The sequence below is a fragment of the Portibacter lacus genome (genome assembly GCF_021533215.1).
In the GTDB taxonomy this organism is placed as follows: domain Bacteria; phylum Bacteroidota; class Bacteroidia; order Chitinophagales; family Saprospiraceae; genus Portibacter; species Portibacter lacus.
The window spans coordinates 230,686-288,356 of the sequence record NZ_JAJNKA010000001.1 but is presented as its reverse complement, the minus strand read 5'-3'; the positions used below and the strand labels follow the sequence as shown (position 1 = coordinate 288,356).

Annotated in this window: 51 protein-coding genes (2 of these 51 only partly in view); 32 read left to right on the top strand and 19 right to left on the bottom strand. The window is 36.8% G+C overall.

The window, feature by feature from the left end; genetic code table 11:
• The 10 genes from L2586_RS01015 to L2586_RS00970 form a co-directional block, all read left to right on the top strand.
• Positions 1 to 805, top strand: partial view of an ABC transporter permease gene (locus L2586_RS01015; RefSeq protein WP_235290897.1) — the 3' portion only. Its footprint begins 47 nt before the window's first position; 805 of the gene's 852 nt are visible here — the last part of the coding sequence; its start codon lies off the left edge, out of view; the stop codon is at positions 803 to 805.
• Positions 798 to 1,568: an ABC transporter permease gene (locus L2586_RS01010; RefSeq protein ID WP_235290896.1), complete on the top strand. Its 771-nt coding sequence runs from the start codon at positions 798 to 800 to the stop codon at positions 1,566 to 1,568. Before L2586_RS01015 ends, L2586_RS01010 begins: the two co-directional genes overlap by 8 nt.
• On the top strand, positions 1,568 to 2,290 hold the full coding sequence (locus tag L2586_RS01005) for an ABC transporter ATP-binding protein (RefSeq protein ID WP_235290895.1): 723 nt from the start codon (positions 1,568 to 1,570) through the stop codon (positions 2,288 to 2,290). Before L2586_RS01010 ends, L2586_RS01005 begins: the two co-directional genes overlap by 1 nt.
• Before the next feature lie 587 nt (positions 2,291 to 2,877).
• Positions 2,878 to 3,792, top strand: coding sequence for a nucleoside hydrolase (locus L2586_RS01000; RefSeq protein ID WP_235290894.1), 915 nt, complete (start codon positions 2,878 to 2,880; stop codon positions 3,790 to 3,792).
• On the top strand, positions 3,789 to 4,778 hold the full coding sequence (locus L2586_RS00995) for a phosphotransferase (RefSeq protein ID WP_235290893.1): 990 nt from the start codon (positions 3,789 to 3,791) through the stop codon (positions 4,776 to 4,778). The genes L2586_RS01000 and L2586_RS00995 overlap by 4 nt, the downstream gene beginning before the upstream one ends.
• Positions 4,779 to 4,787: 9 nt before the next feature.
• Positions 4,788 to 8,006, top strand: coding sequence for a SusC/RagA family TonB-linked outer membrane protein (locus L2586_RS00990; RefSeq protein ID WP_235290892.1), 3,219 nt, complete (start codon positions 4,788 to 4,790; stop codon positions 8,004 to 8,006).
• Between the two features lie 10 nt (positions 8,007 to 8,016).
• Complete coding sequence (locus L2586_RS00985) at positions 8,017 to 9,450, top strand: SusD/RagB family nutrient-binding outer membrane lipoprotein (protein ID WP_235290891.1); 1,434 nt, start codon at positions 8,017 to 8,019, stop codon at positions 9,448 to 9,450.
• A gap of 682 nt (positions 9,451 to 10,132) precedes the next feature.
• The gene (locus L2586_RS00980) at positions 10,133 to 10,489 is read left to right on the top strand and encodes a SpoIIAA family protein (protein ID WP_235290890.1); all 357 of its coding nucleotides are present in this window, start codon (positions 10,133 to 10,135) and stop codon (positions 10,487 to 10,489) included.
• Between the two features lie 235 nt (positions 10,490 to 10,724).
• On the top strand, positions 10,725 to 11,492 hold the full coding sequence (locus tag L2586_RS00975; protein ID WP_235290889.1) for a hypothetical protein: 768 nt from the start codon (positions 10,725 to 10,727) through the stop codon (positions 11,490 to 11,492).
• 331 nt (positions 11,493 to 11,823) lie between these two features.
• Entirely contained in the window at positions 11,824 to 12,906 is a 1,083-nt protein-coding gene (locus tag L2586_RS00970) for a lectin-like domain-containing protein (protein WP_235290888.1), read from the top strand.
• A 62-nt stretch (positions 12,907 to 12,968) separates the two neighbouring features.
• On the opposite strand, the gene L2586_RS00965 is transcribed toward L2586_RS00970, so the two are convergent.
• The 3 genes from L2586_RS00965 to L2586_RS00955 all read right to left on the bottom strand — a co-directional run bounded on the left by L2586_RS00965 (position 12,969) and on the right by L2586_RS00955 (position 16,609).
• Positions 12,969 to 14,987 (bottom strand): TonB-dependent receptor plug domain-containing protein, encoded by a 2,019-nt coding sequence (locus L2586_RS00965; RefSeq protein ID WP_235290887.1) that lies wholly within the window; start codon positions 14,985 to 14,987, stop codon positions 12,969 to 12,971.
• Positions 14,980 to 15,285: a DUF6686 family protein gene (locus L2586_RS00960; RefSeq protein WP_235290886.1), complete on the bottom strand. Its 306-nt coding sequence runs from the start codon at positions 15,283 to 15,285 to the stop codon at positions 14,980 to 14,982. The genes L2586_RS00965 and L2586_RS00960 overlap by 8 nt, the downstream gene beginning before the upstream one ends.
• Before the next feature lie 76 nt (positions 15,286 to 15,361).
• The gene (locus tag L2586_RS00955) at positions 15,362 to 16,609 is read right to left on the bottom strand and encodes a T9SS type A sorting domain-containing protein (RefSeq protein WP_235290885.1); all 1,248 of its coding nucleotides are present in this window, start codon (positions 16,607 to 16,609) and stop codon (positions 15,362 to 15,364) included.
• A gap of 178 nt (positions 16,610 to 16,787) precedes the next feature.
• Here L2586_RS00955 and L2586_RS00950 point away from each other — a divergent pair, with 178 nt between their 5' ends.
• Genes L2586_RS00950 through L2586_RS00940 form a run of 3 tightly spaced genes read left to right on the top strand, consistent with a single transcriptional unit; the run spans position 16,788 to position 18,738 of the window.
• Positions 16,788 to 17,714, top strand: a complete 927-nt coding sequence (locus L2586_RS00950) for a DUF6607 family protein (RefSeq protein WP_235290884.1) — start codon at positions 16,788 to 16,790, stop codon at positions 17,712 to 17,714.
• Positions 17,714 to 18,241, top strand: coding sequence for an FMN-binding protein (locus tag L2586_RS00945; protein WP_235290883.1), 528 nt, complete (start codon positions 17,714 to 17,716; stop codon positions 18,239 to 18,241). The genes L2586_RS00950 and L2586_RS00945 overlap by 1 nt, the downstream gene beginning before the upstream one ends.
• 2 nt (positions 18,242 to 18,243) lie before the next feature.
• On the top strand, positions 18,244 to 18,738 hold the full coding sequence (locus L2586_RS00940; protein WP_235290882.1) for a hypothetical protein: 495 nt from the start codon (positions 18,244 to 18,246) through the stop codon (positions 18,736 to 18,738).
• Positions 18,739 to 18,835: 97 nt separating this feature from the next.
• Here the strand turns inward: L2586_RS00940 and L2586_RS00935 are convergent, their stop codons facing one another.
• Positions 18,836 to 19,351, bottom strand: a complete 516-nt coding sequence (locus tag L2586_RS00935; protein ID WP_235290881.1) for a ferritin — start codon at positions 19,349 to 19,351, stop codon at positions 18,836 to 18,838.
• A gap of 176 nt (positions 19,352 to 19,527) precedes the next feature.
• Between L2586_RS00935 and L2586_RS00930 the strand changes: the two genes are divergently transcribed.
• Positions 19,528 to 20,109, top strand: coding sequence for a nitroreductase family protein (locus tag L2586_RS00930; protein WP_235290880.1), 582 nt, complete (start codon positions 19,528 to 19,530; stop codon positions 20,107 to 20,109).
• Positions 20,110 to 20,232: 123 nt separating this feature from the next.
• Positions 20,233 to 20,679: a ferritin-like domain-containing protein gene (locus L2586_RS00925; protein WP_235290879.1), complete on the top strand. Its 447-nt coding sequence runs from the start codon at positions 20,233 to 20,235 to the stop codon at positions 20,677 to 20,679.
• Positions 20,680 to 20,752: 73 nt separating this feature from the next.
• On the opposite strand, the gene L2586_RS00920 is transcribed toward L2586_RS00925, so the two are convergent.
• Complete coding sequence (locus tag L2586_RS00920; protein ID WP_235290878.1) at positions 20,753 to 21,049, bottom strand: HPF/RaiA family ribosome-associated protein; 297 nt, start codon at positions 21,047 to 21,049, stop codon at positions 20,753 to 20,755.
• A gap of 475 nt (positions 21,050 to 21,524) precedes the next feature.
• On the opposite strand from L2586_RS00920, the gene L2586_RS00915 reads away from it, so the two are divergent.
• From L2586_RS00915 to L2586_RS00900, 4 genes are read left to right on the top strand one after another with little or no spacing between them, the layout of a single operon-like run.
• Positions 21,525 to 22,937, top strand: a complete 1,413-nt coding sequence (locus tag L2586_RS00915; RefSeq protein WP_235290877.1) for a type III PLP-dependent enzyme domain-containing protein — start codon at positions 21,525 to 21,527, stop codon at positions 22,935 to 22,937.
• A 2-nt stretch (positions 22,938 to 22,939) separates the two neighbouring features.
• On the top strand, positions 22,940 to 23,788 hold the full coding sequence (gene speB / locus L2586_RS00910) for an agmatinase (protein WP_235290876.1): 849 nt from the start codon (positions 22,940 to 22,942) through the stop codon (positions 23,786 to 23,788).
• A gap of 1 nt (position 23,789) precedes the next feature.
• Positions 23,790 to 25,316 carry a carbon-nitrogen hydrolase family protein gene (locus L2586_RS00905; protein WP_235290875.1) on the top strand — a complete coding sequence of 509 codons (1,527 nt, stop codon included), beginning with the start codon at positions 23,790 to 23,792 and terminating at the stop codon, positions 25,314 to 25,316.
• Positions 25,309 to 26,283 (top strand): deoxyhypusine synthase family protein, encoded by a 975-nt coding sequence (locus L2586_RS00900; protein WP_235290874.1) that lies wholly within the window; start codon positions 25,309 to 25,311, stop codon positions 26,281 to 26,283. Before L2586_RS00905 ends, L2586_RS00900 begins: the two co-directional genes overlap by 8 nt.
• Positions 26,284 to 26,442: 159 nt before the next feature.
• Here L2586_RS00900 and L2586_RS00895 read toward each other — a convergent pair whose 3' ends face one another.
• Positions 26,443 to 28,326, bottom strand: a complete 1,884-nt coding sequence (locus L2586_RS00895; RefSeq protein WP_235290873.1) for a RagB/SusD family nutrient uptake outer membrane protein — start codon at positions 28,324 to 28,326, stop codon at positions 26,443 to 26,445.
• A gap of 18 nt (positions 28,327 to 28,344) precedes the next feature.
• Positions 28,345 to 31,485 (bottom strand): SusC/RagA family TonB-linked outer membrane protein, encoded by a 3,141-nt coding sequence (locus L2586_RS00890; protein WP_235290872.1) that lies wholly within the window; start codon positions 31,483 to 31,485, stop codon positions 28,345 to 28,347.
• Between the two features lie 350 nt (positions 31,486 to 31,835).
• On the opposite strand from L2586_RS00890, the gene L2586_RS00885 reads away from it, so the two are divergent.
• A complete protein-coding gene (locus L2586_RS00885; protein ID WP_235290871.1) occupies positions 31,836 to 33,104 on the top strand; it encodes a serine hydrolase domain-containing protein in 1,269 nt (422 codons plus the stop codon).
• A 163-nt stretch (positions 33,105 to 33,267) separates the two neighbouring features.
• Positions 33,268 to 34,071, top strand: coding sequence for a polyphosphate kinase 2 (gene ppk2 / locus L2586_RS00880; protein ID WP_235290870.1), 804 nt, complete (start codon positions 33,268 to 33,270; stop codon positions 34,069 to 34,071).
• Positions 34,072 to 34,162: 91 nt separating this feature from the next.
• Here the strand turns inward: ppk2 and L2586_RS00875 are convergent, their stop codons facing one another.
• The 5 genes from L2586_RS00875 to L2586_RS00855 all read right to left on the bottom strand — a co-directional run bounded on the left by L2586_RS00875 (position 34,163) and on the right by L2586_RS00855 (position 38,453).
• The gene (locus tag L2586_RS00875) at positions 34,163 to 34,741 is read right to left on the bottom strand and encodes a hypothetical protein (protein ID WP_235290869.1); all 579 of its coding nucleotides are present in this window, start codon (positions 34,739 to 34,741) and stop codon (positions 34,163 to 34,165) included.
• Between the two features lie 92 nt (positions 34,742 to 34,833).
• Entirely contained in the window at positions 34,834 to 35,172 is a 339-nt protein-coding gene (locus tag L2586_RS00870; protein WP_235290868.1) for a hypothetical protein, read from the bottom strand.
• 98 nt (positions 35,173 to 35,270) lie between these two features.
• Positions 35,271 to 36,032, bottom strand: a complete 762-nt coding sequence (locus tag L2586_RS00865; protein WP_235290867.1) for a peptidase — start codon at positions 36,030 to 36,032, stop codon at positions 35,271 to 35,273.
• Positions 36,033 to 36,065: 33 nt separating this feature from the next.
• On the bottom strand, positions 36,066 to 36,998 hold the full coding sequence (locus L2586_RS00860) for an alpha-E domain-containing protein (RefSeq protein WP_235290866.1): 933 nt from the start codon (positions 36,996 to 36,998) through the stop codon (positions 36,066 to 36,068).
• Between the two features lie 3 nt (positions 36,999 to 37,001).
• Complete coding sequence (locus L2586_RS00855) at positions 37,002 to 38,453, bottom strand: circularly permuted type 2 ATP-grasp protein (RefSeq protein WP_235290865.1); 1,452 nt, start codon at positions 38,451 to 38,453, stop codon at positions 37,002 to 37,004.
• 173 nt (positions 38,454 to 38,626) lie between these two features.
• On the opposite strand from L2586_RS00855, the gene L2586_RS00850 reads away from it, so the two are divergent.
• On the top strand, positions 38,627 to 41,959 hold the full coding sequence (locus tag L2586_RS00850; RefSeq protein WP_235290864.1) for a transglutaminase family protein: 3,333 nt from the start codon (positions 38,627 to 38,629) through the stop codon (positions 41,957 to 41,959).
• A gap of 112 nt (positions 41,960 to 42,071) precedes the next feature.
• Here the strand turns inward: L2586_RS00850 and L2586_RS00845 are convergent, their stop codons facing one another.
• The 6 genes from L2586_RS00845 to L2586_RS00820 form a co-directional block, all read right to left on the bottom strand.
• Complete coding sequence (locus L2586_RS00845; protein ID WP_235290863.1) at positions 42,072 to 42,440, bottom strand: VOC family protein; 369 nt, start codon at positions 42,438 to 42,440, stop codon at positions 42,072 to 42,074.
• Positions 42,441 to 42,566: 126 nt separating this feature from the next.
• Positions 42,567 to 43,055: a GNAT family N-acetyltransferase gene (locus tag L2586_RS00840; protein ID WP_235290862.1), complete on the bottom strand. Its 489-nt coding sequence runs from the start codon at positions 43,053 to 43,055 to the stop codon at positions 42,567 to 42,569.
• Positions 43,056 to 43,212: 157 nt separating this feature from the next.
• Positions 43,213 to 43,668: a DUF6428 family protein gene (locus L2586_RS00835; RefSeq protein ID WP_235290861.1), complete on the bottom strand. Its 456-nt coding sequence runs from the start codon at positions 43,666 to 43,668 to the stop codon at positions 43,213 to 43,215.
• Positions 43,669 to 43,722: 54 nt separating this feature from the next.
• The gene (locus L2586_RS00830) at positions 43,723 to 44,040 is read right to left on the bottom strand and encodes an ArsR/SmtB family transcription factor (protein WP_235290860.1); all 318 of its coding nucleotides are present in this window, start codon (positions 44,038 to 44,040) and stop codon (positions 43,723 to 43,725) included.
• A 202-nt stretch (positions 44,041 to 44,242) separates the two neighbouring features.
• The gene (locus tag L2586_RS00825) at positions 44,243 to 45,079 is read right to left on the bottom strand and encodes a helix-turn-helix domain-containing protein (protein WP_235290859.1); all 837 of its coding nucleotides are present in this window, start codon (positions 45,077 to 45,079) and stop codon (positions 44,243 to 44,245) included.
• 77 nt (positions 45,080 to 45,156) lie between these two features.
• Positions 45,157 to 45,543: a hypothetical protein gene (locus L2586_RS00820; protein WP_235290858.1), complete on the bottom strand. Its 387-nt coding sequence runs from the start codon at positions 45,541 to 45,543 to the stop codon at positions 45,157 to 45,159.
• A gap of 235 nt (positions 45,544 to 45,778) precedes the next feature.
• Here L2586_RS00820 and L2586_RS00815 point away from each other — a divergent pair, with 235 nt between their 5' ends.
• From L2586_RS00815 to L2586_RS00790, 6 genes are all read left to right on the top strand, one after another.
• Positions 45,779 to 46,885 carry a TlpA family protein disulfide reductase gene (locus L2586_RS00815; RefSeq protein ID WP_235290857.1) on the top strand — a complete coding sequence of 369 codons (1,107 nt, stop codon included), beginning with the start codon at positions 45,779 to 45,781 and terminating at the stop codon, positions 46,883 to 46,885.
• Positions 46,886 to 46,949: 64 nt separating this feature from the next.
• Complete coding sequence (locus tag L2586_RS00810) at positions 46,950 to 48,404, top strand: hypothetical protein (RefSeq protein ID WP_235290856.1); 1,455 nt, start codon at positions 46,950 to 46,952, stop codon at positions 48,402 to 48,404.
• 93 nt (positions 48,405 to 48,497) lie between these two features.
• The gene (locus L2586_RS00805; protein ID WP_235290855.1) at positions 48,498 to 48,971 is read left to right on the top strand and encodes a YbhB/YbcL family Raf kinase inhibitor-like protein; all 474 of its coding nucleotides are present in this window, start codon (positions 48,498 to 48,500) and stop codon (positions 48,969 to 48,971) included.
• A 171-nt stretch (positions 48,972 to 49,142) separates the two neighbouring features.
• Positions 49,143 to 49,382: a DUF433 domain-containing protein gene (locus tag L2586_RS00800; protein WP_235290854.1), complete on the top strand. Its 240-nt coding sequence runs from the start codon at positions 49,143 to 49,145 to the stop codon at positions 49,380 to 49,382.
• The gene (locus L2586_RS00795) at positions 49,379 to 49,582 is read left to right on the top strand and encodes a DUF5615 family PIN-like protein (protein ID WP_235290853.1); all 204 of its coding nucleotides are present in this window, start codon (positions 49,379 to 49,381) and stop codon (positions 49,580 to 49,582) included. Before L2586_RS00800 ends, L2586_RS00795 begins: the two co-directional genes overlap by 4 nt.
• 164 nt (positions 49,583 to 49,746) lie before the next feature.
• The gene (locus tag L2586_RS00790; protein ID WP_235290852.1) at positions 49,747 to 51,183 is read left to right on the top strand and encodes a dihydrolipoyl dehydrogenase family protein; all 1,437 of its coding nucleotides are present in this window, start codon (positions 49,747 to 49,749) and stop codon (positions 51,181 to 51,183) included.
• 73 nt (positions 51,184 to 51,256) lie between these two features.
• Here L2586_RS00790 and L2586_RS00785 read toward each other — a convergent pair whose 3' ends face one another.
• Entirely contained in the window at positions 51,257 to 52,279 is a 1,023-nt protein-coding gene (locus L2586_RS00785; RefSeq protein ID WP_235290851.1) for an aldose epimerase family protein, read from the bottom strand.
• A 287-nt stretch (positions 52,280 to 52,566) separates the two neighbouring features.
• On the opposite strand from L2586_RS00785, the gene L2586_RS00780 reads away from it, so the two are divergent.
• From L2586_RS00780 to L2586_RS00765, 4 genes are all read left to right on the top strand, one after another.
• Entirely contained in the window at positions 52,567 to 54,282 is a 1,716-nt protein-coding gene (locus L2586_RS00780; RefSeq protein ID WP_235290850.1) for an FG-GAP-like repeat-containing protein, read from the top strand.
• A gap of 376 nt (positions 54,283 to 54,658) precedes the next feature.
• The gene (locus tag L2586_RS00775) at positions 54,659 to 56,416 is read left to right on the top strand and encodes an ABC transporter ATP-binding protein (protein WP_235290849.1); all 1,758 of its coding nucleotides are present in this window, start codon (positions 54,659 to 54,661) and stop codon (positions 56,414 to 56,416) included.
• Between the two features lie 30 nt (positions 56,417 to 56,446).
• A complete protein-coding gene (locus L2586_RS00770) occupies positions 56,447 to 57,382 on the top strand; it encodes a retropepsin-like aspartic protease (RefSeq protein WP_235290848.1) in 936 nt (311 codons plus the stop codon).
• Positions 57,369 to 57,671, top strand: the start of a protein-coding gene (locus L2586_RS00765) for a hypothetical protein (protein WP_235290847.1). It continues 627 nt past the right edge of the window; only the first 303 of its 930 coding nucleotides appear in the window; its start codon is at positions 57,369 to 57,371; the stop codon falls past the right edge of the window. The genes L2586_RS00770 and L2586_RS00765 overlap by 14 nt, the downstream gene beginning before the upstream one ends.

Genomic DNA, 57,671 nt, shown 5'->3' with positions numbered 1-57,671 from the left:
GATTACCCCCTTTGCCTTATCCTTCGGATATGCGCTATTGTATAGTTTCGGAGTGATCGGCGTAGCTAATAGCGGTTTCACTTTAGAGTTCTGGAAAGCAGTTTTTGAATCTGGAGAATTTGTCAAATCGTTGTTCTACAGTATTGCGATTGCACTAGTATCAACTGTAATTTCTGTTTCTTTAGCCTTGTGGTTCACCCTCGCTTTCGAAAAGAAACTTAGAGGCCGAATACTTTCATTCGTTATCTACTTACCCTTAGCAATTCCAGGAATAGTTGCCTCATTCTTTACGGTACAAGTACTCTCTAAAGCTGGTTTTTTCTCCAGACTATTTAACAAAATAGGCATCACATCAGGAATTAGCGATTTCCCTGATTTAATTAATGATCCATATGCCATCGGGATTACCCTTGTTTTCATCAGTGTCGTCATGCCTTTTTTCTTACTCTTATTCCTGAATGTATATCAAAACGAAAGAGTTGCCGAACTGGCAGAATTATCCAGATCACTTGGTGCTTCAGAACGACAAACGATCTGGAGAGTAAGTCTTCCAGTCCTAATCAAAAAAACATGGACACTGATCGCATTGTACTTTATTTTCTTGCTGGGTGCCTATGAAATCCCATTGATTCTAGGAGAAGAATCTCCTCAGATGCTATCCGTCTTGATTGTACGGGAGCTGAAACAATTTGACCTAAGTAAAATATCTGAAGGCTATGTTGTGGCTGTCATTTATACTGTAATTGTAAGTATCGCAACGATACTATTATTTTCGAACCGCAAATCCCAGGATATCCATGAGTAAGTTAAAATCCATAGCGCTCTGGGCATATGTGGTGGCGATCATGTTCCCATTTTTCTTTTTATTGCTGCTTTCCCTGTCATCTGATTGGCGGTATCCAGCATTGCTACCGGAATATTTCGGACTTAAAAACTGGGTTCAAGTAGTAGGAACCGAAAGTGGATTAGCTTATAGTTTTTTCATCTCTTTAGTGATTTCATTGAGTGTTGCGGTAACCGCTACTTTGAGTGGATTTTTTATTAGTCGATATGTAAGTTATCATAAGAAGAAGGGGCTATTAACCATGTTGACCTACTTCCCATACATCTTGGCACCCGTTGTTTTCGGTGCTTGCTTGAGTTATTATTTTTTACGAATAGGGATTTTCGGAACAACTGCAGGTGTAATTATTGCTCAGTTTATCATCGCATTTCCATATGCATTGATCTTTTTCAGCAGTTTCTGGAATGAAAAAATAAAGAATTACGAGAACCTGGTATCGACTTTAGGTGGAAATAGGTGGACCACTTTCACGAAGGTTTTACTACCGATGGCAAAGGGACTTATGATGGTTTGCTTTTTTCAGACTTTCCTGATTTCCTGGTTCGAATATGGACTGACTTCTATCATCGGTGTCGGCAAGGTCCAGACATTGACCATTAAGGTTTTTCTATTTATAAAGGAGGCCAATTTTTACTACGGCGCGATGAGTTGTTGTCTGCTAATTATTCCTCCTGTAGTGCTCATTTATATCAATAAGCGATTTGTATTTAATAAACTGATTTGATGTTTTTAGAAATTGAAAATATAAACAAAAGCTTCGGCGACGAAAGTGTGGTGATCGACCTGAATGTTTCTTTAGAGCAGCATAAAACGCTAAGTATTCTAGGGAAATCTGGCTGCGGGAAGACGACGATGTTGAAAATAATTGCTGGATTAGTAGTCCCCGATTCTGGCAGCTTATCATTAGATGGTAGGTCAATGTTGGAAGTTGAGCCAGCGAAACGGAACATCGTATATCTGTATCAGGAAGATCTATTGTTTCCGCACTTGAACGTTTTCGAGAACATTGCATTCGGTTTAAGAATTAAGAAAATAGGAAATGTCATTGTTAAATCTCAAGTGGAAGAGATGATTGCTAATCTAGAACTAGAAGGGCAAGCTGATAAAATGCCACATCAACTTTCTGGTGGGCAGAGGCAAAGGGTTTCATTTGGCAGAGCCATTATTACCAATCCATCTTTATTGTTATTGGATGAGCCATTCGGGAGTTTGGATGCAGGAACAAGGAAGAATATGCAGGGATTATTTAGGAGGCTGGCTGAGAAATTCAGTATTACCTCACTCTTTGTTACTCATGATTTAAAGGAGGCCATTTTAATGGGAGATGAAATTGCGATGATGGAGAGTGGAAACTTGAAAGTGTATAAAGATAAGATGGCGTTTGTGGAAGATTCGAATACAGGGGTGAAGGAGGAGTTGACATTTTGGAAGGAAATGATGGGTTAGTGGTTAGTGAAAAAAACTCATGGTCTCACATAAAGTGAGGCTATGAATGTTTTATGATTTCTAGGAAAAGTGATCACGAAATCCATGATCTTGATAGCCTGAACTAGAAGTCAGACCATCAGATCATTAGCTTGCTAAGAAGGGAAAAAAGTTGCCCGCAGATTGCGCAAAGGACGCAGATTAAAAAAACATTTAGACTCGTAAGCCCGCGGGAGGATTATGCGGAAGGCGAGGACTGCGAAGCTGAATGTTTCGGTATAACTGACAGTGGGTAGTGGATAGTGGATAGTGGATAGTGAAAAAAACTCATGGTCTCACATAAAGTGAGGCTATGAATGTTTTATGATTTCTAGGAAAAGTGATCACGAAATCCATGATCTTGATAGCCTGAACTGGAGGTCAGACCATCAGATCATTAGCTTGCTAAGAAGGGAACAAAAGTTGCCCGCAGATTGCGCAAAGGACGCAGATTAAAACAAAGAAATAAGATCACCGAGCCCGAGGTACGACAGGATCGTTGAGCTGAGGATTGTAAATAGTTAATGGTTGCTAAAAACAAAAAACTAAGGACTAAAAACTAAAAGCATATGAAAAAGAAAATTTGGATAGATACAGACTTATCAGTCGGAATGAAAAGACATGCTCGCGAGGGATACTGTGATGTAGATGATGGATATGCCGTCCTACAACTACTGCATGCTGAAAACATAGAAATCGTTGCCATTAGTGCTGTTTTTGGTAATACCTTGATCGACGATGCCTACAGACTTTCGCAATACATCAATGCTAACTTCGCTGAAAATAAAATACCTGTCTATAAAGGTGCAGGAGAAGCTCTAGTCCTAAACAATGTGGAAACGAATGAAGCGGTGGAAGCTCTTGCTCAAGCATTGACCAAAGATAAAATGACCATTATGGCCATCGGTCCCGCTACCAATGTAGGATTACTATTGCTGAATTACCCCGAATTAAAAGATCAGATCGAAGAGGTAGTTCTTGTCGCTGGAAGAAGAAAACCAACGGATTACTTTAAAATTGGCAATCTAGGAAATCACGCTAGAGATCTCAATTTTGACCTAGACAATGAAGCATTCCGAGTAATGTTCGAAAACAATATCAACATAGTTTTATGTCCATTTGAAATCTCGAATAAAGTATGGCTAAAGCAAGATGACATTGACCTACTAAAAGAAAGAAGTGCAGATTTCCAATGGTTAGCTCAGCACTCCCAACCATGGCTTCAACAATGGCTAGATCAAGGAGCACAAGGTTTTAATCCTTTCGATGTACTTGCAAGTCACTATATCATCGCACCTGCAGATATTATCAGCGAAAAACTTAATGCCCGACTAGAAATACACAAAGACGACACCGTAAAAGAAAACCCAAACAAGGTTTACAAGCAGTACCTATTATGTGATGAGCAAAATGGCTTCCCTGTGACCTATTGCTACGATGTAGTTTCTGATTATCACGAAAAATTAATGAATAGCTTAAAATGATTAAACTAAAAAACGACAAACAACAAATAGAAAGCTACCTCCAAAAAGCCGCTTGGCTTGAAGATGGTGAAAACGTATCTGGAGTAGAAATTCCAGGAGCGGGAAACATGAATTTCACACTCCGAGTGATGACGAATAAAAGAACCTTTATCATTAAGCAGAGCCGAGCATACGTAGAGAAATATCCTCAAGTAGCTGCTCCGCAAGACCGATGTCAAAGAGAAGCAGAATTCTATAATGCTATAGCGAGCAGTGACGAATTAAAGAAAATGACGCCTGATATTATTGCCATCGATAAGGAAAACAATATCATCTCTATGGAAGATCTTGGTGCTGGTAGTGATTTTACTTACTTATATGATACTCAACAAACCATCGAAGACGAAGATCTACAACAGATCATGAAATTTGCAGCCCAGATGCACAAAGATCATAAAGTAGCTGAGGACGAAGAAAGAATAGATAATCTCTCCATGAGAAAGCTTAACCATGAGCATATGTTTGTCTATCCTTTTATGGATGATAATGGATTGAACCTAGATGACATTCTGCCAGGACTTTCCGAAGCGAGTAAGAAATACAAAGCAGATGACGAACTGAAATCAGCAGTTTCAGCACTTGGAGATCGATACTTGGCGAATGGCAACACACTTCTACATGGAGATTACTTTCCTGGAAGTTGGTTAAAAACTGAAGATGGAATCAAGGTTATTGATCCAGAATTTTGCTTTCACGGCTATCCAGAATTTGAGATTGGAGTTTGCGTGGCGCACTTAATGATGGCAGACCAACCCGTTAAAACCATTTTTAATGCATTCAAATATTATACTTCTGAAGCGCCACTTGACCTAGAATTATGCAAACAATGCGCAGGTGTCGAAATGATGCGAAGAATTATGGGTCTTGCCCAGTTGCCTTTAAACATTGACCTAGAAAAACGAATTCAGCTCTTAGAAACAGCTCACGAATACATACTTAATAACTAAACAATAAAAATGAGATTGCTCTACATTCTACTTTTTCAATTATTCATGGCTTCATTATTTAGTCAGTCGAATAGTTATACTTCTAAAATTGTGGATACCGAAAACCTTCCTATGATAGGTGCCACCATTAATGAAGTCGGGACACAAAACTACACTGTCACGGACCTGGAAGGACTTTTTACTATAGAAACCGAATCGCAAGATTTCCAACTAGACATTTCCTTCCTTGGATACGAAACGAAGAGGGTGTATGTTACCAATGGTAATATTCCAGAACTTATCGAAATGATGCCTGCTGCTGGACAATTAGATGAAATCGTGGTCACGGCCCTGGGAATTAAACGGGAAAAGCAAGCCTTAAGCGCTGGTGTCTCCAAAATAGATGGAACGACGCTTAGAGTGGTACCACAAACGAATCTGGTCAATAGCCTTGCCGGAAATATCGCAGGTGTCCAGATCACTAATGGATCATCAGGCGTCGGATCTTCTTCGAGAATTATTATTAGAGGGGAGAATTCTATTAGCGGTCGCAACGAACCTTTATTTGTCGTCGATGGTGTTCCGATTAGCAACCAATTAATCACCAGTGATCTGACGAATGACGGAGCACTTCAGGAGGTTGATTTCGGGAACGGTGCCTCTGAATTTAGCCCAGATGATATTGAATCTATTTCTATTCTCAAAGGAGCTGGTTCTGCAGCCTTATATGGTTCTCGTGCTGCAAATGGTGTTGTCGTTATCACCACTAAAAGAGGTGAGCCAAAGAAGGGCCTCGGAATTTCTGTTAATAATACGATCACTTTCGAAACCCTCCTCACCCTACCCGACTACCAAAACGAATATGGTGGTGGCTCTAATGGAGAATATTCATTTCAAAACGGAACAGGTGCTGGAATCAATGATGGTGGACTCGCAAGCTACGGACCAAGATTAGATGCAGGATTACTCATCAATCAGTTCGATAGTCCATCTGTAGATCTAGATGGAAATCCAGTCAGAGCAGGTGACGTCTTATCAAGGAAAAGGCCTGATGGCACTTATACGCCGATCGAAGCAACACCTTGGGTGTCTCGACCGAACAACGTACGTGACTTTTTCGAGACAGGACTTACAACACAGAACAGTTTCGCAATAAGTAATGGTGGCGAAAACGGAAGTATAAGAGTCGCTTATAACAACCTCCGAAATGAAGGTATACTTCCCAATACTGACCTAAAAAGGGATGGTGTTTCTATAGCAATAGATCAGAAGATGACCCAGAATTTCAGATTCGATGGATTTCTTAATTACATCAATTCTAGGAGTAACAATCGTCCCAACTTAGGATACGGTTATGAAAATGTCGTCTATGGATTTAACTGGACCGGCCGCCAGACGGATATAGCAGCGATGAAAGATTACTGGCAGAAAGGTTACGAAGGCTTAGAGCATTATGACATCAACTACTTGTGGTTAACGAATCCGTATCTGACCTTATACGAAAACACCAATAGTTTCAACAAAAATCGGGTGCTAGGAAATGGCGCACTGACTTACGATATCACGGATAAGTTGAGCTTCAGAGTCAGAACGGGTGTGGATTCTTATAATGATGATAGAGCTTTCAAGCGGGTGGTTAGTACAAACAGAAATCCATTCGGTAGTTTCAGAGAAGATAAAATTGCCTATCGCGAAATGAACACGGATGCATTGCTTTCTTACAATGACAAAATATCAGACGATATCCGATTTTCAGTGGCCGCAGGAGGGAATCGATTTGATCAAAAAATAGACTACGCCTATTCTGAAGCGAGTCAACTTTCGATTCCGGGAATTTATACCTTGGCGAATTCAAGAAACCCGCTAAAAGGGACTTCACAGATCTTCACAAAGAGGATTAATTCTATATATGGAATAGGAAATATCAGTTATCAGTCATCATTGTATTTGGACCTGACCGTTCGGAATGACTGGAGTAGTACACTTCCTTCAGAAAACAATTCATTCGCCTATTATTCGGCAGGAATGAGCTATGTGCTTTCGAATATGTTTGAACTTCCAGAAGCTATTTCATTTGCCAAATTAAGATTTAATGCTTCGAGTGCAGGAAATGATACCGATCCTTATCAGCTTAATAATACCTTCCAATTTAATCAGAATTATGGTTCATTTTTTAGAGTGACCAATGAAACGGTATTAAAGAATGCGAATTTAAAACCAGAGAGGCTGAATGCATTAGAAGCAGGAGCAGAGTTGTGGTTTTTCGGAAGCCGATTACAAGCGGAAGTTTCCGTATATCAGAATTCAAGTATTAATCAGATCATCGGGAGACCCATTTCGAATGCTTCAGGTTTTAGTAATATTATCGAAAATGGCGGAAGGGTCACTACCCAAGGACTCGAAACTAGGATTAGTGGAAAGATTATTCGCTCTAAAACATTTAACTGGAATGCTTCGGTGAATTTTTCAACCTATCGAAGTGAAGTAACAGAATTGCCAGAAGGTGTAGATCAGTTTGTTACTGGAGACGCAAAATTCTTCGGAGGAAGTGGAGGATCGAATGCCATATTCTACATTGCTAAGGAAGGAGGCCGAGTTGGTGATATGTACGGAACTGGATTTGTGAAAATCGATGGAAAAATACTTTATGGTGCGAATGGATTGCCGGTTCAGGACGGTAACTTAAGGCTATTGGGAAATTACAACCCGGATTTTAGTTTAGGTTTCGGGAATGAATTCAGTTATAAAAATTTGATGGTCAATGTTTTAGTGGACTGGAGGCAAGGAGGAGTTTTGGCTTCGAGAACCAAAGCACTTGGAAGTACGGCAGGTATCTTAAAGGAGACTTTAGTAGGTCGAGAAGAGGGCATAATTGGTGAAGGTGTGATGAACATTGGAACAGAAGAAAATCCAAATTATGTACCGAATACTACCTCTGTTTCCGCAAGTAGATTCAACAACAACTTTTATGATCGAGGGAATGAAGAAAGCTCGATTTATGATGCTTCGTATGTTAAGCTGAGGCAAGTTGGGATATACTATACCTTTTCAGATAATGTCACGAAAACGATAGGTTTTCAAGGTTTAAAACTAGGTATCGTGGGAAGTAACTTATTATTATTTACAGAAAATCCACATGTTGATCCTGAGCTAAATGGAATCCAAGATCGGAACTTTACTTATGGAGTAGAAGATATGTCATATCCTTCCACGAGGAGTTTTGGAATCAGTCTTAAAAGTGAATTTTAAATAGAGAAAAATGAAGAAATATATATTAATAATCATCAGTTCGGTTTTGATTTTCAGTGCTTGCACGAAAGATTTCGAAACGATTAATGAGAATCCGAATGCAACAGAAAACATTGATCCACAATTTTTATTGGCCAATGTTATTTCTGTACTTGCCAATGAAAACACTTACACACAAGGATTCAGATTATCCAACTACCTCACTCAATTTGCAGCTAGTGTAGAATTCGAAAGAATCGACAGATATGAAATGGGTACGAATAGCGAATATTGGCAAATACTCTTCGGATTACTGACCGACATTAATTCGATGCAATCTGTCAATGGTACGAATGAAGCGTACATCGCGGTCGGAGATATTATGAAATCCTACATTTTTTCACAGTTGACTGATTTGTGGGGCGATGTTCCCTATTCGGAGGCACTGAAGGCTAAAGAAGGAATTACTCAGCCGAAATATGATACACAGGAATCTATTTATACCGATCCGAATACAGGTATACTTGCAGTGCTTCACCAATCGGCAGAGACCCTTGGTAGCACAACTGCTTCGATTAATGGTGATGTTATGTTTAGTGGAGACTTAGAGAAATGGGTAAGATTTGCGAATGCTTTGCAAGTAAGATATACCATGAGGATATCGAAAAGAATCTCTGATTTTAGCAATCTTAAAGCATTAGTCAATAGTGGTAAATTAATGGAATCCAATGGCGACAACGCTGTATTGCCATATTTGAACACCGCTCCGAATCAGTTTCCATTGTCACAAGTTGGACTTGGATTATACCAAGAGCACCGAATGACTACAACGGTAGAAACGATCCTGAAATCATGGAATGACCCAAGAATGGAGGTTATTTATAGGCCTTCCGAAAAGAGTGCTAGTAGTGGGGAACCGAAATATACAGGACTTCAGAACGGCCAAAGTCGGGAAACGATTAGTGCTAACAATATTGACCTTGCAGAAATTTCATTGTTTGGTTCTATATATAGAGATGTTCCGAATGGTGTAGATGCATTATTTATGTTGTATGCTGAGCAGCAATTCGCATTAGCAGAAGCAGCGGAAAAGGGATTTATAGATGGAGATGTGGAGCAGTATTATACGGAAGGTATCAAAGCGCACTTTAATTATTTGGGATTGGATGTTCCAGTAGATTATATGAATCAAGAAAGTGTAGCATTGGCTGGTGACGGGAATCTAGAAAAGATCATGACGCAGAAATGGTTTAGCTTGGTTTCGAATGGCCATGAAGCGTGGTTCAATATTCGCAGAACGGGGTTTCCTGTTTTAACGCCAGGGCCAGATAATTTGAATAATGACAGGTATCCATTGCGTTACTTATATCCAGAATCTGAGCAAGCAACGAATGCTAAGAATTACACGGAGGCAGTTTCACGCATCGGTGGTGATAATATAAATACAAGTAACTGGTATGACTGACCGATCCGCTAGCTAGCAGATAATTGCCAGAGGCAATTTAGGTCAGGAACCCGAGGCATACCCGAGGGCTGCGGATGCCGGAGGCAATTCCACAATCTAGATCGTCGAGCTCGAAGTGCAATGGAGCAATCGGCGAGCTTAATTTAGTTCCTGTCACAAAGTCGCAGTTTACATAGAAAATAAGCAATTTCGTAGCATCACCTCAAGTAGTCTATGAATTTTGTGGTGAGCATCAAGAAGCACATGATAACCTCAGCTGGAGGTGAGACCATCATGTGCTTCTCAAGAAATGTCAAGAAAAAAGATTCTCGCAAAATCGCAGAGGACGCCGAGCTAATTGAACTTGTTTAAAACAAGACCATTCTTTTCTAACTTGAATATAATCTGCTTATAAATAAATCTGTATAAATGCACCTTTTAGACAAAATGCAAGTATTTTACAGTAATACAAAAGTATGCTTATAGTATATACATTCAATTTGTAATTATTGTTATTTCAAGCGATTGAGATAAAAGTGAAAAACAATTCGAAATGGTACCTACTTTTACCTATTTCTACAGCACCATATTGAACTAATTAATCAAGTATTCTTTTAGTTTGATATAGTTGCTGGACTGAACTTAAGTAGGAAGAAGGCAAAGAAGAAATTATTATCTTTTTAAAGCATAACATATTTATAAAATGATAACTAAATTAGAATCATTACGACCAGATACCCTAGTGTATGAATTGAGTTGGGCGATTATAGGTGCAGAGATTGCTAGCATTGAACCTGATTTAAAAGAGATGGAAGATAAATACGGAAAGGTAAAACTCCTTATTTCCTTGAACTCCAAAGGGGAGACTTTTGATGCTTTACTAGAACAATTTATTCTAGGAATAAAACATTGGAATAAAATAGACAAAATAGCATTCGTTGGTGAGAAAAAATGGTGGAAGCCCCTCATTGCAATAAACAATGTTTTCACAAAATTTGATGAGAAATACTTCGACCTTGACGAATTTGATGCTGCTTGGGAATGGTTAGGAGAATCATAATTCCTTTTAAGTCTTAGGGAACGGCCCTTTGCCAATAAAAACATTTGCTAATCTTTATAGAACAGTTCTGCAACAAGAGATTGTGAAGGAATGAAAATCCTGGTATATAAAAATAAAGTTTAGTATCTTCTCAGAATCTTTTGCTCGAAACTCTTGTTAATATGATTGGTTCAACAATCTACTTAAGATTGGACAGAAACACTTAAAAATAACGAAGAAATTTCAACAATAAGCAATGAAAAAAAATCCCATTAAAAGAATATTTAGAATCATCGTCTTTATATTTTTTCTAATAATATCTGGCATAATAGCCTTATTAATAACAAACTATAAAGGTCTAGGTGATGATATTAAATCTATTGCTTTCCCGAATAAAGAAGTCAGTTTAGACGCAACAGCCAAGGACCAAGACTCCGAATATGAGTTGCCGGAAGAAAAGGAAACTAGTGGTTACAAATTTAATTCAGATTATGATGACGATACCATGAAGGACTTTTCTCAACCTATCATTGATACCATTGTAAATGAGGTAAATGATTCTAAAAGTCAAATTCCCGTTCCAACTATAGAATCAGTAAGCGAAGAATCCTCAAGTATCAAAGGAAACAATGTAAAAGTAGGAGAATTAACGACATCTGATTCTCTGATATTAAGCTCAGAAAATATAGCTGAAGAATCCTACCTAAAAAAAGAAATAGACGCTTCAGCAAGGATATTGGCAATTGCTGGAAAGAATCTTTTGTTAAACAAAAGCAGAGATGATCAGGAAGCTATTATTTTAATTCTTGCTGAATCAGATCTGAATAGGAGTATTTCAATTGTTGACTTATCTAAAAAGATAATTTTCTCAAGTGATCAAAGTAAAATAGGAAAGCTCGCAGACTTGGCCAAGATGAAAGAAATTTCATCTGAAACAATGATTTGTAACCAAGCCAATACGCTCTGCATTATGCCAATATATCATACATTTGGAAAAATAGGCTACGCATTGATCAATAAATAAGTTCTTATTCAAGTTGCTTCCAATAGCAATGCCATAGCATCACCTCAAATAGCCCATGAATTTTGTGGTGAGCATCCCGAATCACATGGTAGCCTCAGCTGGAGGTGATACCATCATGTGCTTCTCAAGAAATGCCAAGAAAAAAGATTCTCGCAAAGTCGCAGAGGGCAAAGATTAAACAAAGCAAAACTCAGCTCGCAAAAAGATTCAACACATTATTTTTATAACATTAATAATTACAGCTTACACCTAAACCACAATTTCCTGCATCTATCTTACTATTCACACAGATATTTTCAAATGTAAATATTTAGGTTTATTTTTAGTGTTCATGAGATTATTATATAGCTTACTTTTCTCCTTCTCTTTCCTTGCCATGTTTGGTCAAGAAATCCCCTATTCTATGAGTGATTTCTACTTAAATGGAAGTGCTACTTTTAGAGACGACACGACCATCATGATCACAGATAATCTTCTTGAGCAAACTGGCTCTATGTGGTATAAAGACGACATTGACCTAAATGAACCTTTTCACATCGAATTAGAAATATTCTTCGGTTGTTCTGATGGAGGAGCAGATGGCATCACCTTTATTCTACACCCTGAATGGTCGACTGGCTCTACCGGAGAAGGAATGGGAGTCGGTGGACTTAATCCTTCATTCGGCGTAGAAATGGATACTTACCAGAATTTTCATCTTGCTGATGCGCACTTCGATCATGTTGCTTTGATGGCAAATGGCGCTTCACACCATAAACTAGGCCTTACAGAACCTATTCCGCTCCATCCGAATAAAGGGAATGTAGAAAATTGTACCTTTTATAATGTCAAGTTTGATTGGAATCCAGCTTCGCAAATATTCACATTCGAATTCAATGGAGTAGTAAGAATAAGAAGAGAAATTGATCTTGTAAATTTGATTTTCGATGGGAATTCTAATGTTTTCTGGGGCTTTGGTTCTGCAACTGGACTTAGGCGAAATAAGCATTTAGTTAAAATTAAAAAGTTAGAATTTACACCTAATGAAACATTAACTGACGAAGATCGAGAAGCATTAGCTGCAGGTGAAGTTTATACACTCCCTGAATTAGAATTCGAAGCAGGCAGCGCCGACCTTCCCTATTCTGCAAGACCTACATTAGACAAACTGATGCGTTTTCATCAAGACTTTCCAGATCACACCATCATTCTGAATAGTTTCACAGACTCTTCTGGCGAAGAAAGTAGCAATCTAAGAATAAGCACGCAACGCGCTGAAGCCATCGCTAATTATATGATTTCTAAAGGTTTTGCAAAAGAAAAACTAATCTATTACGGAAATGGAGAAGTGAATCCGATCGACGACAATGAAACGGAACAAGGTCGGAAAAATAATCGCCGTGTAGAAGTTATCATGAAAGTTATTAAAGTTTAAAATCACCACTTATATCTTTCTAATCTAGACATTAACCTAGCTTTTATCCAAATCACTAACATTTACATAGACAATCTAAGTTTTACGAACCAAGATCTTCCTTGACTTATTGCATTAGATCCTGATGATGTATGTGCTCCAGTACTCGTACCACTTGTGATATCCGTTCTCTGAACATTTAGCAAATTTTTCACCCCGCCGACAATCAAAATCCTATTTTTATAAAAAGATCGATTCATCGTAATGTCCATCATATTGTAAGAAGCTATGCGACTAACAGACACCTCCTCTTCTTCTAATCTATAAATGGGTTGGCCACCAACAAGCCTATGATTTAACAATAATCCAACCTTTGCTTTTGGAATTTCGTATGAAATGGAGTTGTTCATATCAACCACATTTCCATACTTCGGAGCGTCATTCTGCTCAATATTAGTTGCCCATGATCCTAAACTTGCAGCTGATTGAACGGTAATTTTTTCAGTTTCATAGGAGATTTTAGGCTGAATTCCAAATACTTTATATTGATCTATATTATCGTAAATGAATTTTAGGGTTTCAGTCTCTGTCAAATTAATCCTATTATTTATCTGTGTGAAATAAACGTTTATGCCCCCATTCCATCCATTTTCGGAATTATAATGAAGAGTATTCTGAATATCATGAGAGATTTCCGGTTCAAGTGAGGTATTTCCCACGATGTTATGATTAATATCAATGAATTCCAGGTATAGTTCTTTCAAAGAAGGACTTCTATACCCTTGGGCATAGCCACCTTTAATAGCCCACCTCTTACTAATATCGTATTTCCACTGAAGACTAGGTGTTACTCTGTTTTTATAGAGGCTATGAATCGTCCATCTTCCAGATAATACCAATTGAAAATCGTCAATTGCTTTCCAAGTTATCTCTGAGTATATAGCAGCTTCTTGAGAAATTGCGGTAGTACTATCTCGTTTATTCTCCGATACAATTCTATCCCCAGCACCAGATTCATGATTGTAATTAAACCCACTCATTAATGACCAATTATCATCTATAATATATGCGGTATTCAATCTAGAAAAGTAGGTCCTAAAAAGGGTGGTATCAGCAGATTTAAACTCATGATCGAAATCCTGAGTTTCTAAGTAATACCGAGTATCTTCTTTTACCCGATCATACAAATTATATGCTGCAGTACCGTCAATAAAAAACTTTGAATTAACCCTTCCCTTATAAATTGCGGAAAAGTCGTTCCTATTCGTATGGTAGAATAAATCATTAGCATATGGATTAAATTTAGGCCTCTTAATACTTCCAAGGTCTTCTACATGTTCATTATTTCCGTTATACTTGAATACTAAGTTGTGCTCTTCATTAAAATCATATCTGACTAATCCTCCATACCCATTTTGTACTTTAGGATTAAATGGGTATCTCGGCACGCCTTCATCATATAACCTCAAACTATCACTTGGAAATTGGTCATACTTATAAAATCGACCAAATGCTTTCAAATTCAACTTACCTACTTTGTAACCTACATTTGCAATATGATTTTGAATTCCGATAGATTCTAATTGAGACTCTACACTCAGGGCAAAAGTATTCAACTGAGACTTTTTGGTGATGATATTGATCACTCCTCCAGCGGCATTACTCCCATAAATATTGGAGAGAGGTCCTTCCACCACTTCTATTCTGTCCACATTCTGCATCGCAATTTGAGATAAATCGATACTCCCATTTTGCCTACCTATAACTGGAACGCCGTCTATTAATATGGCTACATTACTTGAACTAATTCCTCGCATTCTTATAGTTGTTCCCAATATTGGATCCTCATATAATCGGATAGCGGGAGAAATACTTATTGCACTTTCTAAACTTAACGCTCCTCTTTTTAGAATGGCATTATTATCAATGATGTCGATATTGTGCACAACCTTCTTGTAATGGGTCGGTCTATATTGGCCAGTAACAACAAAATCCTCCATTTCAACACTGAAAGCTATCGTATCCAAGTTCTCTGACTCTTCTTGTCCTAATAACTTACTAAAAATTGTTAGGCAAATCAAAAATGCGAGTAATCTATACATAATTCTTAGATTCTAGATGAGCCGATTCTAACAAATACCATAATTCACGAATTTCATTTACTGAAAATGCCAGCTTGATATTTTCAATAACGGTCGTGAAAACAATATCTCGCTTGTTTTTTTCACGATCATTCTTTACAGAATGATAGCATTCTTGGCCATTTTCATAAAAGCAATGAAAATTTATGCTATTCTGGAATAAAACAATATTGTTAAACATGATTCGATAGGTTTCACAGCAATCAGAAATGCTTACCGACCCACTATTAGAATTACAAATTTCTTGATGATTGCACATATGCTGAGATTTTCTCTTAATTCTCCACTAAATAGTAGTGCACTGACTTGAAAGCCAATGCACTACAGGAACTTATTTATTTGATTATTTGCTTAGTAATAAAATGATCATCTTGACTGATTTTTAATAAATACTGGCCACTAATCAAATTTTCCGTTTCTAGCTTGATCTGCCGATTAAAGTTTTTCGACAATAATAGTTTTCCTTCAATATCGTACAACTGAACTTCAGCATCATTATCGCTTCCAGTTGATACAATTACTGAGTGTGTGAATGGGTTAGGATATACCTTTATGTCAATGTTAGAATTATCTATAGTTGAAATAGCTGAGCTTAACAAAACTGTTTTTTCAAGTGTTGTTGTTCCAGTGGAAGAACCTTCAAAGTCGTAAAAAACAATTTTGTACTTTTCACCTTTGCTGTTTTTCACAAAGTATGCCCGATCATCAGGAATGACCCAACCAAGAGCAAAGTCAAAACCCTTCCAATCGTGTCCTATTGCGGTCAAACTATTAGAATATTGGTCTGCATAATCCGCTTCTAATACATTTTCAGGATCTACACCTTCTGCTTTTGCTACTTCTACTCCTGGACCACTTAACACTCCAGTCACAGTATAAGGAATAATCGTTCCATCTCCAGCATCAAGGTCTGTTGTATATCGTTGGAAAATTAAATCGAAATCAGTCGGCATATCTAACGTTTCGCCTGTATTTAGAGAAAATAATATTAGTGAGTTATCTAATTCACTGTTCTTTGAAACTGTCTTAACTTGCTCATTAGATCCATCTAGATGAGCATACTTGAACGTATATGTCCCTGAACTAAGGCTCTCAACTTGAAATTTCAATAAAACTCCATCTCGCTTTTTGATTACAAAAATTCTATTGCCTTCAATAACATGATTCGATGGATTATATAGCCCCCAGCCGAAATCCAAAACGCTACTCGTGTCTTTTACACTGTTAAATGCACCTTCCGACCAATTCTGTTCTGAGTTATATATTTTAATAGAATCAGGAAATTGTCCTTCATCTACAATCTCAACATTCCAATCTGTTTCCGCTGTTAAAAATAATCCTATAGCTTCCGAACCAGATGTCGACGACTCATTAATTAGTATTCCCGCATCTGTACCTCCTTGATTCGTGAAAGCAATATCCCAAGCTTCATTACTTAATACGGTAACTTCTCCTGTGGATAAAGAATAGTATGCCTGATTAGAATATCCCTCACCGACAGAAACTTGATCAATCTGACCATTGACTAGCCCAATTGAGAATCCAATAAATAATAATAAAAAATGTAAAATTCTGAAAATCATAATGTTGTCTTTTATGGTAAAATAATTTTGAGCAAACCTATTATTTTTATTTAGACTTATTCTTAATAAAGAAATATTTATTCTTATATTTGAGCATATTTTACAATTTGATGACAGAGAAGAAAGTCCTTACACTCTGAATGTCAAACTATTATACAACTTATTAATCAATCAGACGATGAATCTCAACCAGGTAACCAACATTAAAAGATTTGCTTCACTTCTACTACTTGTGTTCTCTTTTAGTGTTTCATTAAATGCCCAATCAAATCAAAAAGCTCAAGACAAAGCAGCCATAAAAGCTATGTTAGGTTGCTACGATGTAGAATTCAAATACACCGAAACATTCGCTCCTGAAGTTGACTATGAACAAGCATATGATTATACATCCGCAGCTTTCGAGTGGGCAGAATTAATCGAAGAAACTGATGACAAAATTGTGATTCAACACCTTTTGATTATCAATGATTCAATGATTATTAAGCACTGGAGGCAAGATTGGATCTATGAAAACAATGAGATCTATACATATGACAAGGATAACCAATGGTCTTTTAATAAACTGAAAAACAAAGAGGTCAAAGGTACTTGGACTCAGAATGTCTATCAAGTAGATGATAGTCCACGATATGCAGGAATTGCAACTTGGGTTCATGCAGATGGAATTTCCTCCTGGTATAATAAGGCAGATTCTCCCCTTCCTAGAAGAGAATATTCTAAGAGAAGTGATTACAACGTCATGAAGAGAGGAAATAGAGTTCAGATTACGGATTACGGCTGGCTACATGAACAAGACAATGATAAAATCATCAGAGAAGATGGCAAAGAAGATGTGTTATTGGTTCAAGAAAAAGGTTATAACACCTACAAGAAAAGACCAGATAATGATTGTGATTCAGCAAGTAAATGGTGGAAGGATAATAAAGCAATGTGGGTTGGTGTAAGAGATAAATGGAATGATGTACTATCTGAAAAACAAGATATTAAACTGAATGCTGAAGTGGATGACAAGAAATTATTCGAGCATTTATTCTATTCCAGAAAAACATGGGATAAGAAGGAAGTAGGTGAGTTAATCGATCAGTACCTTGTTAAAACAAAATAATGAGACAACTTTTAGTATTAGGCTTTTTACTTATGATGTTATCGGGTTTTCAAAAAGCCTGGCCTGCAAAATTGACCGCTAAGGTTGAAAAAACCGTAGAGCTAACTTTCGAAACGACATCATATGAATTAAAAGGCATAGAAATCTCGGACGATGCCGAAAACCAGACCAGCGCAGAACTGAAAAACAGCCTTTTCGAAGTGAATTCCGAAGAGAAGCTTCTAGGTTATCTTTACGTGAATCAAGCGCCTAGCATGAAAAACGTATTTGATTATGCGGTGATATTTGATCCAGCATATAAAATCATCAATGCGAAAGTGCTTATCTATAGGGAAACTCATGGAAAGCAAATAGGTGCTAAACGATGGTTATCACAATTTTTCGGAATGGACCTCAGCGATAGACCTAAATTAGGAGAAGATGTCGATGGAATTACCGGCGCTACCATCTCTGTAAAAGGAATGACTACTGCTGTAAATCATTTGTTAGAATCAATAGATAAGCTTCACCAAGAAGGTAACATTTAATCATGGAAATAAAGGATAATACATTATTTCCGATGCCTCTGAAAATGCTCATTTCAGTTTTCTTGGTAGTCCTGTCAGTTGGATACTTTTCTGCTTTATTCTTTGTCAATGAAACCACTTCAAGTAATGCAACGGGAATCATAGAAAATTACAATGGCAATGAAAACAATGAGGAAGCTGAAGAAATGAAATTCAAGAAAAGCAAACATGAAATGCTGAATATCATACATACGCATATCTTAAGCATGTCTGTCATCTTTTTCATCCTTGCGCTACTCGTTTACACTTGTAATATTCATCCTACCTTAAAAACTTTTTTAATGGTAGAACCGTTAATATCTGTTTTATTAACATTCGGAGGAATTTTCCTAATTTGGAATGAAGTCGAGTGGATGACTTATATTGTGATGCTTAGTGGAGGGCTTATGACTGCTAGCTTCATCGTTAGCATTTTAACGGTATATTATTCAATGTTTTTAAAAACATTTATCAAGTGAGCAAAACGAAATGCTGTAAGAAAAAATGTTGTAAAAAATACAAAAAAAAGGGCAAATCTAATTGTAAGAATTGCCCTAAGAAATGTTCTCTATGCGCTTAAGCTTTTTTGCTTTCGACGTTACTAGATAACATCAGTATATCTCTATCAAATAAATACATTCCTCCTTTATCATCTCCGATCAATTCTAACTTATCATTCAGCGACCGCGCTAAAGCTTCCTCTTCTATCTGCTCGGAAACATACCATTGTAAGAAATTATGAGTTGCGTAATCCTTTTCTTCTAAGGCTATATCAATCACATCGTTTATACTTTGTGACACAAACTCTTCGTGCTTTAGTAACGCAGCAAATGCGTGCTTGATCGATGGGAATGTCAACGGCGGCTGAGGCAAAGCAGGTACTGCTGCAAATCCACCTCGCTCATTTACAAAATGAATTAACTTAAGCATATGCTGTCTTTCTTCATCACTGTGTTGATAGAAAAAAGAGGTAACATTATCTATTCCAGGTTGAATCTCAGCCCATGATGCCATGGCAAGATAAACTTGAGAAGATTCAGCTTCTATTTTAATTTGTTTATTTAATGCTTCTTGAATTCTTTTTGATAACATATTTCGCAGTTTTATTAACCACCAAATATACATTTACAACTTTGAAATCAAGAGAAAATCTATAACCAATTCTTATTATATTAGAAACTTATGATTAGAAAATCACCTTGTAAACAAAACAAATCATAGCTTATTGCTGTATTCAAAGTAGGATTATATCATCAAAAAACAATTATATGAGCAAAACTGCAAATTCAAAGTACGAACTCTCGAAAGACATCGCTAATCGATGGAGCCCCAGAGTATTTAGCGACAAAGAAATCACTCTAACCCAAATCGAAACTTTATTCGAAGCAGCAAGATGGGCACCAAGCTCAAACAACGGACAACCTTGGCGATTCATGTACACATTAAAAGGCACAGAAGCATATGACAAGGCTTTTAGCTGTCTCGCTGAATTTAACCAATCTTGGGTTGCGAATGCACCTATCCTAGTATTGACCGCTTACAAAAAGACATTTGATAATGGGAAAGAAAATTTTCACGCTTTACATGATTTAGGATTAGCAGTATCAAATCTTTCATTACAAGCACAAAGCATGGGCATTGCTGTTCATCAAATGGCTGGAGTGAACTGGAGAAAAGCACATGAAGTCTATAATATTCCAGAAGATTTTCATGTAACTACTGCAATTGCCATTGGATATTATGGAGGCGATGTTCAGAAATTACCTGAAGAACTACAAAAAGCAGAAGTAGCCGAAAGACAAAGAATTTCGTTGTCGAAAATTGTGAACGAAGGAACATTTAATCTATAATAAATCGAACAATTTCATTCTTATTAAGGTATGATTAGTACAAGAGTTGATATAGAAGTACAATTTTATTCAACTCATGTTCTTAAATAAAGAACATATTTTTTAACTAAAAACACTATAGAGATGAATGAATCAAAGATTATAGACGGACTGAATGACTTATTAGCTAAAAATTATGACGCTGAGAAAGGATTCAAAAAAGCAGCCGAAGAAACAAACAATCAGGTTCTAGCAGCCTTGTACAGAGGAAAAGCAAGCCAAAGATATAATTTCGGCCACCAGATTAAAGATATCCTAAGAGAGATGGAGGGAGAGATTGATAAAGGAACGAGTACGATGGGTGACTTGCACAGAGCTTGGATAAATTTCAAAACATTCTTTGCAGTTGATAAAGAAGAGGCTATTTTAGAAGAAATTGAAAATGGAGAAGAGGCAAGTCTGAAAGATTACAATGAATTCTTAGAAAATAGTGAATTACCTGATTCTATAAGAAGAATCATTACAGCACAAAGAAACTCGGTTTTACACACACTCAGAAGAGTAGATGAATTAGAAGAAATGTATGGTTAATACCATATAATAGATATAAAAAAAGCCCTGAATCAGGGCTTTTTTTTTGTCTTATATATTAATTCTAGCGAGACTAATTACTCTTTAGCACTTCCTTTCTTTTCAGAAATTGACGCTTAGCTTTAGTAAAAGCACTATGGAATGATTTCATAAAATCTTTATTTGCATCAGAAGCAAAAATTACTGGTCCAGGCAAGTGAATTTCGATTTCACAATTCGCTACTTTATTCGCTTCACCATCGTCAATTTTAAAATAAAGAAATACCTGAGTAATATTCATTTTAAATTCTTCTAAACTATGCAATTTCTCCCGAATTTGCTGGTCAGAAGCTTCATCAATCGTAAAAGGGGATTCAATTATAATTTTCATATGCACTTGTATTTTTTAATACAACATGATTATCATGGGAACTGTTCGTTAAAAGTTAGAACTTAATAATCCAATAACACTTATAGCTCTAATTTCTTCAGAAAATTGCTCTCTTATAACCAACACACTGTATTAATATGAATTAATACCTACAACATAACACTTGAAGGATAAATACGAAAATAAATAGAGTGTAATTTTATTTAAATCCTCAACTTAGTCATGGTTAGAACTAGGAAATCCACCACATTTAAATAAATATATAACAAAATTTTTCTCCTTAAAAAAAAGAACAAACGATCGATTAATTGACTTAAAAAATTACAGGAATGGCAAATCTAAAATTGAAACAAATAGAATTTTCTAAAAACCTTCAAAAAGACCTTCCCTCAGTGAGTTATCATACTTAAGTATATGGAAAATAATTTCTATATGCCTCTAGCAAATACAGAGAATTATAAGATATTTGTCCCCGATGAAAAATACATATTTCGACTTAATAGACCAGAGTTATTATTTTCCGCAGGAAGGATTTGACTTGAGAGAAGATTACCTCACATTTCATGGGGTATCGTTAAAGTATCTGATTGAAAAATACGGTACACCTTTTAAGATAATGTATCTCCCAAGAATAGGAGAACAGATTAAAAGAGCACGTAACCTATTCAATAGAGCGATTAAGAAACATAAGTATAAAGGCAAGTACTATTATTGCTATTGTACCAAATGTTGCCACTTTTCGCACGTTGTAAAAAAAGCAGTTCAGGAAGGAGTTCATCTAGAGACCTCCTCTTCTTTTGACATTGACCTCGTATATAAAATCTATGAAGAAGGAGAGATCGATAAAAACACGATCATCGTTCACAATGGATATAAGACGGAAGACTACTTAAAGAAAATCACGAAGCTTAATAAGGACGGATTCAAAAATTCCATCCTCGTTCTAGATTCGAAATCTGAAATTAAGCGTGTTAAGAAATATGCCCACGATCTCGAAAAGCCATTAAAAATTGGTATCAGAATGGCGATTGATGAAGAACCGCAGTCTGCATACTATACCTCTAGGCTAGGAATTAGAGCAGCTGAAATCATTGACTTCTATAAAGAGGAAATCCAAAACGATGAATCGCTTAATCTTAAGATGTTCCACTTCTTTATCGATTCTGGTATTAAGGATAACATGTACTACTGGGGTGAATTTCAGAAGGCAATGAAACTATTTGTAGAATTAAAGCAAGTAGCACCAGAACTTAAAGCGCTAGACTTAGGAGGTGGATTTCCTATTAGAAATAATCTAGGATTCGAATACGACTATGAGTACATCATCGGTGAGCTTGTAGGAAATATTAAGGCGGCATGCGTGGAAGCAGATATAGAAGAACCAGATATTTTTACTGAATTCGGAAAATACACCGTTGGTGAAAGTGGAGCTATCATCTTCCAAGTGCTTGAACAAAAGCAGCAAAATGATGCAGAGTTATGGTACATGGTAGACAATAGCCTGATGAATACGATTCCAGATGCATGGTCTATCTTTGAAAAGTTCATCTTGTTACCGATAAATAAGTGGAAGAATGAATATTCCAGAGTGAGTATCGGTGGAATAAGTTGTGATCACTCCGATTATTATAATTCGGAAGATATGAATCAACAGCTGATGCTTCCTAAGTATAGCTCAGATGATGAGGAACCATTGTATGTTGGCTTTTTCCATACTGGGGCTTATCAAGATTCTATCAGTGGATACGGAGGAATCAAGCACTGTCTTATTCCAGCTCCTAAATTGATCATCATAGATAGAGATGAAAAAGGAAACTTTGTAGATGAAGTTTATCGGAATGAGCAAACCGTAGAAGAGATGCTCGAAATACTAGGCTATAATAAGTAATTATGGAAAAAACATTCGCGGGCATTCCAGAAGAATTTGCCAATAAAGAAACCGCTAAAATATGGCTGCAATCTATCAATTATGACGGTACAAGCACATGGGGAAAGGGTGCCAATAATGGCTTCGAAGCTTTTCTCGATGCAGCGGAAAACATGGAGCTCTATGACATAGAAACGGACAGTGAAGTCTATCTAGAAGGTATTCACATGCTTGAAAATGCTCCAGAATTTAACAGTCCAGAAGATATGTACCAATGGACTTACAACAATACTGTTCAACTACTAAAGGATAAGAAATTTCTTACTTTTTTCGGAGGAGAACATAGCATTAGTATCGGAATCATAAAAGCTTTTTATGAGCAATTCGAGGACTTAACTGTCTTACAGATCGATGCTCATGCGGACCAGCGACCGCAATATGGCGGCACACCATACAATCACGCCTGTGCGGTATATGATGCTGGTCAAAATTGTAATTTGCTACAGGTAGGAATTCGTTCAATGGATGTGGATGAAAAGCAATTTATGGATCGCAGAAAGACTTGGTATGGTCACGAGATTGCAGGAAGTCTTGATTGGATTCCAGAGGTCGTTTCTAAAATGACAGACAATGTTTACATCACAGTAGATTTAGATGCTTTTGATTCTTCCATTATGCCAGCGACGGGCACACCAGAACCTGGAGGAATGAATTGGGAGCAAGTTATAGGTATTATACGTAAAACGTTTGCTGTTCGCAATATCGTCGGCTTCGACATTGTAGAATTAGCACCAATAAAGGGAATGAAAGCTCCGCAATTTTTAGCGGCTAAGCTTTATTACAAAATGCTTTCATACAAATTTAAAAACTAAAATGGAGATCGATAAGATCAAACTAGAATACCTAAAACGAGAAGACTATAAAGAGCTTCGCGTTGCTATGCGTGCATCATATGAAGGCATGCCAGAAGAAATATGGGAAGAAAAACAAATTCTCAGTCTTCTAGAAAAATTTCCGGAAGGGCAAGTTGTTATCAAAGTCGATGGCAAATTAGCAGGAGTAGCGTTAGCAATCATAGTGGATTATGAGTTATTCGACTCGAATCACACCTATGATATCATAACTGGCAATTACACCTTCAGCACACATAATCCAGAAGGAGACATCATGTATGGAATCGATGTTTTCATTCGACCAGAATTCAGAGGGCTACGAATAGGCCGAAGATTGTATGATTATCGGAAAGAGTTATGCGAAAAGCTTAACCTCAGAGGAATCGCTTTCGGAGGAAGAATCCCGAATTACCACAAATATGCTAATGAATTAAATCCTAAGCAATACATAGAGAAAGTTAAGCTTAAAGAAATCAACGATCCTGTTCTTAATTTCCAGATATCTAATGATTTCCACCCATCTAAAATCATGAAGGGATATTTACCGAAAGATAACGAATCTGGAAAGTTTGCAGTCCTAATGGAATGGGATAATATTTATTATGAAAAACCGCAAACTAAAGCTGCCACAAAGAAGAAAATAGTAAGACTAGGTCTTGTTCAATGGCAAATGCGTATCTACAATGACCTCGATGGATTAATGCAACAGGCTGAATTTTTCGTAGATGCCCTTTCTGGTTATCGTTCTGATTTTGCCTTGTTTCCAGAGTTTTTCATGGCGCCATTGATGGCATCTAACAACCATCTCAGTGAACCGAATGCAATCAGAGAACTTGCTAATCATTCTGAGTCACTTGTTGCTAAATTTTCAGAACTAAGTATCAGCTATAACATCAATATTATTACGGGAAGTATGCCTGAGATAGTAGATGGGAAATTATACAATGTAGGATACCTTTGCAGACGAGATGGAACAATAGCCCGATACGAGAAAATTCATGTTACCCCTGATGAAGCTAAAGTATGGGGAATGCAAGGCGGATCGAAAATACAGGCATTTGACACGGATTGTGGGAAAATAGGAATATTAATTTGCTACGATTCTGAATTCCCAGAATTAAGTAGAATATTAGCAGATGAAGGAATGGATATCTTGTTCGTCCCATTCTTAACCGATACACAAAACGGATACTCTAGAGTCAGAAATTGTGCCCGTGCAAGAGCTATAGAAAATGAATGTTACGTGGCCATTGCTGGTAGTGTGGGGAATTTACCGAAGGTGCACAATATGGATATCCAGTTTGCACAGTCCATGGTTTTCACACCTTGTGATTTTGCTTTTCCAGCGAATGGTATCAAAGCAGAAGCGACACCGAATACCGAAATGATATTAATTGCAGATGTAGATATCGATCTACTACGAGAGCTTCATCAGTTCGGAGCGGTTAGAAATTTAAAAGATAGAAGAAAAGATTTATTTGAATTAAAAAAACTTAATCATGAGTAAAGGACCCATTTCAAACTTTATAGAGCACCATTATAGACATTTTAATGCTGCAGCATTAGTAGATGCTGCAAAAGCTTATGAAGAACAATTAGCGAATGGTCATAAAATGATGATAACGCTTGCAGGTGCGATGAGTACTGCAGAACTTGGGCTTTCATTAGCGGAAATGATCAGACAAGATAAGGTTCAGATTATTACTTGTACAGGTGCGAATCTAGAGGAAGATGTTTTTAATCTTGTTGCCCATGATCACTATAAAAGAGTACCTAATTATAGAGATTTATCACCAGAGGAAGAATTAGAACTGCTTAACAATCACTTTAATCGAGTGACGGATACTTGTATTCCAGAGGCAGAGGCAATGCGTAGAATAGAAGAACACTTGTTCGAAGCTTGGAAAAAAGCGGATGATAACGGAGAAAGATATTTCCCTTACGAGTATTTTTACCAGATTCTTCTTAGTGGAGAACTAGAAGATAAATACCAGATCGACCCAAAGCACTCATGGTTACTTGCAGCTGCAGAAAAGAACTTGCCGATCATCGTTCCAGGTTGGGAAGATAGCACCTGTGGTAATTTTTTCGCTTCTTACTGCATCGAAGGGAAATTAAAACCTTCTACCATGAAAAGTGGTATTGAATATATGATGTACCTAGCTCAGTGGTATCAGGATAATGCAACTGATAAAGGTGTTGGATTCTTTCAGATAGGAGGAGGTATAGCTGGAGACTTTCCGATTTGTGTTGTGCCAATGTTACACCAAGATTTAGGACTAGATTCAATTCCTGTATGGTCGTACTTTTGTCAGATTTCTGATAGCACGACGAGTTATGGTTCATATTCAGGAGCTGTTCCGAATGAAAAGATTACTTGGGGTAAGTTACATATTGATACACCGAAGTTTATCATAGAAAGTGATGCTACTATAGTTGCGCCATTGGTATTTGCTTGGTTACTGGATTGGTAATCTTAAATGTCATAGTTCTATTTTATAGAGTGCTTCATTACAATTTCGATACAAAACAAAAAATACAATAAGACATAAAAAAAATCAATCTACCACTTCATGCGGTAGATTGATTTCCTTATAAATTCCTATATTGAAAATTTCGATTCCTAATTTCTACTAGTTAGGAACGATTTCTCCTTCACCATCTCCATCTTTCCAAACCCATGGTTCTATAGTCCCTTTAAAACTAGGGTAACCTGCATTTTGATTAATGGTTCCTTGTGTATTAGAATTAATAGCCGCTGCTGGGATTGGCCATAGTACAATATGTGGAGCTGCTCTATAAGTATAATGCGGTGCAACCACATTTTCTCTATAATAAGCGTTCTTTTCTATAACTCTATCATACCAAAAGTTGTTTTCAGAAAAGTTGTCCATACTATACGTTTTTCCATTATCCGCTGCTTTACCAGTTTGTGCATAGATATAAGCAATTCTAGTAAGCTCTGTTTTTCTAGGTTCTTCATAATAAAGCTCTCTTGCTCTTTCATCTAGAATAGCTCCCATATTTACATCTCCTATTTCTAAAGATGCAGCGCCTGCTCTATTTCTGATCTTATTAATATCTTCCATTGCTGCACTATTATTACCTTTCCAGTAGTGAGCTTCAGCTCTTAATAAGTACGTTTCAGCAAGTCTATATAGATACCAATCTCCTCTTCCACCAGCTGGTTTAGTAGAATTTGGATCTGGAACATATAATTTGTAAGCAGGCCATCCGTACCAGCTTCTAATAGAATCTGATACTAAGATTTGTCCATCATCACTTCTAAATTGTAAGTTCTTACCATAGAACTCATCACCATCTTCTCTTAATGTTGGGTGATTATATACAAGATCCTCCATTTCTATCCAATTCCCTTTTTTATGTCTAAGGTCATTTTCTTCTCCATTCCATATCTCCGTATGGCTATAGGGTGTCGCTCTACATCTTCCGATTCCTCTACCATATCTAGTAACTAAATCTATTTCAACTCCTGCAGTTCCTAAAGGATTATCACTCGTTCCTTTCTTACCACTTGGTGTATTAATATTGTTACCATAAAAAGGAACATTCTGTCTCATCATACTTGATAAGCTATTTCCATCTTCTTCGAATCCTTCTCTTGCGATCATTGCATACAGTCTTTCTGTATTTTCAGGTAAGGCTTTATTCTGAACTTGGTGTAAATCCCAAATTACATCTTTCGTATCATCACCTGCATCCACACCAAATCTTTCCGTCATTAAAGCATATGCTCCATCATCGATAATTGCAGAAGCCGAAGCGATCGCATCATCAAATTCTCCTAATGCTAGGTTCACTTTCGTAAGAATATGATAAGCCGCAGCTTGTGTAACATCTCCTATTACACCTTGTTCTGCTTCTGGTTTCACCCATTTAGCAGCAAATTCAAGGTCCCGCTTGCATTTTCTTAAGATACTTTCTCTAGAAACTGTATTAAAATCTAATTTAGGTGAAGTAGTTTCTCCTAAAACTAAAGGCACATCACCAAACTGGTGTACTAATCTGTAATAAGTTCGCGCAATGTGAAAATAAGCCTTACCCAGTACATGGTTACGTTCTGCCTCATCTGTATATTCCGCATTATCAATTCTTGCTACTACGACACTCGCATATCTGATTCGCCGATAATTCTCATTCCAGAACCAACCTATCCGATTACAGTTCGTACTATTCAGACATGCATCTGGTAGAATTTGCGCTGGAAGATCCATTGCTGGACCTGTCTTATCCGTCGTGCCTTCTATCGCTACATCCGAAAATATTAATTCTGTGATCATTGGATTTCCGTCACCGAAAAACTCATGTCTCACATTTCTTAGACATGCAACCAAAGCTGCATCGAAACCAGCCGCATCAATAAACGCATTTTCAGGTGCGAAAAAGGACAGCGGTTTCGGGGTTAAATAATCTTTATTACAACTTACAGATGATATAATCACCGCAAGTGAAACAAACACTAGAGTACGTATTTTATTATATATTTTTTGATTCATTATTTTAATTTTTCCTGGTTAGAATGAAGCATTTATTTTGAAAGTATAAAAAGATGGTGTGTATCCTTTTTGCTCTGGATCCATCCAGGTCCAGCTTGGCGCCCAAACGGTTGGATTCTGCATAACAAAAGAAACATTTAATCTCTCTAAAGCTAACTTAGCAATAAGATCTTGTGGAACGTTGTATGAAAGTGCAACATTATCAACTCTTACAAAAGAGTTATTTTCATATACACTAAATCCACTAGAAAAACTTTCTACTCTAGCCCATTCTGTTAGTGGGTTTTCTGGAGTCCAATATGGAACCTGGTAACCTGATGCTCTATCATAAAACACATCATCATTTTTCCTATGATTATTAGCTGCTTTATGTCCTAAGTAGGAATATAGTTTTACAGAAAGATCCCAATTCTTATAACTAAAATCATTTCTGAATGAAACTCTATAAAGTGGATCCGCATAACCTTGGAAGATTTTGTCTTCATTCGTATAAACTCCATCTCCATTCGTATCATTGATCTTGAAATCTCCAGGTGATCTTGAATATTCCGCTGCTTCTTCTCTATCTTCTTCTTGCCAAATTCCTAGTACTTCGTAATTCCAAATTTCATCTATCGCGTGGCCGATAAACCAGCCATTAGCAACGTCATCAGATTCTTTTTGTCCGATTACATTTCCATTATCATCTACTACATCTTCGAAGTCACCATACAAGTGGACAATTTCATTTCTGTTGAAAGCAACTGAGAAGCTTGTATTCCAATCAAAATTAGGCTTATCTATATTTACCGTATTTAATGAAACCTCAAAACCTCTATTATCTACTTGCCCTAAATTGGCTGTAACATTATTATAACCAGTAACATCTGGAAGACTTCTACTTACTAGTAAATCAGTAGTCTGCATGTAGTATGCTTCTACATTACCACTAATTCTTCCGTTAGCAATAGCAAAATCTAAACCTCCGTTATAAGCCGCTGTTTTCTCCCATTTCAAATTCGAATTCGCTAACCTAGTTGAATACAACTGGGAAACATATGTTGGTGTTCCATTAATTACCTGAACATAATTACCTGTTGCTAAATCAGAAAGAGCAGCATATCTACCGATAGATCTGTTTCCATTTGTACCGTAAGAAAGTCTTAACTTTAAGAAATCAATAAGATTTGAATTGAAAAAATTCTCCTCACTAATGATCCATCCTAATGCTAATGATCCGAAGTCTGCAGTAGGATTTTGTTGTCCGAATGCAGAATAACCATCTCGTCTAACGGATCCTGTAAACATGTATTTTTCATTTAACGTATAGTTAAGCCTTGCCATTAAAGCAGTTCCTGTTTCATATACATCATCACTCCAAATATTTACATTATTTGTTGCAGAACCGATATCATGGTAACCTAATACATCACTTGGTAGAATTTGACTTCTAACAACTTCATCCTGCCATCTTTGGAATTTTTCAGCATTTTGAAGCATGGTAACATTGAATCTATGAATACCAAATGTCTTATCCCATCTTAAGATATTATTCATCTGCCACTCGTAAGAATTATAATTATTTCTAAGTACTCGGCCTCCATCATTCACAAACGGCTCTTTAGACGATCTGTGTTCATATCTTCTATCCCAAACTATCCCAGGAATAAATTCAGAGGTAAACGATATTCCAAATGGCAACTTAATATCACCAAAAACCTTAGCATTAAGCGCATTCCTGTTATAATAACGATCTGTATATTCTAGACCTAAGTAAGGGTGTCTTGAACTAGAAGTATTTCCAGTCGGCGCACCACGGATTGTTATTCCATCTTCTTCATAAAAAGAAGCATATGGCGTATTCATCGTTAGGTTTGTTGATGCACTTATTGGAGATTCATCTTTAGCTGCAAACTGGATATTAGCACCTACAGATAAGAAATTAGTAATATCTGCTTCTAAGTTTAATCTTGATCTTAAAGCTTCCCATGATGAGTTATACACATGCCCTTCATTATTTGTGTATCCCATAGACATATAATATCTTACATTGTCACTTCCTCCTGAAACACTTAAGTTATGATCATTTCTAATTCCACTTTGATATGATCTAGACTTCCAATCTTCTGTAGCTCCATTTTTGTAATTTGCAATTTCAACTACTGAAAATCCTAATCTATTTAACCAAATACCTACTAAGTCATCATTCGCTGAAGACCCATCATAGGTTTTCCAATCATCTACAGAAACACCTGAAAGACTTCTTGGATCATTGTAATACCCTGGATTATTAACCTGGTTTCTTTGTGCACTTTCGAAACCAGCAATTCTCCAATCAATAAATTCATCTGCAGTTAGTGGATCAATTTCTTGACCAGATAAAGCAACAAAACCTACACTTGATGTAAGATTAATGGTTGGCTTTCCTGTTTTTCCTTTTTTCGTGGTGATAAGGATAACTCCATTCGAAGCTCGAGATCCATAAATAGCTGCAGAAGATGCATCCTTTAGAATGTCAAATTTTGCAATATCATTAGGATTAATGTTCGCTAGGTCACCTGAGTAGATCATTCCATCTACAACTATAAGTGGTGCATTTGCAGCTGCTCCTCTTAAGTTTGTTGCTCCTCTAACTTGAAAGCTCTCTGCACTAGAGATTCCTTTTGGCCCCATACCGAATCCCACATTCAAGCCTGGTAGCGCTCCTCTTAACATATCGCTAATATTAGCGGTAGATTCCTTCTCAAGTTGTTCGGCATCTATCTGAGATACCGCACCCGTGAGATCTTTCTTCTTAACCGTTCCATAACCCACTACTACGACCTCTTCTAATCCGATCGCATCAACTTCCATGGTATGGTTAATTACAGTAGCATTCCCTATTTCTGCTGTGAATGGCTTATAACCGACATAAGAAAAAGTCAAAGTGGTTGCCCCTTCTGCAACAACTATGCTATAAGTCCCATCAATATCAGTTATGGTTCCGTTTCCATCGGCATCATTAATAACAGAGACGCCAATAAGCGGAATTGACTCTGAATCTGTTACTAAACCTGTTATGGTCGTTTGTCCATTAATAAAATTAGCAAAAAGTAGAAAGATAAAAATTCCTTTTAGATGGAGTAATTTGTACTTAAAAGGTAAAGCACATTCATGTTTTTTCGTAATTTTTTGATTCATTTGTTTTGTTTGATAAAGTTTGTCATAAATAAATTTCTCAAGTATTAATGAAGGGCATTAATGCCGAAATATAAAATTTAATTCCGTCCTTTTATCCATTACGGTATTAATTTTTACAATATTTTTTTACCTTTTATTTAAATTGACAAATTTGCTATCAACCTTAAATTAGGGGGAAAATAATAGTATAGTGCTAAATAGAAGATGTCTGTTATATTAGATCAAGGATTAAAAAGAATATCATTATCCAGACCTTAGGAAATTCGGAACATTTAATATTTACTTAAGATTAGAAATTGTTCAATTGCTATCATAGTCAAACCATTTTTAAATTCTAATTATAACTCTACATGTTAAAAAAACAGACCTTATTTCTTATTGTAGCAATTCTAATATTGAGTTGCAAGAAGACCTCGAAACAATATTCTGCTGTTTCTAGCACAAACCAACTGATAACACTAGAAGTCCAGTCAAAAATCGATAGTACAATTCAGTCTTTTGTTACCGCTGGAGATATAGCTGGCGGATCAGCCCTTATTATTGAAAAAGGAAAGGAAGTTTATTACAACCATTTCGGGTTCGCTGATAGAGAAAATAAAACTCCATTTGACCGAAAAACCATTGTACAGATTTATTCCATGACGAAACCCATCACAGGAACAGCACTGATGACTTTGCACGAAGATGGAAAGTTTCAATTAGATGAACCACTAAGTAATTACGCTCCAGAATTCGAAAACATGACCGTATATAAAGGTGTGGCCGGTAATGGTCAAATTTTAACAGAACAGGTGAATCGGGAAATTACTATCCGGGATATAACACGGCATACCACTGGATTCGCAGGCCCTGGAAATTCTGGTTTAGGCGAACTGGTTAAGAATGCAGATGCACTTAATCGAGAAAACACATTAACTGAAATGGCTATAAAAATAGGAGCCACGCCTTTATTATTTCATCCTGGATCACAATGGGAGTATGGATCTAGTGTGGATGTTCAGGCCTTTCTAGTAGAGCGCATTTCAGGAATACCTTATGGGGAATACGTAAGAATGAATGTTCTTGCCCCTTTAGGAATGGATGAAACTAGATATTTCATTCCAGACGAAGATCGAAGCCGATTTTCCGCTATGTATAACCGAAGCCAAGACGGAGTTCTATCCAGAGTTCCAGACGAACAGGCGCATTCTAATTATGTTCATAAATGGCCGCTCACACGTGGAGGTTCAGGTCTTACCTCTACCATCGATGATTATATGAAATTTGCACAGATGTTACTGAATAATGGTACTTATGGTCACACTACAATTTTAAAACCTGAGACTGTAGAATTAATGTCTACAAACCATCTATCAGATACCATTACAGAACGTTCTTGGCTTCCAAAAAGGGGCCAAGTTGGATTCGGAATAGACTTTGCTGTTCGCTTAGCTCCTCCGATATCTGAAGATGAAAATATGGGTGAAGTAGGTGAATTTTTCTGGGATGGAGCAGCGAGTACTTTGTTCTGGGTGGATCCCGTGAATGAGATGACTGTTGTACTTTTTGTTCAATTGATGCCTTATGATCAAATTGGGCTGCACCGAGCTTTTCGAAAAGCCGTTTACTCTTTTAAATGATGACTTAATTTGCCCACATCTTACGGCAAATTTCAACTTTGATAAAAGCGGACAAACATTAGAAATTTTAACTAAATCGTTAACAAAAGATTTAAGCGGTTTAGAAATGTTTTAATTATTTTTATAAGTTGATTTGATAAAACTGAAACATTGAAGTTGAATAATGCCCAATGTTTTATTTCAACAAGGATTTGTATTTAATTATTCTATGGATATCCGTAATTATTATAATGTCAATGAAAAATTTATTGACGAGCTTTTTCTGCTACAATCTGAATTACTAAAACTTCAGAAGCACATAAATGATGAAAAATTACGACTAGCGATACTTTTCGAAGGTCGTGATACTGCCGGGAAAGGAGCAGCCATTGCCCGGTTCACTCAGTTCCTTAATCCTCAGTCCTATCGTATGGTAGCACTAAAGAAACCTACTGCACTTGAAAAGAGGCAATGGTACTTTCAGCGCTACCTGAAAAGACTTCCGAATGCAGGTGAAATGATTTTCTTTGATAGGAGTTGGTATAATCGAGCTGTCGTAGAACCTGCGATGGGTTTCTGCACTAAAAGTCAATATGAACTATTCATGAAACAAGTAACGGATCTCGAAGAAATGCTTGTGGATGATGGGATGAAAATTGTCAAATTTTGGTTTTCAATAGACAGTATCGCTCAGAAAAATAGAATTCAGAAACGGATGGATTCACCATTAGAAAGATGGAAAGTGAGCCCTGTGGACCTCGCTGCTCAGGACAAATGGTCAGACTTTACCAAGTATAAATTAGCTATGTTCGAAAGAACAAATACGGACAAAAGTCCTTGGGTAATCGTCAAAGGGGAAGAAAGAGAATACATGCGAATCCAAGCGATGCGTTACATATTATCGCTTTATGATTACGCGGATAAGTCTCTAGAAGTGAAGCTACCAGATGACGGGGCGGTAGAAGTATATAAAACGCCTAATTTGTAAAATCTATACGAATCATTTATTCTGACTGAATGGAAATAAAAAAAGCCTAGAAAAAATTCTCTAGGCTTAATAAATATATTTTAAAAGTTACTTACGCTAACTTTGTAGACCGATATCTTTGTTTTAGTACAACAACACCAATGCTTAACATAATTAGACCACAGATTATTAAGCTCCATTCGGACAGAGTCGGTACAGAATTTAATGATGCTACCGTTATATTAACACGTCCAAAATCAAAAGGTCCAGGTTCACCAGATACAGCAAAGGGAAAGACCGTCTGAAGATCATTTTGCATTAGTAATCTACTTAACGAAACCGGATTACCTAACAATGTAGTATTATATGGACTCGGTGTTCCATATGAATTGATTGAATTCGCACCACGACTACCTAAAATACCTACCATGGTACCAGCAGTAATCGGAACATTAACAGATATTGGGGCAACTCCTGGAACATCCTGCGCTAAAAATTCAACAGTATAATCTAATGTACTTAAGGAGAAATCAGGTGGTGGGACATTTAGAGTTATTATGGCTACACTTTGATTATCAGTGCTGGCATCTGTAGGTACGCCAATTGAAGTAATTTCAAAATCACTTGGTGCTGTAAACCAATATCCTCTTGTTTGTCCTGTGTATGTGCTAGATTGAGGTGGTAGAGGCAAAGTGGTTTGCGCGAGAGCAATATCAACAAAACATGCTGTTAAAAATATTGCTATTATAAATTTAAGTTTCATTTTGTTTTGATTTTAGGGATTTAAAGTATGCTTCTAAGGTGGTCATTCCATTTTTTCATATCCCAATTTTTACTCTCTTCAGCTGTAAGGTCAAGTATTAGGATAAACTTTGAATTCGCAAAATCTACTTCTATTGAAATTAAATCAGATTGGTCATCAAAATATTTAGCAGAATCTTTGGCATTATCCTCACTCCAATTATAAGAAGAAATATCTATTTCATATTTTTCAGCTATCGGCTTGTCTAATGGAATCATAATTCCACTGTCAGATGAGAAATAAGCTTTAGAGATCGTCTGAGCAGAAATATTGCTAATTGCTAACAATCCAAAAACTAGGAGGCACATTAATCTTTTCATATTACTTTAAATTATATAGGTTGGTTTTAATTGTATTATATCAAATGAAAATTGGTTCATATCTATCTATTTAGAGTTAGTACCCAAATTTCGTACCACTACTGCTGCAAACTAATAAACATCTCATCGTCCCTATTATCAGACAAGGTATTGATCTCATCGATCCAACCTTCAGGAATTTCTTTGATGATCTGACTCAATTTATCCCCCCATGTTCGTGAAATATCTTGTAAGTCTTTTTCTTCAAATCGTTTCTCAATAATCTCACCAGTCTCTGCTTTTAAGATTATCACATCGATCGGAAAACCCACATCACTCGCACTTACTCTCGTCGAATCAAAGGATAAAAAACCAGTTTTTAAAGCAAATCTCAAGCTGGACTCATAATTCAAAACCCGATTCAGAATAGGTTTCCCATAGCCAGAATTCCCGATTATGGTAAATGGCGTTGCCGTTCCGATTTCGATCCAGTTGCCTTCAGGGTAAAGCAAGTATAACTTTGGTTCAGTATCCGCTGACAATTTACCTCCCACAATTCCGAATAAATTAAAGTGCAATCCTGACGAAGTAAGCGCTTCTTTATCTTCTTTCGCTACTCTTCTGAGTTGTGTCCCAAATGCATTCGCGACATTGTACATTTTATCATACTTATGTCCATCCTTTTCAAGGATTTCCTCAAAATAAGTAACAGCTTTATCACGAACTGATCGCAATCCAGAAGTCATTAAAAAAACGGTTCCATGTTCATTGGTGTGAAGAGAAATCTTCTTAGCAGTTGTGGTTTCCGTTCCAGAAGTGATTCTCGTATCAGCTAGCGCAACCAATCCTTCACGAACACGAATTCCTAAGCAGTATGTCATTTGAGTTTTAAAATTTTCTTAATACAAACTTAATCATTTAAAGTAGATGTTATGCAGATCATTATGAATTTTAGCAATACGTTCATAGTTTTCATTGACATGCTGAACGACTAAATCCTCATCGTCAAAACCATCAAAAAGAGAAATAGCATTCATCTCATCGGTTAAGTTTTTAATTAACAAATCATATCCTTCCGGCCTAACACTAATTGCAGCAATACTTTTCTGGAGGTGACTTAATGAATAATCTACGGATCTTGGAAATAATGGATTCGTAAAAACTAATTTAAATATCGTTTCCCTCGATTTCTTTCCAGGATGTAACGTATTGTAAATATCAAAAGCCTCCAAGGACTTCAACAAAATCGTCCATTGATACGAAACCAGGGCCTTATTCTCCCCGTCATTACTTAAAATTACCCAATCAGAAATTTTATTTCTAACGATTCTAAGTACTTGCATTGACCGTTCTACAAAAATCCCCATCGTAATAAAATGATAGATATCATCCTGCAAAATGGTATTCGTAACATTAGACTTTATAACAGATATGTTACTTTTCATTTCTTCAGAAAACTTAAATAAGGCTCCTGAAGAAAATTTATATTCCTCGTAACTTGAACAAAGCAAATAAAGCTTGTTAATCGATTCCCAGATTTCCATGGATAAAGAGTTCCGTATACTCCTAGCATTTTCTCTAGCATTCTTGATAATGCTAAATATCGTATTCGGATTATTAATATCGAATATGACATTCTTCCACATGTCTTTCTCGTGTAATTCTCCTTGTACTTGATAATTAGTGCCCGCCATAAACATAATGGACCTCAAAGTAAAATCACGATTACTTAACATCGGAGAATCTAAAGTACTGAAGTATTGAACCTTAAGAAATCTCGAGCAATGCTCCGCTCTTTCTAGGTTTCTACCGATCCAATATAAACTCTCTGCAACTCTTGCTAACATATTTTATTCTTTTATAACCCAAGTATCCTTTGATCCTCCACCTTGTGATGAATTAACGATCAAACTTCCTTTAGTAAGTGCTGTTCTGGTCAATCCACCTTTTAAGACGAAAGGCTTATCGCCCCCCATTAATGTAAAAGTTCTGAGGTCAATGTGTCTTGCCTCGAATTGCTCACTTTCTTCGATGAAAGTAGAATGTGTACTTAGCATCATTTTTGGCTGAGCAATGAATTCACGTGGATTAGCTTTTATTTTTTCTTTTAATACATCCAGTTCCGCTTTACTCATTTGGTCACAAATGCATACGCCATATCCTCCTGAAAGATCTACAGGTTTCACCACTAATTTCTCAATATTCTCAAGGACATATTTTAGCTCTTCTGGCTTTTCACAAATATACGTTGGAACATTATTCAAAATCGGTTCCTCATCTAAGTAATACTTGATCATATCTGGCACAAATGCACAGACCGCTTTATCATCCGAAATCCCTGTCCCTGGTGCATTCACAATGGTAATATTACCTTTTAGGTAAGCTCTCATTAAACCAGGAACACCCAACATAGAATCTGCTTTAAAGACTTCTGGGTCCAAATAAGCATCGTCAATTCTCCGATACAGCACATCTACTTGAATCTTCTTACCGATTGTTTTCAAATAAACTTTATCATTTTCAACAAATAAATCTCGCCCTTCTACTAATTCGATGCCCATTTTCTGAGCTAAATAAGTATGTTCAAAGTAAGCAGAATTATAAGCGCCTGGAGTCAATAATGCACAAAATATCTCGCCTAATGGCTTGTTAGCAACGCCCCACAATGCCTTCAGCAATTCTTCGCAATAATCAGAAACAGCCTCTACGGGTGTATTATTAAATATTTTGGGAATCACTCTGGTCATGGCTTGACGATTAATCAATACATAGCTCACGCCTGAAGGACTCCTTAGATTATCTTCTAAGATGTAGTAATTTCCATCCGAATGTCTGATTAGATCTGTTCCCGAAATATGGCAATATATATTCTTAGGAGGCGAGAAGCCTTCCATTGATTTACAATAATGAACCGAACTTTTTATCAGCTCAGCAGGGACCACTTTATCCTTTAGTATCTTGCCATCATTGTACACATCGTGAATAAACATATTCAATGCTGTATTCCGCTGAATGACTCCTCTTTCGAGCACCTCCCATTCATCATGATTAATTATTCTTGGAACCAGATCGAATGGAAAGATCTGCTCTTCACTCTTCTCTTTAGTATACAGCGCATAAGTTACGCCTTGGTTTAAAAAAGATAATTTAGCTGCTTCATTCAGAGACTTGAATTCATTCTTCTCCATTTCACTAAACTTATCCATAACACCATGGTAATAGGAATTTTTCTTCTTCAATTCCATTATCACTTCATCAAAAGTGTTATCCTTTACTTCATAATTCTCTAGAATACTATTCATATTTTATTTTAATCATCTATTATCAGCTAAAATTTTCTAAGAATACACGGCTGGTCTACGATGCAATAAGGAATTGCATCAAAAATTATCCTGACTCAACAGTTACTATGAAGTGATCACAGTTGAAAGATAAGATAATCTTTGTTAACTTTCATGTTTTAAGCAAAAACATCATGGGAATCCAAGTAGCTATAAGACATAATACTAAATACACATACGATCGCCCTATAAAGGTGTGGCCTCAGATCATTAGATTAAGGCCTGCTGCACATTCAAGAACTAAGATTTCTGGATACTCCTTAAATATAAAGCCTGAAGGTCATTTTATCAATTGGATGCAAGATCCATTCGGTAATTATCAGGCAAGAGTTGTCTTTCCAGAGAAAATATCTAGTCTTGAAATCAATGTAGAAGTCCTCGCTGAACTCGTTTCGGTAAACCCATTTGACTTTTTTGTAGAAGAAAGTGCGGAGACTTTTCCATTCGACTATGATGATATTACCAAACAAGAGCTTCGTCCATATCTAGAAATTACAGAAAGTGAGCCGCTTTTACTGGCTCTTTTTGAACAATGTCAGAAGTACAAAGGGCAGTCAATTGTTGACTTTCTTGTTTCCTTGAACATGCATATTTATAACTTATTGGATTATACCGTAAGAATGGAGCCTGGTGTGCAGTCGGCAGAAGAAACACTCCGTAAGAAATTAGGTTCTTGTCGTGATTTTGCTTGGTTGTTTGTAATGTTAGCTAGACACTTTGGACTTGCTGCAAGGTTTGTATCTGGTTACTTGGTGCAACTAAAAGCTGATGAAAAATCAGTAACGGGACCATCAGGACCAGAAGAAGATTTTACAGACTTACATGCTTGGGTGGAGATATTTATACCTGGAGCTGGCTGGATCGGACTAGATGCTACGAGTGGATTATTTGCCGGTGAAGGTCACATTCCCCTAGCGTGTACGCCACACTATTCTAGTGCATCACCTATCACTGGAGCAACAGAGGTAACAACAGTTAAATTTGACTTCGCGAATTCAGTAGAAAGAATCTACGAGACGCCAAGAGTTACAAAGCCATATACCGATCACCAAATAGAAAAAATCCATCATTTAGGTTTCGAAGTGGACAAGATACTCACGGAAGGTGATGTCAGACTGACAATGGGAGGGGAGCCAACCTTTGTTTCAGATGCAGATATGGAATCGGAGCAATGGAATACGGAAGCAGACGGAAAAGACAAGCGAGTTCTAGCTCTAAAATTGGCACATGAACTAAAGGAAAAATTTGCCAAGAAAACATTACTTCATTTTGGTCAAGGGAAATGGTATCCTGGCGAACCAGTTCCAAGATGGCAATATTCGATTTATTGGAAAAAAGACGGAAAAGCACTTTGGTCTAACGACAAATTAATCGGTGACCCCAATACAGAAGGCAAACTGAAAAGCAGTGACGCAGGCAAGTTTATGGAGGCATTGACAGCCAGTCTCGGCTTAGCGAAAAGCAGTGCCATGCCAGCTTACGAGGACAAATACTATTATCTCTGGTCTAAGGCCAATCTGCCTGTGGACTTAAAAGATATGAAGGACCAAAGTCTGGAAAGAAAAACCTTAGAAAATTTACTTAAAAAAGGGTTAGACGATGCAGATGGTTCTGTTCTTCCCTTGCAATGGGATCTAGATAAAAACAAGTGGATTTCATGCGAGTGGGAATTTGAAAGAGAAAAATTATTCTTAATTCCTGGTAATTCAGAAATAGGATATCGCCTACCTTTAGATCGAATTTCAATTAAGTCTGAAAGTGTAGAAAATATAGAAGTACCTGCTGATCCATTAAATACTGAAACGGTCTTACTTGAAAAGGAGGACATTCTAAAGACCATTACTACTAGAAGTAAAAACCCAAATCCCGCACTAACCGAGAAGGTTTTCAAGACGGCAATGTGCGCGCAGGTAGTGAGTGGAAATTTGCATTTATTTCTACCACCACTCGAGGAGATCAATGCATTTCTAGATCTCATTTATAGCATTGAGTATTGTGCTCAGAAATTAGAAATGCCTGTTATCATAGAAGGTTATCAGCCACCATTTAACAAACATATCCAGAAATTAGCGGTAACACCTGATCCTGGAGTAATCGAGGTCAATGTTCATCCAGCCAATTCTTGGCCGGAGTTATTAGACATCTACAACACGCTCTTCAGTGAAGCACGAGAAATCGGCCTTGGGACGAATAAGTTTATGTTAGATGGGAAGCACACCGGAACTGGAGGAGGAAATCACATTACATTAGGTGGAGTTTCGCCTGCAGATAGTCCGATGCTACGACGTCCAGATTTATTAAGGTCAATGTTAGCTTTCTGGCAGAATCATCCATCCCTTTCTTATTTGTTTTCTTCCGCCTTCATAGGGCCTACAAGTCAAGCGCCTCGAGTGGATGAAGGAAGACCAGACAATATTTATGAGTTGGAAATTGCATTTGCAGAGCTAGAAAAACATGAAAATCCTCCATTCTGGATGGTCGATCGCTTACTGCGGAATTTGCTTACAGATTTAACTGGAAATACACATAGATCAGAATTTTGCATTGACAAATTATATAGCCCGGATTCTTCCACGGGAAGATTAGGCATCTTAGAATTACGAGGTTTCGATATGCCACCGCACAAGGAGATGAATATTGTGCAGTTATTGTTGATAAGATCATTAATTGCGGCATTTTGGAAAAATCCATATAAGAATAAGCTTATTCATTGGGGCACCGACCTTCATAGCAGGTGGATGATGCATCATTTTATACAAGAAGATATTCATGAAGTTGTCGATTATCTAAATGCCGCTGGAATTGCTTTCGAAAAAGAATGGTTTGAGCCATTTCTTGAGTTTAGGTTTCCGATGATCGGACAAGTTAATGTTCAAGGTGTAAATCTCAAACTTCGTTCAGCAATCGAGCCGTGGATTGTACTTGGAGAGGAGATGACGAGTTCAGGTACTTCTAGATATGTTGATTCTTCTGTAGAACGCATAGAAGTGGTTGTTGAGAACTTCAATCATGAACGCTACAAGGTATTGTGTAATTCAGTAGAAGTTCCGCTTGTTAATACGCCTTATAATGGAAAATATGTAGCCTCTGTAAGATATAAAGCATGGGCGCCTTATTCTGCATTACACCCTACGATCGATGTGAATTCACCTTTGGTCTTTGACATTTATGATACTTGGAATGCTAGGTCTATCGGTGGTTGTACTTACCATGTTATGCATCCTGGAGGTCGAAGTTATGATACTTTTCCAGTGAATAGTCTGGAGGCGGAATCAAGACGGACAACTAGATTTTGGGACTTCAATCATTCACCGAAATCGGAAGCGAAGATTGAGAACCCGAGTAATTTAGATGCGCCTACTAGAAGCTATGTTGTTGTAAATAAGGATATAAAGGAAAAAATAGAAGTAAAACAAATCCCGGTGAGTAAGGAGTTTCCGCATACATTGGATTTGAGGAGAGGGTGATGGTATCGATCTGACAGCACATTCTGATCTGACAGTGCTCCAAGCGATGTTAGATCTCTCACACCATTGATGTCATCGCGGAAAGCGATAACATCAGGGGAAAGCGATAACATCAGGAATTAAAGCTGCCGAAATGCCATAGAATACCACTTGGATCATGTAGGAAAAACTCCCTACCCCATTCTAAGACTTGAATCTCCGAAAGCCTTACTTTGTCATACTTCTCTGTAAGGTTTCTAGCTTTAACGTCCTCAAAACAAGCATCTAAATCTTCAACTTCTAAAAAAAGCATGGAGTTATCGATCCAATCTTTGACATAAGCTTTCTGCAAGTAAAAAGCTAAATCTTCATTGACCTTAAATACGACCATATTATGCGAAATAGGAATTTCGGAGAACCCTAATTCTGTGTAGAATTGTCTGGATTCTTCGAAATCCTTAGCTCCTATGAATGAGCGAATACTTTTGCTTTTATAATTCATTACTTGCCTATTTTACTTGATCTGATGGTGATTTATATCTGACAGCAACTTCCTCGATCTGACAGCGCTCCAAGCGATGTTAGATCTTTGCTAGCAGCATTGATGTCATCGCGGAAAGCGCTAACATCATACGCCTACTACTTTACTCCGTCGCTCCATGAGTACATTGTCTTTCCAATCGCCATTCAGTTGGGAAACTTTTTCCCGAAAACCAATTTCTCTAAAACCACACTTTATATGCAAATTTATACTACCAATATTCTCGCGCATAATTCCAGACTGCAATGTCCACAATCCATTTTCTTCACTGATCTTAACCAATTGCTCAAGAATTCGCCTACCCACGCCCTGCCCTCTTGCATCTTGCCCAACATAAACACTTACTTCTGCAACTCCTCCGTAGACACATCGACTTGAAACTGGAGACAAACTGCCCCAACCAAGCATTTTTTCATTTTCATAAAGTGCTATCCTTCCGAATGGTAAGTGTCCTTTATCCCAATTCTTCCATTCTGGCGCACTTGTCTCAAAAGTTGCCATTCCTGTTGCAATCCCTTCTAAGTATATCGACGCAACTTGGGAATAATTTGTCTCATTGATTTCTTTAAACTCCATTAATTACCATTGTTAAAATCATTGATGTCATCGCGGAAAGCGCTAACATCAAGGCAATCAATCTGACAGCAACTGCCTCGATCTGACAGCGCTCCAAGCGATGTTAGATCTTTTCTCAAAACACTGATGTCATCGCGGAAAACGCTAACATCAGGAATTAACAGCAACCTCCGCCTGGTGTGCAAGAATTACTTGCCGCCATATTCGAAAGATCAAAAGCCGGTACGCCACATTCCTCTTTCGCTAGACAATCAGTAAATTTATTCGTCAATATAAAATGTTTTCCATTAAAGTCCAAACCATATTTCCCGATCGTTTCCCCTTGATACTCTACTTCAATATCTAGATTACCAATCGCTAACTTTTCTTGAGAAAGCTCAACGATCTTCAACATCTTTTCCGGGTGAAGTCTATGGTCGTAATCATCAGCATTCCATAATTGTAAGTTTGCAACTTCCTCATTTCGAATTTTACCACCGCAATCAATAAAATGCTTGCTTACCTTTCCAACTTCTGTTACATGAAAATGTGACGGCACCAAAGTTCCATCTGGCAATTCGAAAGCAATTTCTGTGTTCTGATTCAGGATATCTTTTAATTCATTGATCTTCATAACTCTTTAATTTTAATTCAAATTTTTAAAATAACTGCACTTCAACTTAATGAATTAGCAGCAAGAAAAACGTTTAAACATTCCGTTAAAAATGGTACTAACAATATCTAGCCTTTCCGTATTAATACAGTAGCAAACCTTCCTGCCTTCTACTTCGCCTTTAATAATTCCCTCTCGTTTCAGTTCCTTTAAATGTTGAGATATAGTCGACTGTGACAATCCTATTTCATCTACTATATCACCGCAAATGCATGAATTCACTTTTACTAAATGTTGGAGTATAGCAATTCGTGCAGGATGTCCTAAAGTCTTGGCGATCGAAGCAATTTCGTTCTGCTCTTTGGTAAATTTTTCTGTTTTCGAAGTACCCATAATTTTTAACTTATCGTAATATTACGATTAATTAACTAATAAATCTACCTTTTGTTTAAAATTTCTCATTTTTTAATTATTGAAGAGCAAGATCTTTGTATCGCATTTAATGATCGTATGGACTTGCGCGGTTTCAAAACGCATCACTTGATAGCCTCACTCCATGTGAGACCATCAGTGATCCTATGAGCTCACAAATTCCCTACAGGTACTGCTTCTGAAAAGCCGTCGGAGAGATGCCTACTTGATTTTTAAAGAAGCGACTGAAACTTGCGGGATCTTCGAATCCTAGTTCGAAAGATATTTCTTTAGAGGACTTATCTGAAAATCGAAGCAGGCGCTTTGATTCGATTACAATCCTATTTTTAATGACCTGAAGCGGTGGCATGTTATTGTACCTTGCGAATAAATTGGTCAATGACTTAGGAGACTTGTTCAACAATTCTGCATAATCCTGAACTTGGTGCATCTCCCGAAAATTGTTTTCCACGAGCATATTGAATGACCTTATCAAATCCGATTCCGTATCAACAATATCATCCGGAATAAATTGCTGCTTGCCGATCCTAGTGGTCAGAATTATCAACCTTTTCAAAAGCATTCTTAGCATTTCACCTTGAATATTATCGCTTTCTTCAAACTCATCTTCAAATATCTGAACCAAACCATCCAATTTCTTCTGATAGGTATGATCTAATTCGATAAACAACAATTCTCTATTACCATAAAACAAAAATCCAGCACAACTAACCTCTTTATCATGATCTACGATACAGTAGAATTCCCTATTGAACTGCCACACGATCAAGTCTTCGGCATTAGAAAATTCAAAGGTATTATTCGCCATCAATGGCAAAATCGTCTGAGCAGGAAAATTATAACTTACATCATCTATAATTGCTTCTTGAGCTTTTCCTCTGTTCCAGACTATCGTTAACAAGGCGTCGGAATTCCGAAGTACTTTTTTCCCAAAAGCAGTTTCCTCTTTTATTAGATGAAGGATGGAATCAATTTTGGAATCTGAATGGGTGTAGATCATATCATATAAAATTAGAAAAGAATCACAACTCTAACAGCTGCGATTCTTTTCAAGTTTAAAAAACGCTCTAACAAAACCTATTTTACTTCTATCTTATAATGTGGTGTCGGGTTAAGTGGACAGCTATATACATAACTTCCAGAAGTTAGATTTACAACTCCTGTGTATTGCGCTTCTCCTTTTTTCACTAATTCCGAAGAAAATGAATCTTTTAATGCCGTTTTCATCACATCTTTTCCTGCATCTTCTGCTTTCTGAATCACAAATCCTAAATCTTTGTCAACATCTTTGTTCACAATTCTAAACTGATATTTTCCTGGCGTCAATGAAAGATTGTTTGTTTCAAATTCTCCTTCTACTTGAGTCAATTCGATAATCGTTACATCTTTTTCAGACGTCTGTGCTTGTAAGTTTGTTCCTATAAATAAAACAGCTAAAAGGGTAAATAATTTAATGTATTTCATTTTATAAATTTTTAATTCGTTATTTAATACTGCAAAGATGCAGCGAAGAAAGGCTTAAAAGAATAGCAAAACTTCCTTTCGAAATGTCAATTTTACACCAGGCCAATTTTGATAAAGTTATATTGTAAAAATTAACAGCAAGATTTTTCGTTATAAGTAGAGATCAAGATTTAAAAGCTAACTAGACATTGACCAAAAAGATTCTAATTTCAATTACTATTCAGCAATAATTCAAATGAAAAATGTCTTAGCAATTTTCTTATTACTAAACTTCACACTTCTTCAAGGTCAACATCAAATTGCCTTAACAGATACTTTTATTTCAACATCTTTTTTGACATATATTCAACCTATCGCCGACAGCTTACCAGCAGAAATCGAGCAAAATATAGAATCCAAAAATTCAGTACAACATCGATATGTTCTAAAAGTAAATAGTATGTTCCCCTATCTAGATTCTGCCATACAGGAATTGTACAGACCAATTTATATGTACAGCTATCTTGACCCAATTAGTAAAGAGAAAAAGATTGAAATTATTAATAGCAATAAGCTTAAAAACAAAGCCTTTTCTGAATTAGACACACTAATTTTAAATTTTCAGCATAAGCAGGAAAGTAGCTATCTAAGCGCAAGTGTTGAATACCTTAATGTCAATGACCAATTTCTAAAATTCAAATTAAGTCATTTTCAATATGGATATGTTCCTGAATTACAAAAACACATTACGATTTGGCCTTATCACATGGGAGCTTCCATTGCAGTATCTGACTCGATAGCATTTAACTTTAATGACTTGGTATACTATTACAAAATAGCAGAAGATTTTTCATCTAATGATTCTGTTGTTTATTCGTTTGTTGATTACGATAAAGAAAATCGGACTATAAATCTCGCAAGTCAAAAGAAAGAAAGCAAAATTTATGGATATAAACCTAACACTTATATTGACACCTCATTCCACGTATCAGACAAGTTAACAGTCTTATATTTCGGTGGATATTGGTGTGGACCTTGCAAAGCCGAAAACCCTAAATTAATAAAAATGAATGAGCTTAGGGTTAAAGAAGATTTTGATCTAAAGACTTATTTGACTTACCAATCTGGAAAACTAAAGGAATCAGAAGAATACTATATTGAAAATTTACTCCCACTACAGATAAAGCATATAGAATTAGGTAAAGAAGCGCTTATCAGAAAATTACAAATCACAACTTTCCCCACCTATATCATTTTAGATAAAAACAATGCAATTTTATACAGATCGGATGGAAGCAAAATAGAAGCGCACACTTTTTTTGCTAAGCTTTTAAGAGAACGAAATATGTTATTGCAAGAATAATGAAACATTACTTCATTCTACATTTAACCAAAGGATACTTATATTCGGGCTAAACACAACCTACATGATTAGCAAGTTTCATAGCATTCGAATTAAAATTTTATTGTTTCTAATCTTAGCAAGCTGCGCACACTCTATTGCACAAATTTTACCAAGTAACAATGCGGCAGGCCTCCAACCCTGGACACAAAATGTCACTTATTGGCAATACCAAGGAGAACCCGTTCTGCTTCTAGGTGGCAGCAAGACCGATCACCTTTTCTTAGCGGATAATTTGTTAGAACATCTAGATGAAATTCAGGCAATCGGAGGGAATTACCTCCGAAATACAATGAGTCAACGAGAAGGGCTAGACCTAAAACCTTATCAACTACTAAGTGATGGCACTTTCGATCTCAATAAATGGAATGATGACTACTGGGATCGGTTCGAAAAAATGTTGAATTGGACCAAAGAAAGAGATATTATCGTGCAAATAGAAGTGTGGGATCGCTTTGATTATTCAAAGACGTTTTGGGAAATCAGTCCATGGAATCCAAGACTCAATAATAATTACACTTATGAAGAAGTAGGATTTGACGAAAAGTATCCTCAACATCCGTCAAGAGACAAGCAACCTTTCTTCCATACGATCCCAGGAATGAAATTGTACACCGAAAAACTAGATTTAATTCGAGCTTTTCAAGAAGCTTTCGTTAGCAAAATGCTGTCATATACGCTTAAATATAACCATGTCCTTTATTGCATGAACAATGAAACGACTACGGCTCCAGAATGGGGACGATACTGGATTGATTTCATCCAGAAAGAAGCTAAGCGAAATGGTGTTCAAGTCTATGTCACGGATATGTTTGACGATGCTTACCTAGGAGAAAAAGCGACTAAAAGTGCAGTCATTTTTGAAGATGCGGAACACTACCAATTTGCAGATATCTCTCAAGTTAATAGCCGAAATTTTGGTGATGATCACTGGAATGAGTTGTTATACCTCCTTAAGAAAGTAAATGAAAAACATCCGAGACCGAGTAACCACACGAAAATCTACGGCGGAGGCTATAAAGCCTTTGGAACTGGCGGCCTGGAGGATGGGGTTGAACGATTCTGGAGGAATATTCTGGCAGGTTCTGCAAGTTCCAGGTTTCACCGACCTGATGCAGGAAATGGGCTGAATGACCGAGCAATTGCGAGTATAAAAGCAGCCCGATTGCTAGAGCGTAAAATTAAATTATGGGATGTTTCGCCCCATATGGAATTACTTTCTGATCGAGAAGCGAATGAAGCATATCTCGCAGCTGTACCGGGAGAAAATTATGTTCTTTACTTTCCATACGACGGTGAAGTCAGTCTTGATCTTTCGGGAACTGAAAATGACTTTCAGATCGATTGGATTAGTATTACGGAGGGAATTTGGCTTCCTAAAGGTAGAGGAAAGCTAAAAGGAGGAGAAATAATCTCCATTAATGCTCCCTACAAAGGTGGCTGGATTGCTGTTATTACGAAAGCACAAGATGGGAAATGAAACGCAGAATAATGACGGTATTTCTTTTTTGATTGTCAATTTTACATCCTACCTTCGGACAATAACATTTGAAACTTCATAACAACATTTAAAATGAAAAATTTCACATTATCAAGTAACGACCTTCAGAGTCAAATGACTAAAAAACATGTTTTCGATGAATTCGGAGCAGGCGGCGAAAATTTATCTCCTCATTTAAAATGGGAAAATGCTCCTGAAGGAACAAAGAGCTTTTTGGTGATCTGTTATGATCCTGATGCACCTACCGTAAGTGGATGGTGGCATTGGTGTATTGCTAATATACCAGCAAGCATAACTGAATTTGAATCTGGAATCGAGGAATATCCAGAAAATGCTGTGCAAGGCTTAAATGATTACAACAAACTAGGCTATGATGGTGCGTGTCCTCCTCCAGGAGATCCTGCCCACGCTTATCATTTCACTGTTTATGCTTTAGACACGGAGGAATTAGATATCGAAGATGGGACGCAGCCAGCCATGATTATGTTTATGGCTAATGCACATATTTTAGCTAAGTCTACGATTACAAGTTATTATGGACGTTAGGTTTATACTTTGAAAAACCATTCAAGATTAAAAACTCTTTTAATTAGGGATATTTTTTTCACCTCCCATTATAAAAAGGAACTGAAAACAGTTTATATATCGTTTACATAATTGATATACTGTTTAAAATAGATTAACTTTAAACTATCAGGAATTAAAAAATCATTAGCCTTGGAAGTTAAAAATTTCATATCTAGAATTACCATTGACCAAAATATTTGTCATGGGAAACCTTGTGTAAGAGGTTTAAGATATCCGGTTCAATTTATTTTAGAGTTATTGGCTTCTGGAATGACACACCAAGAGATATTGGAAGATTATGAAGACTTAGAAGAGGAAGATCTATTGGCAAGCCTACAATTTGCTGCGGAACTTTCTAAAGTAAAAAATATAAGCAGTTTAGTTGCATGAAATTTATAGTTGATGCACATCTTCCCAAAAAGCTGTCTGAATTTTTAATAAATGAAGGTTTTGACAGTATTCACACACTTGATTTACCGAAAAAAATTGCCACAACAGATCAAGAGATTAATGAAATCTCAATTAAAGAGTCAAGAATTGTCATTTCTAAAGATTCAGATTTTTATCAGAGATACCTTAACAAATTATAGCCTTATAAATTACTTTTAATCTCAACAAGAAATATGAGCACAAAGGTTTTATTAAAGATTTTCAGTAATAATCTAGAAGAAATATCACACAATTATGTTGTTGAAGTCACAAAAAACTCATTAATAACTATCTTTTAAGCCTATTTCTTTAATACCTTTTCTATATGGAAAAATACGATGTAATTGTTATTGGCGCGGGAAGTGCTGGACTTGGAAACTCGGGTGTAGCAAATACCATTGGGTTAAAAACAGTTTTGATAGAAAAAGATCCTGATCATTTCGGAGGAGATTGCACCAATTATGGCTGCGTTCCCAGCAAAGCAGTTATACACATCGCTCAACACTTCCACGAAGCTAAAAAGGCCACCCAGTTTGGATTAAAAATAGAGGGAAAGGCGGACATGAAAAAGGTACTTTCGTATGTTCACGAAAAGCAAAAGGTAATAAGAGATGGTGAAAATGCGGATGCTTTGCGTAATCAAGGATATGAAGTAATCATTGGCGAAGCCAAACTAACTGGGAAGAATACAGTTGAGGTCAATGGTAAAAAATTAGAAGCCAAGATCATATTACTTTGTACTGGTTCAAGTCCGCGAATGATCGATATTCCAGGCGCTGATCAAATCAAAATGTATACGAATGAAACGCTGTTTTTCGACTGTGAAGAACTACCTGAAAACTTTGTAGTTATTGGAGGTGGACCGATCGGATGTGAAATGGGACAGGCATTTGCAAGGCTCGGAAGCAAAGTGACCATCGTAAATCGTGGTGACCGAATCCTGGATAAAGAACAACCTAAGATTTCTGCGGTTTTACAAGCTCAATTCGAAGCAGAAGGCATCGATGTATTCTGTAACGCGACGGTTAAATCATTTTCAGATGGGAAAGCACATATTGAATTCAAAGACGGTTCTACAAAATCAATTCCTGCTGATGCCGCATTAATGGCAATTGGTCGTGTTGTCAATACTAAAAACTTAGGTCTTGAAAATGCAGGTGTAGAATTGACGGAAAGAGGAAAGATCAAAGTTGATGAATATATGCAGACAACCAATCCGAAGGTTTATGCCATAGGAGATGCCGCTGGAACGTACATGCTTTCTCATGGAGCGGAAAAGATGGTTCGACAGCTTTGGAGAAACTTATTGATTCCTGTTTTCAAAGTCAAGAACACAAAAGAAGACTTGAGCTGGGTGACATTCACGGATCCACAAGTAGCACATTTTGGATATACCGAACCGGAAATGGATGAAAAAAAGATCAGTTACTACCGTCAAGACCAGTCCTTCGATCACGACGACAGAGCTATTATTCAAGAATACCAATATGGCCACACTTCTTTGTGGATGGAAAACAAATCTAATGTTCGAAGTAGAAAACTTCTCGCAGGAAGTATGATTTCGCCTATTGCAGGGGAGCTTCTGCAGGAAATGCAACTGGCAAAGCATGCGGGCATTCCTATTTCTAAAATCGAAAGTCGTGTCTACCCTTATCCTGTTCAATCTAGAATTAATCAAAAAACGATTAGAGGCGTGATCTCTTCAGCGCGTTCAGAGTTCAAAACTAAATTGGGTAGAATAGCTTTCAGGTTGTTTCATTAAGAAATTACGACTTATGACTCAAGACTCCTGACTTCCGACTCCCGACTTAGGACTCAAGACTCAAGACTTATGACTACCTCACACCAAACTCATAAATCGTCTTCGTTTGATAAACATCTTCTGGCCTCAAGACGGTACTTGGAAAATTTGCCTTGTTAGGACTATCTGGAAAGTGCTGCGTTTCTAGACACATTCCTTTATGCTTGTTGATCATCTCTCCGTTTTTACCTTCCAGTGTTCCATTTAAGAAGTTACCTGAATAAAACTGGATACCTGGCTCTTCGGTATAAACTTTTACAAATCTTCCAGAACCTTCGTGATATATTTCAGCCGAAACATGATTTATATCCGGCGCATTCAAAACAAAATTATGGTCATATCCACCTGCATTAACCAATTGCTCGTTATCTTGCTCAATATCCTTACCGATAACCTTCATTGACCTAAAATCAAATGGTGTTCCATCCACATCAGCAAGTTCTCCTGTAGGTATTAATGTAGCATCAATAGCTGTCATTTTATCGGCATCGATTCTCAATTTATGATCCAAAATCGTACTCTCACCTCCTAAATTAAAATAAGAATGGTTCGTCAGATTAATCACCGTAGCCTTATCTGTTGTTGCAGTATATTCGATGTGTAACTTATTGTCATTATCTAATTTGAATTTCACTTCCACTTCAAGATTCCCTGGATAACCCTCTTCCATATCCTTGCTAAGGAGGGAAAGTTTTAATTCTTCTCCTTCTACTTTTGCATTCCACACTCTCTTGTCAAAACCCTTAATCCCTCCATGAAGGTGATTCGGACCATTATTAGTTGCCAATTTATATTCTTCGCCTTCTAGTGTGTATTTCCCATTCCCAATTCTATTCCCATACCTACCAATGGTCGCACCAAAATAAGGATGGATCTGTTCATATCCACTCAAACTATCAAATCCTATAGTAATATCCGAGACCTTCCCATTTTTATCTGGGACCAAAATAGATTGGATAATTCCACCGTAATTGGTGATCTTAACCATTAAACCATTATCGTTGGACAAGGTAAATATCTGGGCATTGCCGTACTTTTCACTTTTGATTTTATTCACAGAATTCGAATTACATGCTAATAGAAATAAAAATAAAACTAGAAATTTCCCATAAGAATAGTGCTTTAGTGATTAAGTTTTGAAAAATAAACCTAACCAAATGCATTTCAAAAAGATTCTTAACTTGTTTTTTGAGATTACACCTCATGCAAAGTGAAAGAGACATATAATACATCTTTACATAAAATAGTGCTTCCCCTAAGTGAAGAGTTCTTAAAGTTTTTCTAAATTTATATATGGAAAATTTATAGTAGAATTAATCTTTTTTAACTAAACAATACACACTAATGAAACAAATTGCAACACTTTTATTGCTTATTACATTTGCTATGGTATCCATTGCGCAAGATACTAGAGTCGCCGAAATCGATGAAAACGGAAATATTACTGTAAAGAAATTAAATATCCCTTTCGATCATCAGGCGCAGACGAGGTCAACTTTCACACAATTAGAAGGATTCCCGTTTATTTCTCTGGCGCACCCTAGTTTTAAAAATTTCAGAAATGTATCTATTGCCGATCTCGATGATGATGGCACTTCTGAAATAGCCGTTTGCTTAAACCAAACACTTTATGTTCTCAGTTCAGCGGGACAAGTTCTGTGGTCATATCAACTAGAAGGTACATCTAATTTCCCACCTGCTATCGCCGATATAGACTTAGATGGCGACTTAGAAATTGCAGTTCAGACTTATGGTGTTCCTGTCACTGGAAATGTATATCTCTTCGATCACAAAGGAAACTTGCAAGAAGGGTGGCCCCTAAATCTTAGCAATCATTTCTTTCTAAATGGAATCACACTTGCTGATATTAATGGTGATGGTCCGTTAGAAATCATTGCTTCAGAAAGAATTTCTGGATCATCTGGTCAGGTTCATGCCTTAGATCACTCAGCAGTTTCAATCAGTGAAAACTGGCCAGTTGCTGTTCCTGGTACTCCAGCTTTTACGCCTTCCGTAGCGGATATTAATAGCGATGGCGTTATGGAATTGGTCACTTGCTCTACTACTGCGCTGTATGTTTTTGATGCGGAAGGACAAGTTATTCCTGGATTTCCTCTAGAAGAAGTAGGAGCTAAATTCTCTTATCAATCACCAGTTCTTGCAGATCTAGATGGTGATGACAACATGGAAATCATAACAGCAAGACATAACGACATCCCTGGAACCATCGTAGTTGGTGCTGATGGTGAATACTTTAAAAATTGGCCAGATTATGACAACATCTGGACTTATGCGACTCCGGCTGTAGGTGATATAGATCGTGATGGTGACTTAGAAGTTTTTTACGGTAGACCTTACACTTCTGATTTAGTAGAAGGTGGAATACTATTAGGTTACGACCATGAGGGCAACGCATTGGATGGCTTTCCTATTCAAGGGTATGCAGGATCAGAAGGTGTTATTTCTATTGCTGATGTCGATGATGATGGAGATTTTGAGATTATCACAGGTTCGAAGACAAGTGTAGATGGAAATGGATTCATTCATGCTTATCATGTCGAAACTCAGGAGGAAGTTGAAAATTTCCCAATAGAAGTTAAAGGATTCACATTTACTAATGGAGCATATCTTTCAGATGTAAATAATGATGGTATGTTGGATTTAACAGCACTATCTTATCAGTTGAAATTTAATGGTGCAAGTCCTGATTCTGCATTTATTAATGTGTTTGACTTAGAAGTTCCTTACAATGGCTCCACGATTCTATTCAATGGATATAAAGGTTCAACGAGTCATGCGGGAGATTATGTTACTACTTTATCTTCTGTGAGTAACGCATTACCTAAAGAAACATTAGAGATTTCACCAAACCCAACAAAGTATTCGCTATTAATCAATAGAGAACTGAACAACCTTCCGTTTTCAATTTTTAATGCGGAAGGGAAATTAATAAATTCTGGAAAAGTAAATAATTATTCTATTGATGTTGCAAGCCTAAATAGTGGTATTTATTATTTAAAAGTAAAGAATGAGATCGTCAAATTTATAAAAATAGATTAGTGTGCTAGACCTCTAGCATTTTTCACCCACAATTTCATGGTATCACATCCCGTGAGGCTTTGAAATTGTGGGAATATTTAAGGTACTTAAATACAAGGTCCTTTAACAGTGTGAAAATCAAGTTTGTCTTATCTATTAATCCTCATCCTTTTAAAGAATAATGTCCATAGGACCTTGGGATTTAACCCGAGATTAAATTATTTCTCACACTGAAGTTTGAAGTCCTAATTTTCCAAAAACATGAAAGACTCTGGACTTAAGACTTAAGACTCACGACTTAAGACTCACAACTCAAGACTCACGACTCAAGACTAACAACAAATTTATATATCTTTGACCGCAACAAAAATTACAAAAACCTGTTTTTATAGCCTATATGTCCGAATCTAAAGGAAACAAATTTGACTGGGAAATACTAAAACGCATCCTGAAACTGGCGAAGCCCTACAAAGGATTATTCATTTCCGTAGGTATTCTTGCTGTTGTAATTGCACCGATTTCGGCAATTAGACCTTACCTTATCAATATTATTGTCGATGATCATATCTTCAACAACGATATTCCAGGATTAATCAGAATGTCCCTCATATTCGTAGCCGCCGTTTTAGCCGCTGTGATTCTGCAATACATTTTTATCTATTCTGTGAATCTACTTGGTCAGCAAGTCATCAGAGATCTCAGGGTTCGCGTGTTCAATCATATTCTTTCTCTTAAATTGAGATTTTTTGATACTACTCCCATTGGAACAATTACTACCCGAACGATTAATGATGTAGAAGCGATCAATAATGTATTCGCACAAGGTGTTGTCACCATCGTCGCAGATATTCTAAGTATTTTCGCAGTTCTAGGTTTGATGTTTTTCACCTCTGTAAAATTGACATTGATATGTCTAATTACGATGCCATTAATGATGCTCGCTACTTATGTTTTCAAGGAAAAAGTGAAAGCAAGCTATCAAAATGTAAGAACGCAAATCAGTAAAATGAATGCCTTCCTGAACGAGAGAATTACAGGAATGAGAATCGTTCAGATTTTCAATGCTGAGAAGCAAGAACGCGAAAAATTCAAAAAAATCAATAGAGATTATACAAAAGCTAACCTTAATGCCATACTCTATTATGCCGTCTTCTATCCAGTGGTGGAAATTATCTCTGCACTTTCACTTGCACTTTTGGTCTGGTGGGGAGCTGGAGGTTATATATCTGGCAGTGTTTCATTCGGTGCGCTAGTCGCTTTCCCGATGTATCTAGACTTGCTTTTCAGACCGATTAGAATGTTAGCGGATAAATTCAATACCCTTCAGATGGGAATGGTCGCTGCGGACAGAGTATTCAAGGTGCTCGACAATACAGATAAAATAGAAAACAAAGGAAATATATACATTGAGAAGCTAGAAGGCGATATCAAATTTGATGATGTTTCTTTTTCATATGATGATGAAAATTATGTGCTTCACGATATCAATTTCGAAGTCAAAGAAGGTAGCACATTGGCCATCGTAGGAAGTACGGGTTCCGGGAAGTCAACCATTATAAATATCCTGAACAGGTTCTATGAAATTCAGAAAGGGACCATTTCTATTAATGGAACCGATATTCGAGAATTTAATCTGGACAGTTTACGATCCAGAATAGCAATTGTGCTGCAAGATGTTTTCCTATTCAATGGGAATGTTTACGAAAATATTTCACTCCGAAATGAGGATATTAGTAAGGAGAAAATAGAACAAGCTGCTAAATCTATAGGAGCTGACGCATTCCTCGAAAATCTGCCAGATGGATATGACTACAAAGTAATGGAGCGCGGTGCTAATCTGAGCATGGGACAGCGCCAACTTATTTCTTTCGTAAGAGCACTCGTTTTCGATCCTGATATCTTGATTCTGGATGAAGCAACTTCTTCGATCGATACCGAAACGGAGGCCATTATTCAGAATGCCATAGAGAAGTTAATCCAAAAAAGAACCTCTATCATAATCGCGCACAGACTTAGTACCATTCGAAATGCGGATAAAATTTTGGTCTTAGATAAAGGATATATCAAAGAATTCGGCAGTCATGATGAATTAATGAAGATAGAAGATGGTCATTATCGAAATATGATCGAAATGCAGTTCGTCGAAATGCATTAATAGATATAGTCGAAAAAGCTATCTTTCAGTGTGAGAATTCTAATTATTTTCATCAACTTACTCTTTGTATCGAATTGTTTTTCGGTTGACTTAGTGTTTTCTCAAGCATTAACCCAAGATGTATATTCATCCATCGTACCTTTTAATTATTATCAATCTCTAATTATTCTTAAAGCGAAAATCGGTGATCAAGAAGGAAACTTTATTCTTGATACTGGTGCCAATGGATTAGTCCTCAACAGTCAATATTTTTCGCCAACATCCGTTTCCAATCATACAGCATATGGCATTTCAGGAGAAGTATCTAAAATCGGAAAATCCGAAGTAGAAGAAATGGAAATGGAACAATTGGTATTTCATGATTTAGAAGCGGAAAACATTGACCTAACCGAAATAGAAAATAAAAAGAACATTAAAATTCTCGGATTAATCGGCTACGACGTGATCAAAGATTATGAGATCATGCTAAACTATCGAGAAAGGTATGTTACTTTTTCTAAACTAGATGATCAAGGGGAGATGATCTTAAAACTACCGCATACTCAAGAAAAAATAGATAGTTTTTCTTTTACACTAGGAAACTTCATCCCCGTTATCGAAGTTAAAATAGGAGATGAATCGAAGCGAATGGGAATTGATACTGGAGCAGAGTATAATGTCTTAGATAATAAAAGAAATCGAAACGTGCTGGAGAACTTTAAAGTCATCAATCGTATAAATATATCTGGGGCCGATGGAAAACAAAAGCAAGCATTAGCAGGCATATTATATAGACTGAAATTGAGTGAAAAATATAAGTGCGCATCTATGGCAACGATCTTAACGAACATGAATTATTTAAATCAAATATATGGGACGAACTTAGATGGCATCTTAGGACATGGTTTTCTTGCACCTTGGATTTTCAGTATTAATTATAAGCAGAAAAAGATATACCTTCACAAAATCTATTATGGACGAACATAGCAAAAGGTTACTGACATACTTGATTCTCTTTCTTTTGCCAATTTTGACTTATGGGCAGACAGGTGGCGTGACGCTTACGATAAAAGGTGACATGGTTGTTTTTCAATGCTCTAGCGACAAGCTTGATTCTTTGTATGCAGAAAAATTTTCTTTAGTTCATGACTTTGATTCTCTAAAATTATCTCAAGCGATTCAATCTAAATCCAGCTTTGAAAAGCTTGCCAATCAATGGACTTTTCATTATATACAAGGCAACGTTTTCGAGCTTAGAAAACCTTTAGATGACTTC

What these genes read in the sequence shown, in the direction of transcription:
- L2586_RS01010 (WP_235290896.1), top strand. Translation starts at nt 798, where the DNA reads ATGAGTAAGTTAAAATCCATAGCGCTCTGGGCATATGTGGTGGCGATC.
- L2586_RS01005 (WP_235290895.1), top strand. Translation starts at nt 1,568, where the DNA reads ATGTTTTTAGAAATTGAAAATATAAACAAAAGCTTCGGCGACGAAAGT.
- L2586_RS01000 (WP_235290894.1), top strand. Translation starts at nt 2,878, where the DNA reads ATGAAAAAGAAAATTTGGATAGATACAGACTTATCAGTCGGAATGAAA.
- L2586_RS00995 (WP_235290893.1), top strand. Translation starts at nt 3,789, where the DNA reads ATGATTAAACTAAAAAACGACAAACAACAAATAGAAAGCTACCTCCAA.
- L2586_RS00990 (WP_235290892.1), top strand. Translation starts at nt 4,788, where the DNA reads ATGAGATTGCTCTACATTCTACTTTTTCAATTATTCATGGCTTCATTA.
- L2586_RS00985 (WP_235290891.1), top strand. Translation starts at nt 8,017, where the DNA reads ATGAAGAAATATATATTAATAATCATCAGTTCGGTTTTGATTTTCAGT.
- L2586_RS00980 (WP_235290890.1), top strand. Translation starts at nt 10,133, where the DNA reads ATGATAACTAAATTAGAATCATTACGACCAGATACCCTAGTGTATGAA.
- L2586_RS00975 (WP_235290889.1), top strand. Translation starts at nt 10,725, where the DNA reads ATGAAAAAAAATCCCATTAAAAGAATATTTAGAATCATCGTCTTTATA.
- L2586_RS00970 (WP_235290888.1), top strand. Translation starts at nt 11,824, where the DNA reads ATGAGATTATTATATAGCTTACTTTTCTCCTTCTCTTTCCTTGCCATG.
- L2586_RS00965 (WP_235290887.1), bottom strand. Translation starts at nt 14,987, where the DNA reads ATGTATAGATTACTCGCATTTTTGATTTGCCTAACAATTTTTAGTAAG.
- L2586_RS00960 (WP_235290886.1), bottom strand. Translation starts at nt 15,285, where the DNA reads ATGTGCAATCATCAAGAAATTTGTAATTCTAATAGTGGGTCGGTAAGC.
- L2586_RS00955 (WP_235290885.1), bottom strand. Translation starts at nt 16,609, where the DNA reads ATGATTTTCAGAATTTTACATTTTTTATTATTATTTATTGGATTCTCA.
- L2586_RS00950 (WP_235290884.1), top strand. Translation starts at nt 16,788, where the DNA reads ATGAATCTCAACCAGGTAACCAACATTAAAAGATTTGCTTCACTTCTA.
- L2586_RS00945 (WP_235290883.1), top strand. Translation starts at nt 17,714, where the DNA reads ATGAGACAACTTTTAGTATTAGGCTTTTTACTTATGATGTTATCGGGT.
- L2586_RS00940 (WP_235290882.1), top strand. Translation starts at nt 18,244, where the DNA reads ATGGAAATAAAGGATAATACATTATTTCCGATGCCTCTGAAAATGCTC.
- L2586_RS00935 (WP_235290881.1), bottom strand. Translation starts at nt 19,351, where the DNA reads ATGTTATCAAAAAGAATTCAAGAAGCATTAAATAAACAAATTAAAATA.
- L2586_RS00930 (WP_235290880.1), top strand. Translation starts at nt 19,528, where the DNA reads ATGAGCAAAACTGCAAATTCAAAGTACGAACTCTCGAAAGACATCGCT.
- L2586_RS00925 (WP_235290879.1), top strand. Translation starts at nt 20,233, where the DNA reads ATGAATGAATCAAAGATTATAGACGGACTGAATGACTTATTAGCTAAA.
- L2586_RS00920 (WP_235290878.1), bottom strand. Translation starts at nt 21,049, where the DNA reads ATGAAAATTATAATTGAATCCCCTTTTACGATTGATGAAGCTTCTGAC.
- L2586_RS00915 (WP_235290877.1), top strand. Translation starts at nt 21,525, where the DNA reads ATGAAAAATACATATTTCGACTTAATAGACCAGAGTTATTATTTTCCG.
- speB (WP_235290876.1), top strand. Translation starts at nt 22,940, where the DNA reads ATGGAAAAAACATTCGCGGGCATTCCAGAAGAATTTGCCAATAAAGAA.
- L2586_RS00905 (WP_235290875.1), top strand. Translation starts at nt 23,790, where the DNA reads ATGGAGATCGATAAGATCAAACTAGAATACCTAAAACGAGAAGACTAT.
- L2586_RS00900 (WP_235290874.1), top strand. Translation starts at nt 25,309, where the DNA reads ATGAGTAAAGGACCCATTTCAAACTTTATAGAGCACCATTATAGACAT.
- L2586_RS00895 (WP_235290873.1), bottom strand. Translation starts at nt 28,326, where the DNA reads ATGAATCAAAAAATATATAATAAAATACGTACTCTAGTGTTTGTTTCA.
- L2586_RS00890 (WP_235290872.1), bottom strand. Translation starts at nt 31,485, where the DNA reads ATGAATCAAAAAATTACGAAAAAACATGAATGTGCTTTACCTTTTAAG.
- L2586_RS00885 (WP_235290871.1), top strand. Translation starts at nt 31,836, where the DNA reads ATGTTAAAAAAACAGACCTTATTTCTTATTGTAGCAATTCTAATATTG.
- ppk2 (WP_235290870.1), top strand. Translation starts at nt 33,268, where the DNA reads ATGCCCAATGTTTTATTTCAACAAGGATTTGTATTTAATTATTCTATG.
- L2586_RS00870 (WP_235290868.1), bottom strand. Translation starts at nt 35,172, where the DNA reads ATGAAAAGATTAATGTGCCTCCTAGTTTTTGGATTGTTAGCAATTAGC.
- L2586_RS00865 (WP_235290867.1), bottom strand. Translation starts at nt 36,032, where the DNA reads ATGACATACTGCTTAGGAATTCGTGTTCGTGAAGGATTGGTTGCGCTA.
- L2586_RS00860 (WP_235290866.1), bottom strand. Translation starts at nt 36,998, where the DNA reads ATGTTAGCAAGAGTTGCAGAGAGTTTATATTGGATCGGTAGAAACCTA.
- L2586_RS00855 (WP_235290865.1), bottom strand. Translation starts at nt 38,453, where the DNA reads ATGAATAGTATTCTAGAGAATTATGAAGTAAAGGATAACACTTTTGAT.
- L2586_RS00850 (WP_235290864.1), top strand. Translation starts at nt 38,627, where the DNA reads ATGGGAATCCAAGTAGCTATAAGACATAATACTAAATACACATACGAT.
- L2586_RS00845 (WP_235290863.1), bottom strand. Translation starts at nt 42,440, where the DNA reads ATGAATTATAAAAGCAAAAGTATTCGCTCATTCATAGGAGCTAAGGAT.
- L2586_RS00840 (WP_235290862.1), bottom strand. Translation starts at nt 43,055, where the DNA reads ATGGAGTTTAAAGAAATCAATGAGACAAATTATTCCCAAGTTGCGTCG.
- L2586_RS00835 (WP_235290861.1), bottom strand. Translation starts at nt 43,668, where the DNA reads ATGAAGATCAATGAATTAAAAGATATCCTGAATCAGAACACAGAAATT.
- L2586_RS00830 (WP_235290860.1), bottom strand. Translation starts at nt 44,040, where the DNA reads ATGGGTACTTCGAAAACAGAAAAATTTACCAAAGAGCAGAACGAAATT.
- L2586_RS00825 (WP_235290859.1), bottom strand. Translation starts at nt 45,079, where the DNA reads ATGATCTACACCCATTCAGATTCCAAAATTGATTCCATCCTTCATCTA.
- L2586_RS00820 (WP_235290858.1), bottom strand. Translation starts at nt 45,543, where the DNA reads ATGAAATACATTAAATTATTTACCCTTTTAGCTGTTTTATTTATAGGA.
- L2586_RS00815 (WP_235290857.1), top strand. Translation starts at nt 45,779, where the DNA reads ATGAAAAATGTCTTAGCAATTTTCTTATTACTAAACTTCACACTTCTT.
- L2586_RS00810 (WP_235290856.1), top strand. Translation starts at nt 46,950, where the DNA reads ATGATTAGCAAGTTTCATAGCATTCGAATTAAAATTTTATTGTTTCTA.
- L2586_RS00805 (WP_235290855.1), top strand. Translation starts at nt 48,498, where the DNA reads ATGAAAAATTTCACATTATCAAGTAACGACCTTCAGAGTCAAATGACT.
- L2586_RS00795 (WP_235290853.1), top strand. Translation starts at nt 49,379, where the DNA reads ATGAAATTTATAGTTGATGCACATCTTCCCAAAAAGCTGTCTGAATTT.
- L2586_RS00790 (WP_235290852.1), top strand. Translation starts at nt 49,747, where the DNA reads ATGGAAAAATACGATGTAATTGTTATTGGCGCGGGAAGTGCTGGACTT.
- L2586_RS00780 (WP_235290850.1), top strand. Translation starts at nt 52,567, where the DNA reads ATGAAACAAATTGCAACACTTTTATTGCTTATTACATTTGCTATGGTA.
- L2586_RS00775 (WP_235290849.1), top strand. Translation starts at nt 54,659, where the DNA reads ATGTCCGAATCTAAAGGAAACAAATTTGACTGGGAAATACTAAAACGC.